This window comes from Mycobacterium gordonae (assembly GCF_001417955.2).
Lineage (GTDB): Bacteria > Actinomycetota > Actinomycetes > Mycobacteriales > Mycobacteriaceae > Mycobacterium > Mycobacterium gordonae_B.
Genome location: NZ_LKTM01000024.1, coordinates 55,960 through 110,720 on the forward strand (window position 1 = coordinate 55,960; position 54,761 = coordinate 110,720).

Here is a 54,761-nt window from a genome sequence, read left to right on the forward strand (position 1 = left end):
CCAATTGCGGGATCGAGTTCCCGTCGTTGAGCGTGATTGACGGGACAGTGCTCATGCTCCAGCCTCCTGGTCTCTCGGGTGATCGCTTGAGGGGATGCCCACTTCTGGCCAGAACTCAACACCGCGGGAGAGAGATGTGGCTCGCAGTCAGCTCAGTTCGGCGCTGATATAGCTGACAGTGTCGCGGAACCGCGCCAGAATCTCATTGTCCGGCAGCACAAAACCGTACTGGGCGTACACCTGCTCGGTCGGGTAACGGGTGACTGACCAGCCGGCGGCGGTCAGGTAGTCCGCGGCCTGCTGACGCTCGCCCATCCATACCAGCTCGGCGACGTCGATATCCAGCCCGTGCTTGCGCCAGCCGGCACGCATGTTCCGGGCACGTTCGTCGGTGAAGACGCTCATGTCGCTGATGTTCTCCGTCGCCAGCCGGCTGCCCCGTGCACTGAGTGCGGTGATGTTGTCCAACAACCGGTCCTGAGCTTCCGGCGGGAGATAGGGGAGCAACCCTTCGGCGATCCACGCGGTCGGTTCAGTGGTGTCGAACATGTTGTCACACAAGGCCTTCGGCCAGTCCTCGCGGAGGTCGATGCCAACCGGACGCCGCTCGGCGGCCGGTTCTTCGCCGATCTGGGCCAGGGTCAGGCTCTTGAAGGTGATGACCTCGGGCTGGTCGACCTCGAACACCACCGTGCCCTCCGGCCAGGACAGGCGGTACGCCCGCGCGTCGAGTCCGGCGGCCAGGATCACCGCCTGGCGTATGCCATCCCTGGTTGCGGCGGTGAAGAAGTCGTCGAAGAACCGCGTGCGCACCGTCATCTGCTCGCGCCGCTGTTGATACGTCATCGGCATTTCGTCGTCTTCGAGCGGTATTTCGCCGTCCAGCATGCGGGTGAAGAACGGATGCCCGACGGCGCGCACCAGCGGTTCGGCGAATCGATCGTTCAGCAGGGGATCCGGTTCGCGGGAGGCCAGCGCCCGGGCGGCCGCGACCATGGTCGCGGTGGCCCCGACGCTGGAGGCGAGGTCCCAACTGTCCCCATCGGCGCGCGCCGAACCAAACGATGACATCCGCTGCTCCCGTCCCGGCCGGCCGTGTCGATACCCTGCTCAGCGTAGCTGCGGTGTGCCGGCCTGGCAGTCCACTGGCGATGCCGGATGACATGATGGTCGGCACCATGGCACCGACACTGCGACCCCGCCGATCCGTTCTGTACTTGCCCGGCAACAAGAGCAGGGCCTTGGAGAAGGGGCGAACGCTGCCGGCGGACGTGTTGATCCTCGACCTCGAGGACGCCGTCGGCCCCGACGCAAAGACCGAGTCCAGGACCGCCGTGTGTGAGGCCGTGTTGTCCGGAGGTTACGGACCCCGCGAAGTTGTGGTGCGCATCAACGGTTTGGACACCGACTGGCACGATGACGACCTGGCCGCCGTGGCGCGTACCAATGCCGATGGGGTTTTGGTGCCGAAAGTCGAGTCACGCCAACAGGTTCACGATCTGGTCACCGCGTTGGGCGCCCTGGGGGCGCCGGAATCGCTGCAGCTGTGGGTGATGGTCGAGACACCCAGGGCTTTCCTGCGGATCGAGGAGATCGCCTCGGCGAGCGATCGCTTGGCGGCCCTGGTGGTAGGCACCAACGACCTCGTGAACGAGTTGCACGGCCTGCACGTACCCGGTCGCGGTCCCGTACTGCCGGCATTGTCAATGGCTGTACTCGGTGCCCGAGCGGCCGGAAAGGTCGTCCTGGACGGAGTGTTCAACGACATCACCGACGAGGACGGCTTCGTAACGGAGGCTAGGCAGGGGCGGGAGATGGGTTTCGACGGGAAAACGTTGATCCACCCGTCGCAGATCGCCCCGGCCAACGACGCGTTCGGCCCGTCGGAGAAGGAGCTGGCGCACGCCCGCAAAGTCGTGTCGGCCTACGAGGAGGCCCGATCCGCTGGACGCAGCGTCATCACGGTTGACGGTCGCATGATCGAAAACCTGCACGTACGCGACGCCCAGCGGATCCTCGCTCTGGCCGATCTGATCTCCGAGCTGCAGGGAACTAACGGCTGATGTGCAGCGGCCCGATGCCGATCAGGTGATCCCCGCGCAGCCCGATCCCGATGTTGTAGTCACCGGTGTTGAGCAGGCCCTGGTTGAAGTTGCCCTCGTTGCCAATCCCCAACAACTGCAACGGCCCCACGGGCAGACCACTGTTGCCGATGCCCTGGTTGACCAGACCCAGGTTCAGTGAGCCGCTGTTCCAGGCCCCGACGTTCTGAAAGCCGGTGTTGGACAACCCGACATTCTCGATGCCGTCATTAGCGATCCCGAACCCGCCGAAGGTGCTGATCGGATCGGTCGGGGTGAAGTGCGGGCTCACATTGCCGAATCCCAAATTCAACGTCCCGGTGTTGAGCACCCCGATATTGCCCTCACCGACATTGGCGTACCCGAAGTTCGGCAACGCCGCCGCCGCAGCAGCCGGCAAGGCACTGCTACTGATGTGCAGCGGCCCGATGCCGATCAGGTGATCCCCGCGCAGCCCGATCCCGATGTTGTAGTCACCGGTGTTGAACAACCCGGCGTTCCAGTTGCCGTGATTGCCCACACCCAGTGCACTGAGGAAGCTCAGCGGCAACCCCGAATTGAAGGTGCCCGTATTGCCCAGCCCAATGTTGAAGGTGCCATTGTTGCCGATACCGACATTCTGCGAACCGGTGTTGGCCCACCCCACGTTCTCCAAGCCGTGGTTGCCGATCCCGAACCCGCCGAAGGTACTGATCGGATCGGTCGGGGTGAAGTTCGGGCTCACATTGGCGATCCCGAGGTTCAGCGTCCCCTCGTTGAAGAACCCGAAGTTGCCCTGCCCGACATTGCCGTAACCGAAGTTCGGCAACGCCGCCGCCGCCGCAGCCGGCAAAGCACTGCTACTGATGTGCAGCGGCCCGATACCGATCAGGTGATCCCCGCGCAGCCCGATCCCGATGTTGTAGTCACCGGTGTTGAGCAGGCCCTGGTTGAAGTTGCCCTCGTTGCCAATCCCCAACAACTGCAACGGCCCCACGGGCAGACCACTGTTGCCGATGCCCTGGTTGACCAGACCCAGGTTCAGTGAGCCGCTGTTCCAGGCCCCGACGTTCTGAAAGCCGGTGTTGGACAACCCGACATTCTCGATGCCGTCATTAGCGATCCCGAACCCGCCGAAGGTGCTGATCGGATCGGTCGGGGTGAAGTGCGGGCTCACATTGCCGAATCCCAAATTCAACGTCCCGGTGTTGAGCACCCCGATATTGCCCTCACCGACATTGGCGTACCCGAAGTTCGGCAACGCGGCCGCCGCGGCGGGCAACAGACCACCGGTCCTCGGTAGGTGCAACGGCCCGACGCCGATCAGGTTGTCGCCGGTAAGCCCGATCCCGATGTTGTAGTTGCCGGTGTTGAGCAGGCCCTGGTTGAAGCTGCCCGAATTGCCGATCCCGAACAACTGCAACGGCCCCAGGGGCAGACCGGAGTTGCCGACGCCGGTGTTGGCCAGACCCAGATTCAGCCTGCCGTTGTTCCAGGCGCCCACGTTCTGCGAGCCGATGTTGGCCAACCCCACGTTCTCCAACCCGCGGTTGCCGATCCCGAACCCACCGAAGGTACTGATCGGATCGGTCGGAGTGAAGTTCGGGCTCACATTGGCGATCCCGAGGTTCAGCGTCCCCTCGTTGAAGAACCCGATATTGCCTTCGCCGACATTGCCGTACCCGAAGCTGGGCAGCGCCGCAGCGGCCGGCGACACCAGTTGCGCCACCGCCGCCGACGCTTCTGCGTGGTAGCCGACCATTGCTGCGACATCTTGAGCCCACATCTCCTCGTACAGGCTCTCGACCGCCGCGATAGCCGGCGCGTTCTGGCCGAAGATGTTGGACAGCACCAGATTCACCAGTCCGGAACGGTTGGCAGCTACCGCCGCCGGATGCACTGTCGCCGCCAGGGCAGCTTCGAAAGAGCCCGCCACCGCCTGTGCCTGCGCCGCGGTGCCCGACGCCTGCTCTGCGGCGGCGCTCAACCAACCCGCATACGGGGCGGCGGTTGCCATCATCGCCTGAGCCGCGGGGCCCTGCCAGGCATCGGCCGTCAAAGCCGACGTCAGAGACGAAAAGGACGATGCGGCGGAGTCGAGCTCCGACGCCAGGGCGCTCCAGGCGGCCCCAGCTTCCAGCATCGGAGTGGAACCAGCGCCCGTGAACATTCGCCACGAGTTGACCTCGGGGGGCAACACCGAAAAGTTCATCTACCTGTGCCTTTCTCGCCACTGTCGGCCAGTCCGCGAGGCCGCTTTCGCTTGTGATGCGCGAATCTATCCGATGGTGAAACGCTTTACATGCTTTTTCGTATTCGATTTATCGATACATACGATCTGCTCACGTAGCCGTAAGGTTCCTCTCAGGTGCTCTAAGCTTTCTCTCAGATATGAGCCCTACCGAGGACGGAGCTTTTCGCGGATGACCGAGTCCGTGGTCGTCAAGGTCAAGCCCGGTAGCCGTAAAGGACCCCGCGTCGAAGTCGGGGCGGATGGTCAACTGACCATCTATGTCCGGGAGCAGGCGGTGGACGGCAAGGCCAACGACGCGGTCACTCGCGTGCTGGCCGCTTACCTTGACGTGCCGCGGAGCCGAATCGAGCTGGCCTCCGGAGCAACCTCCCGGCTGAAGCGATTCCGTGTCACCAGGTGAGGCCGGTTAGTCGGACGGCAGACCGCGAGCCCTCTTCGCCGCATACATGTGTTCATCTGCCAGACGCAGCAAATCGTCCTCACCTGCGGCAATACCGGCGCTGAACCCTACCGGGCCGCCGCGTTCGGCCCAATAACGCCGAAGGCGCTCGACGACGTGTTCGGCCACGGTGCGATCGGCGCCGATCAGCATGAGCAAGAATTCGTCGCCGCCGATGCGGAAGACGATGTCGTCCTTGCGGACCGACCAACGCAGCGCGTCCGCGAAGTCGACCAGAAGTTCGTCACCGGCTTCGTGCCCATGGCGGTCGTTGTAACGCTTGAATTGGTCGAGGTCGAGCAACACCACAGCCGATTCACTGGCGTGCATCGACAGCCGCGGACCGAGTGTGCTCCGGTCGAGGAGTTGGGTCAGGGCATCGGTCTGTGCGATCTTCTGGAGCAGGGCGCTCTGCGCTTCGAGCCTGGCGATGAGCCAAGCAGGGACCTCCGCGACGAGCACCCACATGATTGCGGTCAGAACGACTTTCGGCAGGTCGGCCGGAAGATGCTTCGAGCCCCCGATCACAAAGGCCACCACGCCCAGTGGGACGAGCGCAAGCGAACACCAGCGCCTGCAGGTGAGTCCGATGAAAGCGAAGGCAATGGTGATCGTTCCAGGGAAGTCGCGGGTGGCGTGCGAATCGATCACCCCGGCCAGGACCGTGACAATCAGCGACGCCACCGACCATCCGAGGAGCAACCCGCGTCGTTCCCGCCAACCGAGCAACCACCCGCCCAACAGGGCAAGACCCCCGAGCACGGCCGCGCCGGCGAGCCACCAACGCAGCCGAGTACCAGCGCCGGCGGCGTAGATGGCCAGCATTGCGAGGTATCCCGCCAGACCGATGACATGCCAGCGCCCCGCTGACGGCTGAGGTTCCACCTGCCAGGGCACCTGCCAAGAATAAGTGCGGCGACGGCGCCGTACCCGACTATGCCTTGCTGTGCCGTTCGACCCACTGGGACAGTGCGTCCTCCGTCGCCGCCGGAACTCCGACGCCGGCAGCTTCGGCGGCCTGCTCGAACCGCTCGAGCACGTCGGCCGAAACCGAGACGTTCAGTTTCGAATGCGTCGGCCTGGGCTTGGCCGGCGGAGCCTCCGCCACGTGCCGCGCCGCCGTCGCGTCCATCGTTTCCTTCAGCGCGGGCAACTCTTTGACTAGACGCGCGAGATCGTCGCGGTCGATCCGCAACACCTCGGAGGGGCCGATTGTGGTGACGGTCGCGGAACGCAATTGCCCACGGCGAAGGACAGATTCGCCGATCACCTCGCCAGGGCCCACCACCGCGACGCGGTCCTGACCGACATACACGCCGGCCTCACCGCTGAGCAGGATGAAGCAGGCGTCCGACGGCGTCTTCTCACGGATCAGGGGCCAGGGGTTGGACTGCGACGTGTGGCGTGCCGACCGGACCAGACGCTCCAGATCAGCATCGGAGAACTTCTCGAACGTGCTGAATTCGCGGAGACGCCGGACATCTCGCTCGATGTCGCGCTGCAGTTCCTCGTCCTCGTCCTTCATTGCCGGCTCCTGATCGACGGTGATCATGACGTGGTGGAGCCTAACGCGATTTCGGCGCAATTCCGCCGAAGATGATCAGGAAAGATGGCCGAAAATGGGTAAGCGATGGATCACAGTCTGAGCCGGCTGACGATCCGTCGCGTCCTATGGTCGAATTCCTCTGCGGTGGTAGGGGATACGCCCACAGCTCAACCAAGGCGGGGAGGCACGTGAGGCGGCAACCGAATGGCGCGGTGATCCTCGCCGTTGACCTCGGCAAGACATCGTGCCGCGCTGCGGTTCGCGGCCACACTGCCGTCGGGCCCGGCGCACCGGGGCTTTCGGCGCCCGGCGGGGTGCGGGCCGCCGAGTCCGCGATCCTGGCGGTCGCTCGCGAACTGAGTCCGGTCGACGAGGTGGTAGTGGGTGCCGCCGGCGCGCTGACGGCACCAGATGCCGCACGGGCGTTGGCTTCCGCACTGCTGAACTCGATGTCGGTGAAGCGCGTCACGGTCACCAGCGACGCGGTGCTCGCCCATGCCGGCGCGCTGAACGGCGGGCCGGGCGTCGTGCTGGTCGTCGGCACCGGTGTCGTGGCACTCTCCATCGGCGCCGACGGCACGCTGCGGACCGCTGACGGCTGGGGTGCGTGGTTGGGCGACGAGGGCGGTGGCGCGTGGATCGGTGCGGCCGGCCTGCGGGCTGCGCTGCGCGCCCACGACGGTCGCGGACCGGCAACCATCCTGCTCGACGCCGCCCGCGCAAGGTTCGGTGCACCGCGGTCCTGGCCCGCGCAGCTCACCGACGCTGCAAGCCTGGCGTCTTTCGCGCCTGATGTTCTCGCCGCCGGCAACGACGACGCCACCGCATTGGCGATTGTCAGCGCCGCGGCCGAAGCCCTCGCCGCAACCGCCCGCGCGGTCTGCGATGGGCCGGTAGCGATGGTCGGGGGACTCGCCGGGTTCGAGTCATTGCGCGACGGGCTCGATCTCCAACCAGCTGCCGGTGACGCTCTCGACGGTGCGCTGCGACTGGGCAAGATCCACGAACCGCATCTGATCTCCCTGCGGGCAGCCAGCGTCCGGCACCCGCTCGACACGCTCAGCACCGAGGCTGCACGGCCTGGCCTGGACGACCTCGACACTCGGCCGATCGGCGAGGTCGTCGCGCTGCTCGTCCACTCCGAAGGCGAGGCCCACAGTGCGGTCGAAGCCGCAGTCCCGCAGATCTCGGCGGCCGCCGAGATGATCGCCGCACGACTGGAACAGGGCGGCCGGCTGTTCTACACCGGCGCGGGGACGCCCGGGCGGCTCGGTGTGCTGGACGCAGCAGAATGCGGACCGACGTTCGGCACCGACCGCGTGCGTGGCGTAATTGCCGGCGGGCCAAGGGCTTTGACCGACGCGATCGAGGGCGCCGAGGACACCTTCGATCCGGCCGATCTCGCCGCGCTGACAGCCGCCGACGCCCTCGTCGGGATCACTGCCTCCGGCCGCACCCCGTACGTGCTGGGCGCGCTCGGGTACGCGCGATCGCTTGGTGCGCTGACCGTCGCGGTCGTCAACAATCCGGGCGCCCAAGCGTCTGCCGACCTGATGATCGAAGTGCTCACCGGCCCGGAGGTGCTGGCGGGCTCCACGCGGCTGACCGCTGGAACTGCACAGAAGGTGGTGCTGAACGCCCTGTCGACGAGTGTGATGATCGCTCTTGGCAAGGCCTACGGACCGCGGATGGTCGATGTGCGGGTGACCAACGAGAAAGTGCGCCGCCGTGCGGTGCGGATGGTCCGCGACGCGGCCGGGGTCGACGAGGATGTCGCAGCGGTCGCCCTGGAGGCCGCGGGAGGTCACGCCAAGACCGCGATCGTCGCGCTACTGGCCGGCGTCGGCGCGGCCGAGGCGTCCATCCGGCTGAACCGGGCGGGTGGCCGTCTGCGCCATGCGCTCCGGAACTGAGACGAGGCTGGATAGAGTTACCGCCGTGAACAAGCTCACGGTTGCATTCCTGGCCACCGCCACCGCTGCGGCGTTGCAGTTGGCGGTCGCGCCCTCGGCTAACGCGAACATCTGTCCCGCCGCCGAAAACGGTGCCTCGGTCAATCTTGCCGACTGCCCGATCGGCAGCATCGCTGCGGCGGACGCGCTGGACGAGGCGCGACAGCGCTGGCAGGGTCGGCCGCCGTGCTACACCCGTGAGGGTGTGCCGTACTACACGCCTGGCGACGCACCCTGCGCCTGACGCGGTCAGCCCATCCCGGCCGAACCCTGTACCCAGCTGAAACTTCGGCGCACAATTGGGGTGTCCGTTTAATCTGGGGAGCCGCGATGAGCGAGCCACTGTACGACTTTTTCGGCGAAATCTTCCGCCGGTATTTCATCCCCGCCATCGACACGTATCCGCGGAAGGGACGCGCCCTCGTCGGGAAGTTACTGTCGCTGACTGACGACGTCCCGGACCGGCTGGCGCAGAGCCGCTGCGCCGCAGTTGCGTGGGGAAGGGCCGAGACCCCTAACGCCAGAATCGCGTCAGAATTGTTCGTCACCACCCAGCACGGACTGATGTACGCTGCCCGGCTGACCGAGTCGCGGCGGGCGCTGTATTACCTGGCAACACCGCACGGGCTCTTCGATTCGTTCGTCGACCAGGTCGACACTGCCGAATTGCCATCAGAAACAACGGTTTTGGTGGACAACCGGATGGAGCGCGACCTCGCGTCGGCCCATCCGATGGATGCGGCACTGCGCCGGATCCTCGACGAGCACCTGGCCCTGCGGGTGGATCTGCCGGTCTAGCTCGAGGCGCTGAGGATCTTGATGGCGAAGATGAGCGTGTCGCCGGGCCGGATGCCGGCACTGGGCTGACCGTCCGGATAGCCGTCCGCCGACGTCATGGCGACGGCGACCGTCGAACCGACCTTCTGGCCCGCGATGGCCTTCTGGAAGCCGGGCACGACCCCGGTGAGCGGGAAGTCAACCGGGGCACCGCGTTCGTACGTCGTGTCGAACACCGACCCGTCGCGCCCGTTGACGCCCATGTAGCAGACGGAAACCCGAGCCGTATTGGAGACCACCGGACCATCTCCGGCGCGCAGGGTGTGCACCTGCGTTTGAGCGACACTGAACGGCGCCGTGACAGTCACCCGCGGTGCGGTCGCATCCGTAGAACCGGTCACCGCGACGCTGCCGGTGGTGCCGGCCAACGTCCACTCGGGTGTGCCGCCATTCTGCGGCGCGACCGTCGGGCAGGCGCCGACATTCACCGCCGTCGCGGGCGCGGAGGGGCGCGTGTACAAGTCGGAGATCGATGCCGTACTCGACGACGAAGACGACGTGTTCGTGGGGGAGCCGCACGCGGTGACCGTCAGAAGTGAAGCGGCGCAGGCGGCGAGCGCGAGGGTCGGAGACACCCGAGAAAGATTCACCGCTGCCACGGTACAGAAGCCGCCTTGAACGCTCACCGAAGGATCGCGACGAGGAAGTCCGAATCCTCGCCGAACGGTCGCAGGTCCCAGGTGGACAGCAAGAGGTCCGGCGTCAACCCAGCTTCCTGCGCGTCGTCGAGGAATTCGCCGAACTCGTAGTTGCGACCGGCACCGAAGCCGATCACCGCTCGCCCGCCGCCTGCCAGATGCGCACGTAAGCGGGCCAAGACGCGGACCCGGGTACTCGGTGCGAGAAAGGTCATGACATTGCCCGCGGAGACGATCACGTCGAACTTTTCGGTGATGCCGCGTGCGGGCAGGTCGAGTTCGGCCAGGTCCGCCACCAGCCAGCGCGGCCCGGGATGGTCGTGCTGGGCAGCCTCGATGAGCACCGGGTCGACGTCGACACCGACGACGTCGTGGCCGTGCGAAGCCAGATACCCGCCGATGCGTCCCGGGCCGCACCCGGCGTCGAGGATGCGCGCGCCGCGCGGTGCCAGAGCATCGACGAGGCGAGCCTCACCGACCAGGTCATCGCCGGCGCGCGCCATTGAGCGGAAGCGTTCGACGTACCAGTGCGAGTGCCCGGGGTCTGCCGCGACCTTCTGCATCCAGAGACTCTGATCCGTCATGCAGTCATTGTCTCAAGCGCCACCGGGGAGCCGCCGGCGATCAACTGACTTGCGCGGCCCGCGCCAAGTCTGCTGTCGCCGAACGCAATTGACCAGGGGAGTCCAGTGGCGAGGGAAATTCCACCCGAGCGCGCGCCTCGCCGCGAGCCGTGTGCACCCGCAGGTGCAGGCCGTAGCGGTCGATGCTGACGCACTCCGCGGATTCGGTGTCCGGATAGCCGCCGAAAGCCTGGGCCATGTGGACCAGGGCGTCGGCATGGTCGGCATTGAGATGGGCGATGGCACGCGCCGATCCGAGCGTTACCGGATCTGGCGAGGCAGCGTCATATTGCTCGCCGGTGACTGACTCCATACGGCCGTATCCACCCACCCACCGCGCACGCTGGACTTTGAAGAGCCACAGCGTGAAATCGGTGAAGTCCAGATAGGAGTCGGCGCCCGGCACCGCATCCCGGTATGCCCGGCGAGCCGCGTCCAATTCTGGTGCCGCGGGACGCGTGACCATGCCGGCCAAGGTGACGCGGGCACCGGCCAACGGGTCGTTGTCGCTGGTCGGCGCCACGATCGACATGCTTGCCCTGGGGTCGGCGGCGAGATTGCGGCCGTGTTCGGCGAGGTCCGACACGCAGAGAACCGGCGTCCCCCCGAGCAGTCCATAGGCCACCAGGGACGCCCAAGGGTCGCCGCCGGCGGTCAAGGTAGCCAGCGTCGCGGCGTTCGTGGCGGCGGCAATGGTGCGTGCTGCTTCCGCCGCGGACGGAGCACGTCCGGAGTCACCCTGCCCTCGAACCGTCACGGAGGTGAGGCTACGCGCTGGGGCTCGCCGACCGTCGGGTCATCGTGTGCCGGCCACCGGCCAACGCGCCACCAGATCCGGCGGTACCCACGCGGGCCAGGTTGCGGCGCCGACGATGAACCCGCCCGCCAGTTGCGCCACAATGCGCGGCCCCCGGATACCGCTGTTGTCGTAAAACGTCGCGGAGTCCGCGCGGGCCGCCGCCTGGGCGACCAACGTCCACAGTCGCTGATAGCGCTGACGAATTTTGACTTCGGGCACCGTGTGTCCGCCCGCTGCGACGCGGTGGTGTACCCGAAGTACGGCAAGTTCCTCGGGGATCAGCACCGCATGAACAACAACCGTATAGCCGCCGGCATGTGCGGTGTCGATGAGTTCAAGCTTGGATGGGTGCGAAAAGACGGTCTCGGCAATGAACGAGACGCCTTGTTTGATCAACAGCGCCCGCGTTCGTGCCGCGATCCGTGCGGCCTCGTAGGCATGACCGGCTGCATCATCGGGCCAGCGCTGCTTGGCGATCTCATCTGCATTGACGACGACGCTGCCCGGGAGCAGGGGCGCCAGGGTCAGCTCCACGAAGGTGGACTTGCCGGCACCATTGCACCCGACGACCAGGTCAAGTCGATTCACCGATCGTGCAGCACCGTCGAGGTGCCATCGGGACGGTACTGCAGCAGCTCCCCGTCCTCATTGAGTGCCACGGTGGTGATCCCGCGCGCCGCGAGCGTTTTGCCGTAATCAGTGCTTGCCAGATTCTCTTCGATGGCGGCGGCGATCTCGGCGTTGAACACCACGCCTTCTTCGGGGGTCAGGTCGCGCAACGGCGTGTCACCGGCCAGCGCGGACTCCACCTTGCGGCGGGCCGCCGTCTGCTGAGCGGACACGGCTCGGCCGACGCGGGCCCAGTGATCGAGCTGCTGCTTGGCCGAACGGCTTTGACGCGCGCCCTCTGCTGCGGCGCTGTCCATCAGGTCGGCGGCAAAGCGCGTGACCCGGTCTGCGGCGTTAACCATGGCGGCACCTCACTCATGTAGCAATATGAAACTACCGTAGCAGATTGCTACCGCGCCGGTCGCACCGAGCGGCGGTCAGGCAGCATCAGGAGAGCGGCCAGCAAGAAGCACAGCGCGCCGACGAAGGTGCCGATGTTGGCCAGCCAGGCGTCTTCGGTGACACCTTTCTTGGTGATGAAGGCTCCGACTGCTGAGATGCCGAACGCGATCGAGCCGACCATATTTGTCCACTCTGCCCACCATTCGCGCGACTTCGGTCGAAGAAATCCCACCGACAGAGTTATCGCCGCAACGCCCAAGACGCCGCTTACCAGGAAGGCCGCCGACCCCGCCGCGTCCGGCCCCCAGACGAAGTGCCGGCGGGAGGGGAGTCGATGCGCCCACAACGCTGCCGCCGTGCTGACGTTGAAGCACAGGGTGCCCACGAACTGTGTTGCCGCCGAAAGCCATTCAGCTCGTATGGTCGGCGTCGCCCATGTCCGGCCCGCGGACGGTCGGCTGAGCCACAGTTGGATGAGCGCCGCGCTGGTGAAGAACCACGCGCCGACGAAACACAGCAGGTTGGTGGCTCCGGCGCCGCCCACCAGTGCGAATCCAGGTGCCGTGCCGATCGCGAACAGCGACGAACCGATCGCGAACAACCAGCACTGGCTCCGCAGCAACTCAGACTTCACTGTTTCCGTTCGCACTCGTCGGCGGGCTTCGCAACGGTTCCGCGCTGGCCGATCGAGGCGAAGATTTCATGACGGTTTCAGTTGAGCAAAGGTACCGCAGCTTACCCCGTGGCGAGGGCCGGCAAGGACCAGCGGGCTTTAGCGTTGACAGCATGGCCGGATTGGGCAATCGCGTGAAGCGTTGGCGCACAGCGCTGCACGTGACCGTGTCAGCGCTGATGGTTGCCGTCGCGGCACTCGCGGTCGCCCCGACAGCTCATGCGGCCGCGGCTACGGCCACGCTCAGGGTGACATCGACCTGGCAGACTGGCTTCATCGCCAGCTTCACCATCACGAACATGAGCATGGCGCCGCTCTCCGACTGGAGGTTGGATTTCGACATGCCGGCGGGGCAGTCCGTCATCCACACGTGGAACAGTTCCGCTGCGCAATCCGGCACGCACTGGGTTATCACCCCCGCAAACTGGAATCGCGTGATCGCGCCCGGTGGCACGGCCACCGGCGGTATGCGAGGTGTGTTGAGCGGTACTTACACGGCGCCGTCGAACTGCGTTCTCAACGGCCAATTGCCCTGCAGCTAGCGGCGATTGGGTACGGAACCCTGGCTTTGCTGCTGGCGTCAGCCGATCGGTCGCCAGGCACCGAGAACGGCTTCCCGGTACCAGCCCGCCCGATCGCGGACCTGAACCCCGATTCGGTTCTGCGCGTTGACCCGGCTGTCAAGGATGTGTTGATCATCGATGTAGATCACCGTGTGCGAGGCATGGCCGGCATCTCCGTTGGGGTGCAGATATAGCAAATCCCCGGGCACAAACGGGCCCTCTTTGGGGATGCGGCGACCCATCGGGCCAGCTGTCCCGTCCGCCTGCCGGTGCACGTCACCGCCGAACTTGATACCGAGGCCGTAGTTGTAGACCCACGCGGTGAAGTTCGAGCAGTCCAAGCCTTTTCCGGCATCCCACGCCGTTGGTCCGTGCGGGTCATCGGTGTCGGGATTGTCCGCGGCCGCACCGGTATACGTCGAAGCCGACGGGTCCCAACCGGGGATGTGATGGTGACGGTACTGCAGCCCCAGCGGGTTGCCGGGTGTGTAGATGTAGCGCATCGCAACGGCGAGAATCCGTTCCTGCTTCCACGTTGTGGAACCGCACTGCGCGCCTTCGGGGATTGCCGGTGTGGGCAAGGTGTCGGCTGCGGGTCCCCACCCGTGATTCAGGTAGTGGCCCTCGGCGTCCGTCCGATACCACTCGGCAGCAGGCTCGTGAGACTGGGGAAGTCCGTCTCGGGCGGCGAAATCTGCCGTCAATGAGGTCCACGTGCAGGAGAACGGGTAGGACCACTCGCCGCCTCTGGCCAGTCCGACGGGGAAATAGATTGCGGTCGCTGACATAGCGACACAAAGCGCAGCCCGTATCGAGAAGAGCAGTTTTCTCCGATGCTGCAACGGACCCTCTGCTTTGTCGAGCGATCACCTGATTAGGCAGATGCTAACGCGCAAAGCTATCCGCGACTACGGCATTGCCATGCCGAATGGAGGCGAAAGGGTACGAACTATGAGGACCGCGGCAGCGCGCTACCTTTGCGCCACTCGTCCCAGCTGAGCGTCCAGTCGCCGTTCTGCTCGATCTTCAGCGGCGGCCCACCGGTGTTGTGCACTTCCACGACGTCACCCGGCACAGAGAAGCCGTAAAACCATTTGGCGTTGTCGCCGTTGAGGTTCAAGCAGCCGTGCGAGGTATCGGTCTTGCCTTGAGCCCAGATCGTCGAATCAAGCTGATGGAGATAGATGCCGTCAATGCTGATCCTGGTGGCGTAATTGATCGTCTCGCGGTACCCGAGCCGGGAATTCTTCGGCAACCCGAACGTCGAGGAATCCATCACGACCGGGTTGCCCTTGTCCAGGACGGTGTAGACACCCGGGGGAGTCCAGAACGACAAGGTCCGTCCACCGATGGTCTCGGTGCCACCCATCCCCATGGAGGTGGGCATGGTCCGAACCAGTTTCCCGTTGTCGAATACGCTCACCAGCTTGGTCGCGTCGTCGGCAATAGAGACGTGCGCATCGCCGATGCGAAATGAAACCCGGCTGTCCTCCTGCCCAAATATGCCATCGCCCAGCGCAATACCGTAGATCTTGGCGTCGGCCGTCACCGTGGTGCCGGGCTCGTAGTAATGTTCCGGCCGCCAGTGGGCGTTTTGGGAGTTGACCCAGAACCAGGATCCCGGAACGGGGGGATTGGTGGTCACCGCCAGCTGACGTTCGGCGGCGGCCCGATCGGCGATCTGCTCATCGAAGTGCGCGACGAGGACTGTTCCGACCCCGTAGGTGCCGCCGTCCCGCAACGTAGCCTCTGAGGTCATCGTGAACGAGACCTTGGTCTGGTTGGACGGCCGCAACGTGGAGAAGGACGAAACTTGCGAGTTTTCAACGTTGTTGGTCCCGCGGCTGGTGACATTGAGGGTGTAGGTATGGGCGTAGCCGAGCGGGCCAGTCGGTTTCCACACGGTGTTATCCGGTGTCATGACGCCGTCGATCGGCTTGCCCGCATCGTTGACCATGCGTACCGCGACCAACGTTCCCGTGTCGGCCTTGACCTTCACCGGCGTCGTCGGCTGTACATCATGCGCATCCGGACCCGGCGTGATCGTCACCTGCGCCGGCCCCTTCGGCGCGTCGCCCAGTGAATGGCGCGCAGAGCACGCCGGCGCCGCGACGCCGAGCACTCCAAGCACGACGAACACGGATAGCAACTGGCGCCGCCGCCGGCCGGGAAACATGTTGGCTGTCACCGCAAATGAATTAGCCAGCGGCATGGGGCTTCAAACCATTGCGTAACTCACCCGAACGCGAGAGATCATGGGCTGGTGCCCGACGACGAGCTAGAAAACCTGTACTGGGTCCCCCCGGATCAGTTCACTGCCGAACGCACGAAGTTATCCGCAGCGGCTAAAGAGCGGGGCGACGCCGCTGCACGCAAACGGATCACAGCGGCCCGCAAACCCACCACAGCGGCGTGGATTGTCAACCGGTTGATGATCGGAAGTCGGGAGGCACGGCTCCGCCTGGCCGAGTTGGGTGACAGTCTGCGCACCGCGCATGCCGCGATGGACGGCGGGCACATCAGGGAGCTGTCCGCCCAGCAACACCATCTCATCAACGAATTGACCGAAGCCGCATTCGATGCGGCCGAGGTGACAAACGTGTCGTCGACGGTGCGCGACGACGTCGCGGGCACGCTGCAAGCCGCGATCGCCGACCCCGAAGTGAGGGCGCGCCTGGGCCGCCTGGTCAAGGCCGAACGTTGGTCAGGCTTCGGCGACGTCGGCGACAGTGCGGCGGTGTCAGCGACCGCCGGACCTAAGCGGACCCCGCCGGCGGCCAAACCATCCCCGTCGAAGACGCCGCAGCGCGACCGGAGAGCCGAGGCCGTCAGGCGGGAGCGGGAGAGGTTGACGGCAGCGGTAGCTGCCGCTGAGCGGGCAGCGACGCAAGCCGACAGTGTGGTCTCCGACCGGCGAGCCGAACGTGAGGCGGCCCGCACGCGCCGTGACGAAGCAGCGGCAGTCCTGAGCAAGGCGGAGCGCGCGGTGGCCGACGCTGAGCGGAGCTACGAAAAAGCCCGCCGGGCCGGCCGCGAGGCTGCGCAGGCGCTGAAAGAGGCCAAGGCCCAGCTGAAGCGGACGTAGCGCTCGCGTCCGTGCGGTGCGCCTCCTCAAACCGCGACAGTCCGGGGCGGTCTCCACTAACCTGAGGGGTCATATCGGGCCGTCGATGGCAGGGGAGAAGTCATTGTCTGTGGTGAACCCGTCCCTAAATGTCTCGCCCGAAGTGGTTGCGGCCGCGGCCCAGGATGTGGCCGGTGTCGGCGCGGCGCTCGACCGGGTGTATGCGGCGGTGGCGCCGGCGACCACATCGGTGCTGGCCGCGGCGCAGGATGAAGTGTCCGCGGCGATCGCCGAGTTCTTCTCCGGGCACGGGCAGGCCTTCGCGGCGCTCGGCGCGAAAGCTGCGTCGTTTCAGAACCTGTTCGCGCAGGCGCTGACTAACGCCAGCCAGCAGTACACGGCCGCCGAGACCGCGATCGTCGGCCACCTGCAGGCGGCCACCGCCGCGCTGCACCTACCACCGATCTTCGGCCCGCGGCCGGTGCCCTCCTCGGTGCCGGTCGACCCCTCGCTGTTCGCCGGCACCTACTACGAGCAGGGCAGTGTCAAGCAGTTCTTCTCGCTCGGCCTCGTCAACACGAAGGCGACGTACAGCCTTAACCCAGACGGCACGATCCGTGTCCAGAACTCGGGCAACTACTTCTTCAACGGCGGCCCGCTGTCGGCGATCACCGGGTCCGCGGTGCCGCTCAACGCGACCAACACGGCGCTGGACGTCAGCTTCCTGCCGTTCAAACTGCCGTTCAGCCTCAGCGCGCCGACGGGCAACTACATCATCGTCGCGCGTGCCCCCGACTACAGCTGGGTCCTGGTCAGCGATCCGACAGGGTTCAGCGGCTACGTGCTGACGCGTAGCCAGTTCATTCCGGCCCCGCAGTACCAGCAACTGGTAGGGGAGTTGGTCTCCCACGGCGTTTGGGGGCCGATCACCCCGACGAACCAGTACGCCTCCTGACCGTCCGGCTCATCACAGGTCAGGGAGTTCATCGTCCCGTGTGAAATTAACGCCGGAAATCGCCAATAAAACCCACCAATCCCAACTACGCGAAATTGATGATGATCCAATACGATTCGCACAAATGGCTGGACCACTTTTTTGACATCCGCGGTTCGCTGGTCCGGGAGATCATCGGTCGAGTCTCCCTCTGCGTCGCCTGGTCGGCGGCAGTCGTCGCATTTCACAACTATGTCGCGCCGGTCGGCATGCCCATCCAGCTGCACACGCTGATGGGCCTCGCCCTTGGTCTCTTGCTCGTTTTCCGCACCAGCTCCAGCTATGACCGATTCTGGGAGGGGCGCAAACTATGGGGTGGGATCGTGAATGAAACACGGAACCTCGTCCGGAGCGCCAGCGTGTACATCACGGCGGATCCAGCGCTGGTCGCTCGACTCACCCGATGGACGGCCGCCTTTCCCTGGGCGGCCATGCACAGGCTGCGCGGCACCGAAGGCCTCGGGCCACAGATCAACGAGCTTCCGCCCGCCGAGGCACAGGCGGCGATGGATGCACAGCATCCCGCTCTCGCTGTCGCCGCCAACATGTCCGGTTGCCTGCGGGAGGCGCGCGAGCGCGGCCTGATCTCTGACATCATGCTCACGTCGATGGACCAGAACGTTCAGCTCCTAGTCGACTATCTCGGCGGCTGCGAACGAATTCACAAAACGCCGATGCCCTTCGCTTACGCCGTTCACCTGCGCCGAGCGCTCGTGCTCTATTGCTTTACCCTCCCTTTCGCCATGGTCGATACCTTCGGTTGGACGACCATTGTCGACGTCCTGATCATCGCTTACACATTCTTCGGCATCGAAGAAATCGGCGTCGAGATCGAAAGCCCGTTCGGGGACGATGCGAACGACCTCCCCCTCGAGGACATCTGCGAGACGATCCACAAGAACGTTTACGCCCAGGCCGGCATCTGATTGCGGCGGCACAAGGCGGAACAAGGAAGTCCGGTGCTCGGAGTCGTTTGCTGAGCACACCGACGGACCCCGCCACCACCGCTGATTACGGGCCCTTATTCAAACGCGGATGAACTTCTGTTCGCCCATGCCGAACATGCCATCGACCGAAAGGTCGACGTCGTCGGTGTGAATCCGGCCTTCGTACCAGCCGAAGGGGCCGTAATACTCGGCGAGCGAACGGCGCGGGCCGGCGTGCAGCTCGGAGCGGACGGTCGGCGTGAACCGCACCTCGATCTGCCCCGACCCGTCGGCATCCCGCACGATCCAGGTACCCCACGGCCCGTCGGGCCGTTCCACGTGGACGGCGGGCAGGCGGTGGACCCGGTCGCCGAGCCAGACCGCGTTCTCGTTGTAGCGCTGGGGGTCGCGCACCTGGTTGTCGGTCAGGTTGAAACCCTCGATCCGGCCCTCATCGCTGCGGCGCACTCCGGTCACCCAGTCGTAACGCATCGGCGAGGGGTAGTCCCCGTGATGGTCGTCGAGGATCATGAACGAACGGTTGGAGTCGAGAACTGTCTGTTCGGCGCCGACGCGGAGCGTGCCGGCGAACGGCATCATCGTTTTGTGCGAGTACAGCGCACGATCGTCGGCGAAGGGGTGACAGATCACCAGGTGGCCCGCCTCTCCCGGGCCACAGCGCCCGGCGCCGTGCAATTCCAGCGGCGGCAGCGCTTCGCGCCCAGGGTGGCTGGCGTCCACCGCGACCAGGCCCGAGTCCATCTCGTTGGACACCTGCAGCGAGAAGCGTCCGACGTGACCGTGGGACCGGGTGTGGTCCAGGCCGCGAGCGACGTGCACCATCGAGGTCGGCACCTTCTGCTCCCACCGACGGATCGTGGCCGCCTGCTTGTCGACGACCAGCACTTGCAGCAGCGAGATCGACTTCGTGTCGTACACGGCGCCAAGCACGAACACCGAGTCGTCACCGAGCTGGAATGCCTCCCACTCCTTGAGTCGGGCGCTGCGCGCTACGCGCTGTAGGCGACCGAGAGCTCCGGTGGCGGTGACGACGTCCAGTGGGTTGATCCGTGCGATCCGGCCGTTGTAGGTGCCGAACCGGTAGCGACCGTCGAGCACCAACTGGTCGGGCGGCGGCTCGAGCGTGCGCACCAGGCCGGACGGGTCGGTCGGCAGGGTCTCGTTGTCCACCGCCGGAGCGTACCGGAGGGCAAGCTCGCAGGATGCGGGGATCTGCCGGCCGATTATCGGTGGTCAGGGGGCGCGACTCTGTGCTGCGACCGTTAGGGATCGTTACCGCAATCGCGACTTCGCGCTCTTATCTTTGGACATACGAGAACGCAACCCTGGGGGACTGGAATTATGACCACCGCAATCGGCACGTACAACCCGATCGAGAAATACGTGGCCTATGAGCATGACGATTTCATCTCGGCGGTGGCAAGCATCAACGCAATTAGCGGTCGAGGGGACACAGATTCCGTCGCATCGAAGCCGCGCTGGCGACTTACCGAAGAAGAGATCGTGCGCGCGGCGATCGCCATGATTTTGGTGTTCCTCACGGTGCTGATGGCCCTCTCCGCGGGCGCGATCTTGACGATGGGTTAGCAGCGCCTGGGCCTGACCCAGAACCTCTTTGAGGCGGATCGAGTGCGTGTCTTACAACACGTAGCTCACTGACCGTTTCGCTACCCGCCCGCCATGAACCGGACTACCGTCGGCAATTGGGGGCGTGGGCAGGAGGCAGCCATGTCGAAGCGACACCGAGAAAAATGTGCCAGCCCTGCTATGCGGCATCGTGATGTCGGGGAACGGTTGGCAACGCGCGGCGCCCCTGGTGTCCAGGCATCACCAATCTTGGCTGAATCGGCGATCATTCAAGTCCCAGTGTGCTGACGCGTGACCATCGAGCGCAGGCCGTCAATCCATCCTGTCCGTTGGCAACCGCCGCCGATTGACCCGCTGCCGGTTCTACCTTCGGCTGACATCAGCGCCATCGCGTTCCCAGCCGTCGCGTATACCGATGTGCCAGCCAAGCGCCGGTACTCGGCGCCGACGGGGATCTGCTAACACAATTCACCGGACGCGGCCAACCATTCGTTCGTCGTCAGCCGTTATAGCGGTTCACGCGACACTGCTGACGATCGCGATAACCAGACTCAGCAGGGTCAGCACGCCGACCATCACCGCGGCGGCGATCGCCCGGCCGCGTCGGTGCCGGCGTACGTAGTAGATCGCCACCGCGATGCCGGCCAGGATCAACGCTGCGTAGGCCGCCAGCCCAACCGTGAGCGCTGCTGTTGAGGCGGCGCTGGCAAGGGTGACATCGTGCACGCCGCGAGCCTACGACTGGATGAGGTGCGGAGCGCACTCAAGGCCTTCGTACCTTAAGGCGGCCCGACGACGAACTGGGAAAGGGGCAGGCCGGTAATACCTTCGAAGAGGAAGGTCACTACTTGCCAAAAGAAAAAGAACGGGAGGAAGGGAAAGAACACCCAAAGAGGAGGGATGACGGCCAGAAGAAATACCAAGACGGGAAAGTAAGTGACAAAGTAATTCAAGTTCTGCCAGGCGCTTGTTGAGTCAGCCGCTCTCGGACCGGAGTCCCGCAACAACGAAGCGATCAATTCCTCGGCGCTGGCATACGCCGAGGAGCTTGCCGTGAGCTTAGTGACGAATTCCTCGTGAAATGCCGCAGCCTCCCGGGTAACCACCTGATAGTCCTGCGCGTGTTGCGCGAAGAGCTGCGCGATGCCCACCGACACCTCGTCCGCCGCAGCGGGGCTCAGCGCAAGAGTCGCACTGGCCGCCGATCGGTGGGCCTCATCGAGTACGGACGCGATCTTTTCCAAATCCGCTGCTGCGGCGGTCATGATCTCAGGCACCACGCTCACGTTCGACATATCTGACCTATCACTTCCAGCATTCACTTCGGGCGAGGCCGACAGCGCACAAACCGCCAGCGAATCGAGCCTCACACGAGCCGACAACCCTGGCTGCAGTAGCGGCCTACCTACATGCGGCTGCATATCCGATCCGTGCATATTCCCTGTGCAGCGACCGTGCAGGCTGAATGTCTGGAGACGGCCCGGGGGATCGCAGTCGCACGCCGGAACCGGTGAGCTGTTCGATTTCGCAGCCAAAGTGGCCCAAACTGATTATGTAGGAACATGTTTCAATGAGGGCTTCGTCTTTTTGGTGCGACCTGCTAGTGAGGGGTCGGCGGTGTGTTCGGCCGCAAGGGCGAGCATCTGCCGTAGCGCTGCGTCGCCGTCATCATTCCCTTCTGCGTCGCGCACCCGGCCGGCATCAGGGGAGCGCACTGACAGGTACAGCGTCGACGCGGAACGGAGCTGCAGCTTAGCGGTGCCGGAAGGTTGAGTGCGGGCTACTGTCCAGGCGCTGATTCGAGCGTGTCGGCAAGGTGGGTGAGCAGCCGTGCGAGGACGCGTTGCTCGGCGGGGTCCAAGCAGGCGAAGATGTCCCGCGCTGCGTCGAGGTAGTCGGTGAGCCAGCGGCGGGCCTGCTCGTCGCCGCTCTGGGTGACGGAGAGCCGAATGGCGCGGCGATCGTTGGCGTCGGTGCTTCGCTCCACAAGGTGATCTCGTACAAGCGCCTCGACCAGCGTTGACGCAGTCCCTTGGGTAACGCCAACCGCGCGGGCGAGGTCAGCCAGCCGAACCGGACCAAGTCGCTGAATCTCGGCGAGCAGCTTGGAGCGTGGCGTGGACACTCCATGTTCGCCGAGTCGCTCATCGAAGGCCCGCACCACCGACTTGCCGGCCCGACCGAAGGCGTCGGCCAGTTCACCCGGCAAATGACTCGCCTGGTCAGTGGGCTGTGTGGCCATTGAGTTCCTGTCCGTCGTTGACCGCAGCATATCAAGCCGTCTAATATTTTGATATCAAACAGTTTGGCGTGATAGGAGTTGGACATGAGGGTCTTCGTAACGGGCGGCAGCGGCTTCGTCGGTCAGCACGTGGTGCGCCGCCTGGCCACCGAGGGGCATCAGGTGCTGGGGTTAGCGCGATCCGGCCGCGCTGCCGAGCTGATTTCGGCTGCCGGCGGGCGACCGGTGATGGGCGATCTGGCCGACCTGGCACCCAACGGCGAACAGGCCGAGTGGACAGGTGTCCTCAATGAATGCGACGCCGTAATTCATGGTGCGGCCCGGATGGAGTTCTGGGGCCCAGACACCGGCTTTCGACGCGACAACTACGTGCCCACCGTTGCCCTGCACGTGGCGGCCGCAGCGGCCGGGGTTGGCAGGTTCGTACTGATCAGTGCGGCCAGCGTCTCCAGCGGCAGCCAGCGCGCAGCGGTAGTGGACGAAGGCACCGATAACGGCCGGCCCAACACCGCATATAGCCGCGTCAAGCTCGCTACCGAGCAGGCCGTGCTGTCCGCGGATACACCCACGATGAGCACCGTGGTGCTGCGCCCACCGTTTATCTGGGGTGCCGGGATGACCACGGTGACCGAGCTGGCCGATCTTGCGCGGGCCGGTGGGTGGACGTGGATTGATCGGGGTCGTCATGTCATGGACTTCGTCCACGTCGACAACCTGGCAGCGGCCGCCGACCTCGCTCTGACTCGGGGGCGAGCGGCCGGCGTCTACTACATCACCGACGGCAGGCCAATCTCGATACGCGACTTCATGACGCCGCTGTTGGCAACCCAGGGCGTCGACGTGAGCCGGGCGCCCAGTGTCCCACTGTGGGTCGCCGCGCCACTGGGAGCCGCGCTTGATGGCGGCGCCCGGTTGCTGCGCCGGCCCAGTCCGCCGATGCTGACCAACTGGCTGGTCACGTTTCTGGGCCACGACCGCAGCTATGACATCACCGCCGCCCGCGCGGACCTGGGCTATAGCCCCGACGTTGACCTGACGCAGGGACTTGCGGAAATGATTTCCGGACCTGTCGGGGCTGACCACACGTCCGGCTAGGTGTCGAGGCGCTATGGCCATATCCATTCGAAGCGGGGGCGAGGGCACCCAGGGTGCCGCAGGATTCACCTGGTGAATGGGCATACCTAACTTGACATAATGTCGCTTATCGGCAAAACGGGGACCTGGAGTTATCGAGTGGCCGTGGGCGCCGAGCCGCTGACCAGGCCCGTTCGCCCAATACCAGGCATGCGAGCAGCTTGAGCAAGACCATCCCCGAAGGCGCGGCCAAACGCCCACGCGGACGCGAGCACCGGACGCGAGCACTCACGCGGACCCACTCAAGCGCCGACCCACTCAGCCATCACCGCGAAGCACCACCGATGATCCACCAATACGTCACTGTGACGAATTATCTGGTGGCGCAGCGCGATTCGGTTTCCGAGTGACCAAGCACTTGCAGGAAGCCACCCGAATCAAACATCGATGACGCGGGGCCGCTGACCATGATCCCACCGTCTACGACGATCCCGATCGGCTCGCTATCCGCCAAGTCGACGCCCCGCCATGCAAACATTCGGCAGCGGAATGCACTACTGCCCCGGGGGTCTAACTCGCCCGCCTGGAGTCAGCCGAGCCCTGCCGGTCGATTCGACGAACCCTGGACGTCCCGGGGCTGACTGGCGCCATTCGTCACTGTGACGCAATTGCTCTGCGGCGCTGCAGTATTCGGCCGCGCATCGTTATCGGCTACCGTCGACGCATGTCGTCACCCGAAGATGCCCTTGCCGCGATCCTGGACGAGCACGCGCTGAACAAGCTTGTTCACGCGTACTGCCGCGCGGTGGACCGGGGCGATCTCGAGACGCTGCGCAGTCTCTATCACGACAATGCTCAAGATGAGCACGGCGCCTTCTCATCCGGTCCGGTGGCCGACTTCATTCAGACACTCGCGGACTCCCGCAGATTCATTCGCACAATGCAGCATCACGTCACCACGAGGAACTTCGCGGTCAACGGAAGCTACGCGGAGGGCGAGATCTACAGCATCGCTACGCATACCGTCAGTACCGGCGCCGGGAATTCCGACGTGGTGATCGGCGGCCGCTATCTGGACAAGTACGAAAAGCGGCTCGGTGTTTGGAAAATCGCCGAGCGGCAGATAGTGACGGACTGGGTACAGGTGAACGATCCCTCAACTGCAGGAAGCTTCAGCCACCCGATGACGCGCGACACACCCACGGGCAGCCCGGGTCCAGATGACCCGTCCCGCACATTCTTCACGTTGCTCGGGACGATCACTTCCAGCTAGGAGCAGTCGCCCACCTGATCGATGACCTTCTTCAACGGAGCGGCCGGCGTGACGCCTGGGATATAGCCGGGATTGTCGGCCGACCAAGCGATCTTGGAACAGTAACCGGGTCCGGTCGGCTGGCCCGCACGCCAGGTATCGAGCGTCGGCCGGCAGTTATAGATGTCTGCTGGGTTGGCGAATATCGCGCGATCCGGCACGCCGGGACCGTGCTGCCAGATGATCAAGCCAGTGGAGACCGGCAGATCACAAGGCAATTCGGGCACGGGAATCCGGACGATGTCGCCATGCGCAAGCGGCGCGACGGCCAGCGCACATGTGGCGAGAAAGGCAGCCGATGCAGACCTCAGTGGAACGGACAATTCGACTGCCCTCTTTTCTGACCTGTCGGAAGTCACTCCGGATTCCAGGTTAGACCCCGGAGTTCACCAGCAAACAGCTATTCGCGCGGGTTTACGATGACGCCGTGGCGGATGTGACGGTGGCGCTATTCACCTTCACCAAGAACGAAGCGACGGCGGTGACGGAGTTGCTGGCGCGCCTCTGCGTCGACCTGCCGACGTTCGGGACCTCCATATGGGCGCAGGCCGGACCGGGCGATGAAGCGGTGGAGGGCCGCCTTTCTGACGGCAGGTCCGCCCGGCTCGAGCACCATGCCTTGAGCGCCCAGGGGAATGTCGTTGCTGCGGCCGCTCTCAGCCGATCGACCCGGGAGAATCGGGCCGACTACTACGTCTTCTACGGCTGCTGCGGAACCCTCGACCGCAGGCTGGTCGGCAAGGTATTCCGCGCAGAGAAGGTGTCCTATCTGTCGTTGGGAGTGGTGGCCGCTTCGGCCGAGGGTGAAGTCGTGCAGTTGCAGAACAAATGGATTGTGCGTACGCAACCCAGCGAGCAAGCCCCGCTTGAGGCCATCGAGTTGCGGGCAGGGGCAGCGGGCGCTCCCGGGTCCGTATGGGGGTTGGACGTTCCCGACGCCCACGTGCTCGCCACCGACAAAGTGATCAAGATTTCTCCGGGTGTCGCACCGGCGCCATTGAATTCGCCCTCGGACAGTCCCGTCTACGCCAAGGAGAATTGGACCTACTCGCTGGCGCTTGCGCTCCACTCGCAACTGACGGCCAAGCCCATACTCGTCGACATGGAGTCCTTCGGTATCGCTTCCACGATGCGCGCGCTGGGCTTGTGTGAGCGCGTGCTTGTCTTGCGTGTCGCATCAGATGCGTTGGCCGACAAGGCAGATCAACGCGAGGAGGATCAGCTCGACTTTCTCAGGGCCGGTCTGCCTGACCTGGCTGCCGCGATTTCAACGATCCTGGGACTCTGAATGACGCCGGAAGACCCGCCGCGGACACTGCAGGACGAGGTGCGCAGATTGCGCGCCGGCATCGTCAAACACCTCCCGTCAACGCGCGACCCGCAGGAGTCGGAGATGGTCCGCGTGGTCTCGGCCGCCTCGCTGGCCTGGGATGGCCAGCTCGACCGCGTCGACCGTTTCTCTCGTCCGCTGCTGCCGTCGGGTGCGCTGACTGAAGAGCGCGCGAACCCGGAGATGACCGCACAGCTCTTCCTGGAGCAGATGGCGTCCGACTATCGGCGAGTGGCGTCATGCCAACTCGACCTCCGCGAGGTGGAAGCGCGGCGTAATTCAGAAGAAGGCATCAAGACCCTCGAGCGTGCCGGTGTTGTGAGCCGACCGGTGGCGCCACTGGCGGTGGGGCAACACCTTGCGTCACAACGCAGCGGGAAGCAGGATTTGGCGAGCGTCTTCGAGCCATGGATCGCGACTCCGGAGAACTCAGATCGCGACTCCCCGTACGCCGCAGTATTCGGCGAAGTGCTCGGGCCCCTGATTATTGTCGCACTGGATAATTCGCCCTCCGACCCTGCGCTGCCCGGCTGGTCTGGTCGGGTTGGCGAAGTGTGGTGCGCCGAGTTCCTCGCCGCAGGGGCTGAGATCCTGAAATGGCCGGCCCTGCTCGGTCGTTCACATATCGAAGGCAGAGTGCTCAGGGCGTCGCGATACGACACAGCTGACTTCACCGAGACCGCCAACAAAGTCGTCGCGGTCGCCCAGGGGTTCCGCCGGGTCGAGGACGTGAGGGTGAGCGCGGCGGGCACAGTACCCCGAGTCGAACTTGTCCTTGCCGGCGACGGGCTCACCCGAGAAGAATTGACTCGCTTCACAAATGAGATCAAGCACCTGCATGCTGAAGTGGCGATTCTGTCCTGACCCGTCGCGCCGACACCCACCTAGGGCCCAACGACCCTAGAAGGCCCGGCCGCAATCGGCCTACCTTTGAAGGCGCAATTATTCATCGCAACAGGAGTAGAACAATCATGACCACCGCTCGCGACATCATGCATGCCGGTGCCGCCTGTGTAGGCGAGCACGAAACCCTTACCGCTGCAGCTCAACACATGCGGGACTTAGGTGTCGGCGCACTGCCGATCTGCGGAGATGACGACCGGCTGCACGGAATGATCACCGATCGTGACATCGTCGTCAAATGTCTTGCAGCCGGTGCGGATCCGTCGACCGCGACTGTCGGCGAACTCGCGCAAGGCAGCGCCTACCATGTCAGTGGCGAGGCCGATATTCAAGAAATGTTGAACATGATGGAAGAGCACCAGGTGCGCCGCCTGCCCGTAATCGAAGATCACCGCTTGGTGGGCATCATCAGCGAAGCCGACATCGCCCGCCATCTGCCCGAGCACGAAATTGCGCACTTCGTGAAAGCAATCTGCTCCCCCAAGGCGCTCACCGCTCACTGATCGAGCATCGATCTCATCTGCGCTGGCCTGAGCGCGCCTGCAGCTGCGGATCAACCCGCCGGCCGCCCTTGAGCCGGCCAACGAAGGCAGTGCGCCGAAAAACGAAAGTTGTTGGCGCCCAGGGTCGGACGGCTGGCTTCCGCGCGAGAAATATCCTCCCGCGAAAGGGACTTCGGTCTCTATTGCTTCGACCCAGCGAGCTTGAGAATCGGAACGGCAAGCCCTGTTAACCAAAGGAGGGACATCATGACTGATCTCCCCGTCCGCCAGCAGTCTCGAGGGTGGCTCCCGGATTTCTGGTCCGGCCTACTCACCGGTTTCCCCTCGTCACTGACCGCTTTGCATCCTGGCAACCTGATCAAGCTCGAGGACGACATGGAAGACGGCCGCTACACGCTGCGCGCTGAAATCCCCGGCATCGATCCGGACAAGGACGTCGACATCACGGTTCGTGACGGTCGGTTGACGATCAAGGCGGAGCGCACCGAGCGCAAAGAAAGCAAAGGCAGATCAGAGTTCTCCTACAGCTCATTCGCCCGCTCGGTCACCCTGCCGCCAGGAGCAGACGAGGACGACATCAATGCCACCTACGACAAGGGCATCCTGACCGTCTCGGTGGGTATTCCTGAACAGGCAGCGGCGGGCGAGAAGCACATAGCCGTGCACACCGCGGGCTGAGCCGGCTCCGCTTCGCTATTCCCGCCGTGCCGGGAAGTACATCTCTTGTCGCACCGTGCACACCAACTCGCCGTTGCGGTTGAACATCGTCCCGTTCGCCAGCGCGAGCGAGTCGGCGCTACTCGGCGAAGACCGTTGCAGGAACAGCCATTCCGACAACACCGCGGGCGAGTGGAACCAGACGGAATGGTCGCGCTGCGACGACTCGCCGACTCCTCCGTATGCGGCGAACGCCGGCTCGGTCAGTGTCACCGCGGAGAGGTAGGCCACCAGGCTGGCAGTCAGCACCGGATCGTCGGGAACCTCGCCATCCGGTCGCCACCACATCGCCGACCGCGCCGGCGGCAGATTCTCACTGTCGATGACGCGCCGCTCGAACCAGCGCAGGCTTGCGTACCGGCCCTGCGAGTTCGGGTCGGACTCGGCGAGGTGCGGCGCTACCCAGGGCAACGTCTCCGGCTCGGGTGCCGCCGGCATCGGCGGCTGATAGACGACCGCAGCAGACGCCGGGTCGGCGACCTTGAACGACGACATCGCCTCCATCAGAATCTTGTCGTCTTGGCGTGCGGTCACCCGGCGCGCCGAGAACGTCCGTCCCTCTTGCAGATTCACCACCTCGAAGTCGACCGTGCGGCTGGCGTCACCGGAGCGCAGGAAATACGTGTGCACACTGTGCGGCGCGCGGCCAGGCGCGGTGTAGGACGCCGCCAACAAGGCCTGAGCCGAGATATGCCCACCGAGGATGTGGTTGTGCGGAGCGGGCAGCTGCCGGCCGGTGAAGAGCCACGGCTCGACGCGGGCCAGCTCCATGGTGGCAAGCACGTCGCCGAGAGAGGATGACATCGCCCCGTATCTTGCCCGATCGCCACCCGGCCAGGCTCAACAGCTGAGCTGGCGGTATCGCTGCAGCCGCCGCAGGGCCGCCGCCGACGCCGCAGCGGTGACAGGGTCTAACGCTCGGACCAGTTCGGCGCGCACCGCGGCGACGTCGAGATGCATGCCGATCGCCACCAGAGAGTTACCGACGGCCCGCGGCGGTGCCTTCGCGATGTGGATGGCGCTACCGACGAGGTTGAGGACATAGGTACGGGTCGACCGCCCGTGCCGCACCCCCACCACACCCTTGAGCCGGAATACCCCGTCCGGCGGCTGTTCGACCAGGTCAAACAGCGCATCGAGGTCGACGCACCCGCTGCTGGTGACGGTGACGGCGTCGGCGTGCACGTGGTCGTGGGTGTGCTCGGCGTCGAGCAACAACTCCCGAAACGACAGTTGCCCCGTCTCCTCCTGCGATTCCAGCGGGTCGAACAGCAATGTGGGGTCGACCCGGCCACCTGTAGTGCCCACCACCTGAACCCGTGGGTTTCGTTGCGCCACACGTTCCCTGACGCGTTGCAGCACCGCAGGCCGCTGCTCTTCAGGCACCTGGTCGAGCTTGTTGACCACCACCAGTGATGCCACGCCGTAGCGCACCGGCGGCAGTTCGCTGCGGTCGACGGTGTCAAAGTGGTTGACAGCGTCGACGACATCGACCAAGCCGCCGCTTCGGACCCCGGACAACTTGCTGAAGCCGATGATCCGCGCAATCGACACCGGATCGGCCAGCCCGCTGGCCTCCACGATGATGGCGTCCAGCCGACGGGCCGGATCGGCTAGCTTGGCGAGCGCGTCGTCGAGCCCACCGTCGTCGGGCAGGCAGCAGATGCAGCCGCCGGCGATCGAGGCGGGCTCGTCGACTTGGCCGGCCACCAGCGCGGCGTCGACATTGAGTTCGCCGAAGTCGTTGACCACTACCCCGATCCGCGTACCCGGGCTGCGCAGCAAATGATTCAGCAGGGTCGTTTTGCCGGCCCCGAGATGACCGGTGAGCGCGATCACAGGTATCGCTGACACCACTCTCCCCCGACGTCGGAACCAGGTCGTGCAAGGCTAACCGCAGCGCCGAACAGCCCGTTCGGTCTAGCCGTTTTCTTAGGTTTGGCGACCGGTGCCGTAGGCTTTGCGGCGATTTGTGAACGCAGACGCGCACCCCTTGGCGCTCGACCGACCGAACGGACTTCAAGCAAGTGATCATCGGAATACCGCGCGAGTCTCTCTCTGGTGAGACGCGTGTTGCCGCCACGCCGCAGACCGTCGGGCAACTCACCAAGCTCGGCTACTCGGTGGTCGTCGAATCCGAAGCGGGCGCCGCCGCGAGCTTCCTGGACAGCGCCTACGTCGAGGCCGGCGCCGACATCGGGACGTCTGAGCAGGCATGGACCGCGGACATCGTCTTGAAGGTGAACGCCCCGAACGACGACGAGATCGCGGCCCTGCGCGACGGCGCGACCCTGGTCAGCCTCATCTCCCCCGGCCTGCACCCCGAGCTCGTCGAGAAACTGACTACCCGCAAGATCACCGTGCTGGCCATGGATGCGGTGCCCCGCATCTCACGGGCGCAGTCGCTGGACGTGCTGTCGTCGATGGCCAACATCGCCGGGTACCGTGCGGTCATCGAGGCGGCGCACGCCTTCGGTCGGTTCTTCACCGGCCAGGTGACGGCGGCCGGCAAAGTGCCGCCGGCCAAGGTCCTCGTGGTGGGCGCGGGGGTGGCCGGCCTGTCCGCGATCGGGGCGGCCGGCAGCCTGGGCGCCATCGTGCGCGCCACCGACCCGCGGCCGGAGGTCGCCGATCAGGTGAAATCGCTTGGCGGCGAATATATTTCGGTTGACGACAGCGAAGCCGAGGTATCCGCCACCGGCTACGCCAAGGAGATGAGCGAGGACTACAAGGCCCGCGAGGCGCAGCTCTACGCCGAGCAGTGCCAGGACGTCGACATCATCATCACCACCGCACTGATCCCCGGCAAACCGGCGCCGCGGATCATCACGGGGGACATGGTGGCGGCCATGACCCCGGGCAGCGTGATCGTCGACATGGCCGCCTCAAACGGCGGCAACGTCGAGGGAACGGTCAAGGACCAGCTCGTCGTGACAGACAACGACGTCACCATCATCGGCTACACCGACCTGGCCGGACGGCTACCCGCTCAGTCCTCCCAGCTCTACGGCACCAACCTGGTCAATCTGCTGAAGCTGATGACCCCCGAGAAGGACGGACAGCTGGTCCTGAACTTCGACGACGTGGTCCAGCGCTCCATCACCGTGGTCCGCGACGGCGAATCCACCTGGCCCCCGCCGCCGGTGCAGGTCTCGGCAGCACCCGCCGTCCCGGCGGCCGCGGCGCCAGCCAAGGAGTCGCACGCCAAGCAGCCGATGTCCAACAAGCGACGGCTGACGACGACTCTGATCGCCGCCGCGGTGCTGTTCGGCCTGATCGCGATCTCACCGGCCGCCCTGCAGGTGCACCTGACGGTGTTCGCGCTGGCCATCGTGATCGGCTACTACGTGATTGGCCACGTCCATCACGCCCTGCACACCCCGCTGATGTCGGTGACGAATGCGATCTCCGGAATCATCGTGCTCGGCGCCCTGCTGCAGATCGGAAAAGAGAACCTCCCGATCACCGTGGTGTCCTGTGCGGCGATCCTGCTGGCCAGCATCAACATCTTCGGCGGCTTCGCGGTGACGCGACGCATGCTGGCCATGTTCTCCCGCAGCTGAGCCTGCGCACCCAATCGGAGGATCATCCCTTGTTCACGATAGAAACCGCCGCCAAAGCGGCATACGTCGTCGCGGCCCTGCTGTTCATCCTGGCGCTGGCCGGGCTGTCCAAGCACGAAACGTCGCGCGCCGGAAACACTTTCGGCATCTTCGGCATGGCCGTAGCGCTGGCCGCGACCATCGCGCTGGCGATCAACGGGCACATCGAGTCGCTGGGCGTGGCCCTGCTGGCCGGTGCCGTGGCCGTCGGCGCTGCGATCGGCCTGTGGCGTGCCCGGGTGGTCGAGATGACCGGCATGCCCGAGCTGATCGCGCTGCTGCACTCGTTCGTCGGCCTGGCCGCCGTGCTGGTCGGCTGGAACGGCTACCTGTTCGTCGAGCACAACCCCGGTGGCGCCGAGGCCGCCACCCTGCGGGCGGAAGGCCTGGGTGGCATCCACTCGGCCGAGGTCGTCATCGGCGTCTTCATCGGCGCCGTGACGTTCACCGGCTCGATCGTGGCAAACCTCAAGCTCTCGGCGCGGATCAAGTCGGCGCCGATGATGCTTCCCGGCAAGAACTTCCTCAACGTCGGCGCGCTCGTGCTGTTCGGCGCCCTCACGGTGTGGTTTGTGATCAACCCGACGATCTGGCTGCTCGCCGCGGTGACCGCGCTCGCGCTGCTGCTGGGCTGGCATCTGGTCGCGTCCATCGGCGGCGGGGACATGCCCGTCGTGGTGTCGATGCTGAACAGCTACTCGGGATGGGCGGCCGCCGCGTCCGGCTTCCTGCTGAGCAACGACCTGCTGATCATCACCGGCGCCCTGGTCGGGTCCTCCGGTGCGTACCTGTCCTACATCATGTGTAAGGCGATGAACCGCTCGTTCATCTCCGTGATCGCCGGAGGATTCGGCATCGAGGCAGGTCCGGCCGAGGACAAGGATTACGGCGAGCATCGGGAGATCACTGCCGAGGGAGCTGCGGAGCTGCTGACTTCGGCCGATTCAGTGATCATCACCCCCGGATACGGGATGGCTGTCGCCCAGGCCCAGAACGCCGTGGCCGATCTGACCCGCAAACTGCGCGCTCGTGGCGTCAACGTCCGGTTCGGCATCCACCCGGTCGCGGGACGCCTGCCCGGCCACATGAACGTGCTACTGGCCGAGGCCAAGGTGCCCTACGACATCGTGCTGGAGATGGACGAGATCAACGACGACTTCTCCGACACCGCGGTCGTCCTGGTCATCGGCGCCAACGACACCGTCAACCCGGCCGCCGCGGAAGACCCGAGCAGCCCGATCGCCGGTATGCCGGTTCTGACCGTCTGGGACGCCGACAACGTGATCGTGTTCAAGCGGTCGATGGCCTCGGGCTACGCCGGCGTGCAGAACCCGCTGTTCTTCCGGGAGAACAGCGCGATGCTGTTCGGCGATGCGCGCGACCGGGTAGAGGCGATCCTCGCGGCGCTCTAGCCTCATTCGCGCTGGGACGACGGCGGCCGGGTCGCCGAGATTGCCGCTGCGGTCGCGGTTTCCCGACCGAGCACAGCCACCACCGCCATCTTGCGGGGCGAACTGTCTTCGCGCTGCGGCGGCGACCCATCCGTGTGAGTATTCGATGTGATGACGAACCGGTGTGCCGAAAGCCCGGAAGCCGGGCGGGGAACTCGATACGCTTGGCGCACATCACCGGTGACTGACGCTTAGGGGGCGACGTGTCGTTTCTAGCCGTGGCTCCTGACTGGGTCACGTCGGCGGCAGCGGATCTGGAGAACATCGGCTCGGCGCTGAGCGCGGCCAACGCGGCCGCCGCCCTGCCGACCACGGGGGTTGCGGCGGCCGCCGCCGACGAAGTCTCGACCGCGATCGCGGCACTGTTCGCCGGGTTCGGTCAGGAATATCAGGCGCTGAACACCCAGCTCAGCGCGTTCCAGCAGCAGTTCGTCCTGTTGCTGGGCAGTTCCGCCGGGTCGTACGCCTCTGCGGAGGCGACGGCCGCCTCGGTGCTGGACCCGGTCTTCGGCGTGATCAATCTGCCCACCCAACTGCTGCTGGGACGTCCGCTGATCGGTGACGGGGCGGCCGGAACTGCGGCATCGCCGAACGGCGGGGCCGGCGGGTTGCTGTGGGGCAACGGCGGGGCTGGGTATTCGCAGACGGTCGCAGGGGCAGGCGGAGCGGGCGGTTCGGCCGGGTTCATCGGTAATGGCGGGGCCGGCGGCACGGGTGCCAATGGTGGGGCTGGCGGCGCCGGCGGCAATGGCGGCTGGTTGTTCGGTAACGGCGGCTGGGGCGGCACTGGTGGCGCGAACCTCGCAGGCGCGGGTGGGACCGGTGGCGCCGGAGGCGTTGCCTATCTGCTGGGTACCGGAGGCAACGGCGGCACCGGCGGGCTAGGCACAGGGGCTACTTATCCCCTCGGCTACGGCGGCACCGGCGGCCACGGCGGCATGATCTGGGGCGGTCAAGGCTTCAGCGGGGCCGGCTGGGACGGCAAGACCATTTCCATGCCGACCATCCAGACCACCGAACCGGTGGTCAACCTCTCCGTCAACGGCTACACCAGCGGACCGATTCTGGTCGATACCGGATCCGCCGGACTGGTCATGCAGATCAAGGACATCGGCGGTCTGCCCGGTCTGCTCAAGCTGGGTATTCCGCACGGGATCAACATCAGCGGCTACAGCGGCGGGCTGACCTACCTCTTTGCCAGCTACCCGACTTCGGTGGACTTCGGCAATGGCCTCGTCAGCGCGCCCTCCGCGGTCAACGTTGTGTTGTTCTCGATTCCCACATCGCCGTTTGCGATATCGGCCTACTTCACCGAGTTCCTGAAGAACCCGTTCGTCACCCCGTTCGACGCGTACTTCGCGACCGCCGGCGTGGACGGGGTCTGGGGCCTCGGCCCAAATGCGGTGGGACCGGGACCCAGCATCCCGAACCAATATCTGCCGGGCAACCTCGGCCAGGGCGCACTCATCGACATGGCCGGCGGCAAGTTGCAATTCGGTCCGAACCCGGGTCCGGTCAACTTCCCGCTCAATGGCTCTCCGATCACGACGTTGTACGTTTCCGTAAATGGCGGGACTCCAATAGCCGTGCCCTCAATCGTCGACTCCGGCGGTGTTCTGGGCACTATGCCTTCGTCGGTGATCGGTGGCGCTGGCAGCTTGCCAGCAAATACGAACATCACGGTCTATGGCGGACCCGGCAATACCAACCTCCTCTACTCGTACAACACGAACGACTACACCCCGACGGTCATTTCGTCCGGCCTGATGAATACCGGTTTCCTGCCCTTCTATCTCCAACCGATATACACCAGCTACAGCCCCGGTGGCGTCGGAACGACTATCGTAAATACCCCCTAAAGCAATCTTGTTGCCCCACAGCTAGTTTCACCGCCTGTCGCCCCCCGCCGCTAAAGTCGCCTCCATGCTGCAGACGATCGCCGTGCGCGGCTACCGCTCGCTGCGCGACATCGTGCTTCCCCTGGGCCGACTGTCCGTCGTCACGGGAGCCAACGGCACCGGTAAGTCATCGGTGTACCGCGCGCTGCGCCTGCTGGCCGATTGCGGGCGCGGCGAAGTCATCGGCTCACTGGCCCGCGAGGGCGGCCTGGAATCGGTGCTGTGGGCCGGTCCGGAGCAGCTGGGTGGAGCGCGCAAACAGGGAATAACTCAGGGCACCGCCCGCACCCGGCCGTTGTCGCTCGAACTCGGTTTCGCCGCAGATGATTTCGGCTACCTCGTCGATCTCGGCATCCCGCAGATGGCGGGCTACCGTTCGGCCTTCGCCCGCGATCCGGAGATCAAGCGCGAGGCGATCTTCGCCGGCCCCGTGCTGCGACGTGCCACCACCCTGGTTCGCCGCACCCGCGACTTCGCGGAAGTCAGCGGCGATTCCGGCTTCGACGAGCTGAGCCGGACCCTGCCGTCCTACCGCAGCGTGCTGACCGAATACGCGCACCCGCAAGCACTTCCAGAGCTCGCCGCCGTGCGTGAACGCCTGCGGGGGTGGCGGTTCTACGACGGCTTCCGGGTCGACGCCGCCGCCCCGGCCCGGCTACCGCAGGTGGGCACCCGCACTCCAGTGCTCTCCGACGACGGCAAGGATCTGGCCGCCGCGATCCAGACGATCATCGAAGCAGGGTTCGACGACCTGAGCCGGATCGTCGCCGACGCCTTCGACGGGGCCACCGTCACCGTCGAGGTCAACAACGGCCTGTTCGATCTGCAACTGCAGCAGCCCGGCATGCTGCGGCCGCTGCGCGCAGCCGAATTATCCGACGGCACATTGCGTTTCCTGCTGTGGGCCGCCGCGTTGCTCAGCCCGCAGCGGCCTTCGCTGATGGTGCTCAACGAACCGGAGACCTCGCTGCACCCGAGCCTCGTCGGTCCGTTGGCTGCGCTGATCCGGGTCGCGGCCGAGCACACTCAGGTCGTGGTGGTCACCCACTCCGACTCACTGCGGGAGGCGCTCGACGACGGGATGCAGATCGAGCTGTACAAGGATTTCGGCGAAACCCGGATCACCGGACAGAGTTTGCTGACGACGCCGCCATGGGACTGGGGCAAACGCTGACCCCGGGTGGCCTGCACCTCGTTTTGCGTGCAAAGTGTGCAGTTTGTGCAAATATGTGCACATGGCGAATCACATGGGTCTGCGCGAGCGTCGCCGCCGCCAGACCAGCGCGGACATCCGCGGAGCCGCCGTGCGCCTGGCACAAGCACGCGGTTGGGACAAGGTCACCATCGAGGAGATCTGCGTCCAGGCGGGCATCTCGACCCGCACGTTCTTCAACTACTTCCCCAACAAGGAAGCGGCCATCGCCTACGGCCCCTCGGACCTGCCCGCCGAGTTGGCCGATGAGTTCGTCGCCGCCGGCCCCGCGCCACTGTCGGTGGTCCTGGCGGATCTGATCACCCTGGCCGCCCACCATCTGCGCGACATGCCGCCCCAGCGTGAGCAGGCCGTATGCATGCTGGACCTGGCCAAAACCACCCCTGCGGTGCTGGCGGCATTCCTGGCCGACCTGGAGCGCTTCCAGAGCCAGCTGACCGACATCGTCGCCAAGCGCCAGGGCATGCCGTCCGACGACGAGATACCGGCGCTGATCTCCGCGCTGGCGTTGACGGCCGTGCGTTCGGGCATCGAGCGCTGGTCCAGCGGCGTGCCGGAGGACGCCGACGACACGCCGATGCCCTATGTCGAGCGGGCCGCCGCACTGGTCAACAGCATTTTCACCAAGTGAACGAAGTGACCAGAAACACATAAACTTGCATCATCTGCAAAAAGTGCAGATTATGTATCCATGGTCCGGCGGCGGAACTCGACTATGCCTCGGTTGATCGAGACTTCCGCCCGCTTCACGTCGGGCCGTTTTGCGCTGCTGGGAGCCCGGCCGAGACGTCTGTCGTTCGAACCCCCTGCGGCGCAACGCAACTCGAGTCAGCAGATCGGATCGCCCAGCCGGGAAGGGATCGCGTAGCAGATGGCGAAGATAGTGCGTAACGCCTGGTTGCCGCTGTTGATCGTGGCCGTCGTAGCGATCGGCGGGTTCACCGTGCACCGGGTCAAGTCGTTTTTCACCGCGGAGAACGCGGACACGTTGACCAGCCCGAAGGTGGATGACTCAAAGCCGTTCAAGCCCAAGGTGGTCAAGTACGAGATCTTCGGCTCGGCGGCCAGCGCCAATGTGAACTACCTGGATCTCAGTGCTGAGCCGCGGCGGCTCGATGACGCGCCGCTGCCCTGGACTCTGGTCCTGAGCACCACCGCCCCCTCAGTGTTCCCCAACATCTCGGCGCAGAGCGACGGCGATTACCTCGGCTGCCGCATCACGGTCGACGACGAAGTCAAGGACGAGAAAATTTCCAACGGTGTGCACGCCCTGACCTCCTGCCTGGTGAAATCCGCATGAGCACCACCCTCGAAGACAGACGGCCGGACCACGAAGACGGCCGGGCCGACACCGCTCCCATCCCCAGACACGCGGCGCGCCCGGCGATTCCGCGGTTCCTGCGGAAATTCGCGGTTCCCGTCATCATCGGCTGGATCGCGCTGATCGCCGTCCTGAACACGGTGGTGCCGCAGCTCGACGAGGTCGGCAAGATGCGCTCGGTCTCGATGAGTCCCGACGACGCGCAGTCGGTGATCGCGACCAAGCGGGTCGGCGAGGTGTTCAAGGAGTACAAGTCCAACAGCTCGGTGATGATCGTGCTGGAGGGCCAGAACGCGCTCGGCGCCGACGCGCACGCGTACTACGACCAGATCGTCCGCAAGCTCGAGGCCGACAAGCAGCACGTCGAGCACGTCCAGGACTTCTGGAGCGACCCCCTCACCGGCGCCGGCGCGCAGAGCAACGACGGCAAGGCCGCCTACGTGCAGGTCTATCTCGTCGGAAACATGGGCGAGACGAAGGCCAACGACTCGGTCGAGGCCGTTCAGCACATCGTCGACAGCGCCAAGCCGCCCAACGGCGTCAAAACCTACGTCACCGGCCCCTCGGCCCTGGAAGCCGACCAGCACCTGGCCGGAGACCGCAGCCTGCAACTGATTACGGCGGCGACCTTCGTGGTGATCATCGCGATGCTGCTGATGGTCTACCGGTCGATCGTCACGGTGCTGCTCACGCTGGGCATGGTGGTGTTCGAACTGGCTGCCGCCCGCGGCGTGGTCGCCTTCCTCGGCTACCACCAGATCATCGGACTCTCCACGTTCGCCACGAACCTGTTGGTCACGTTGGCCATTGCGGCCGCGACCGACTACGCGATCTTCCTCATCGGCCGATATCAGGAGGCCAGGGCGGTCGGCGAGTCGCGAGAAGACGCGTACTACACCATGTTCCACGGCACGGCGCACGTCGTGCTCGGGTCGGGCATGACCATCGCCGGCGCCACCTTCTGCCTGCACTTCACCAACCTGCCCTACTTCCAGACCCTCGGCGTCCCGCTGGCCATCGGCATGGTCGTGGTGGTGCTCGCGGCCCTGACGCTCGGCCCCGCGGTCATCGCGGTGGCGACGCGTTTCCGTCAGACGCTGGAACCCAAGCGCGCCCAGCGGATTCGCGGGTGGCGCAAGATCGGCGCCGCCGTCGTGCGCTGGCCCGGCCCGATCCTGGTCATGACGATCGGCATCGCGCTGGTCGGCCTGTTGACGCTGCCGGGATACCGGACCAACTACAACGACCGCAACTATCTGCCCGCGGATCTGCCGGCCAACGCCGGCTACGCGGCCGCCGACCGCCACTTTTCCAAGGCGCGGATGAACCCCGAGTTGCTGATGATCGAAAGCGATCACGACCTGCGCAACTCCGCGGACTTCCTGGTGATCGACAAGATCGCGAAGGCGATCTTCCGGGTGCCCGGAATCAGTCGGGTACAAGCCATTACGCGCCCCGAGGGCAAGCCGATCGAGCACACGTCGATTCCGTTCCAGATCAGCATGCAGGGCGTCTCACAGCAGATGACGCAGAAGTATCAGGAAGACCAGATCGCGGACATGCTCAAGCAGTCCGACGAGATGCAGACGACCATCAACAGCATGGAGCAGATGCAGAGCATCACCACGCAGATGGCCGCGGACATGCACGTGATGGTCGGCAAGATGCACGCGATGACGATCGACGTCGCCGAATTACGGGACCATATGGCCGATTTCGAAGACTTCTTCCGGCCGATCCGCTCGTACTTCTACTGGGAGAAGCACTGCTACGACATTCCGGTCTGCTTCTCGTTGCGGTCGGTGTTCGACGCCCTCGACGGGGTCGACACGATGACCGACGACATCCAGAGCCTGCTGCCGGTGATGGATCACCTCGACACGCTGATGCCGAAGATGGTTGCGCTGATGCCCGAGATGATCGCGAACATGAAGAACATGAAGACGATGATGCTGACCATGTATTCGACCCAGAAGGGTCTGCTGGAACAGCAACAGCGGGCGCAGCGCGACTCCTCGGCCATGGGCCGGGCGTTCGACGCGTCCCGCAATGACGACTCCTTCTACCTGCCTCCGGAGACGTTCGACAACCCTGAGTTCAAGAAGGGCATGAAGAACTTCATCTCCCCCGACGGCCACGCCGTGCGCTTCATCATCAGCCACGACGGTGATCCGATGTCGGCAGAAGGCATTTCGCACATCGACGCGATCAAGAAGGCCACTTACGAGGCGCTCAAGGGCACGCCCATGGAGGGCTCCAAGATTCTGCTCGGCGGCACCGCGGCGACCTTCAAGGACATGCAGGAGGGCAGCAACTACGACCTGCTGATCGCCGGAATCGCCTCCATGTGCCTGATTTTCATCATCATGCTGATCCTGACCCGCAGTGTGGTGGCCTCGGCGGTGATCGTGGGCACGGTATTGCTCTCTCTGGGTGCGTCTTTCGGGCTTTCGGTGCTCATTTGGCAACACTTGATAGGCATCGAGCTGCACTGGATGGTGCTTGCGATGTCTGTCATCATCCTGCTGGCGGTCGGGGCGGACTACAACCTGTTGCTGGTGTCCCGGTTCAAGGAGGAGATCCATGCCGGCCTCAACACCGGCATCATCCGGGCTATGGGCGGCACCGGGTCCGTCGTCACCTCCGCGGGTCTGGTGTTCGCCTTCACGATGATGACGATGGCCGTCAGCGAGTTGATCGTGATCGGGCAGGTCGGCACGACCATCGGTTTGGGTCTGCTCTTCGACACCCTGATCGTGCGGTCATTGATGACGCCGTCGATCGCCGCGCTGCTGGGCAAGTGGTTCTGGTGGCCGCAACGCGTCCGGCAGCGCCCGAAGCCGTCCCCGTGGCCGAAGCCCAGCGAGGATTCAACCAAAACGGATGCGCTGACCACGGTCTGACGCGTTCGAGTGGGAATGTCGCGACGCCTCACCGGCGTGTCGCGTCGTGCGGTTCACACTCGCCCGGTTCAGTTCACGACGTCAAAGACCGCCGCTGCCGATGTGACGGCCTTGTCCCCGTTCCCCTCGTCGTGCAGCAGCATCCGCACCCCGACCCGTGCGGGTCCCCCGGGGTAGGCCGAGCCCTCCACCCGGAACGGGCCCACCTTGCCGCGGGACATGAACATCACGTGCCAGCTGATGACCTGCACCCGGCGCGTACCCGCGACCGCGGCGGCGAGGTCGGTCGCGGCGGTCTCCAGCACGACGTGTTGCGGCCCGATGTGCAATGCCGCGTCGGGTGAGGCGTATTCGGCGCTCAGCGCGGGCAGCACCCAGTGCCCGTCCTCGCGTTTGGCGGCCCCGAAAGCCGCCCACAGCGGCGGCAGGTCGGGCGAATCCTCGATCACGAGTTCGGTGCCCGAAACATCCATCCGGTCAAGGCCTTCCGGCGGGATGCCGATGATCGCGCCCTGCCCTTCGTTGAAGGCGATCACCCGGCCCGGGTTGTCGGCGTCGACGATCTTGCACCGGCCGTAGCCCATCGTGCGGCCCTGGTGGACGATGCCCGAACCCACGATCTCGACCCGGGCGACGTCGTAGCCCGGGTCGATGATCTGCACCGAGGCGATCACCGGGTTGGGCACCGCCACCATGTCGGTCTGGCACCCCTCCGGCGATGAGATGGCCAGCGGGGCAACCATGATGCCGCCGGCCTCGTTGCGCATGTCGCGGCGGATGGTGACCGTGTTGTCGGCTTCGCCGAGGTTCATCGACGAGTGGTTGCGCCCGATGTACCGGTAACTCAACAGGCCCGTCCAGCGCCGATAGAGCTCGTCCCGGTAGGCGTCGGCGTCGCCCGTCAACTCCCGGATGTCTCGTGGTTGACCGCTCATCTTCCGGCCTTCTCCGAGACGTTGTGCGCCACGGCATCTCGGATGAGCGCCGTCAGCGCTTTGTCGTCTATCGCGTCACCCTCGTGGAAATCGATGGCGCGACGGGTGTTTCCGTCCAGGCTGGCGTTGAACATGCCGGACGGGTCCTGCAGCGCAGCACCTTGGGCGAAGGTCACCTTGACCGCGTTCTTGTAGGTCTCGCCGGTGCAGATCATTCCATCGTGATACCACACCGGGACACCCCGCCATTTCCATTCTTCGGTGACGTCCGGGACAGCCTGCTTGATCAGCGCCCGGATGTGCGCCAGCATCTCGCCACGCCAGTCCCCCAGTTCCGCAATCCGCGCATCGATCATCTTCGACGGTGAATCCGCCACGTCGCCCCCCTCCGCATCGCGATACAGTTGCAGCCACGATTGTAATGTCGGCGGTACTGTACAAAAGGCGACCGGCCCCGCCGCGGACCGCTCGTCCTGGACCACTCCGGCTATGTGGCGGTGGAGCTGGTCTCCGCCGCGACGCCGACCGACATGACCGAGAGCCGGCAGCCATCGGGCCCGGTGCGCCAGGCGTGATCGACGCCCGTGACGACGGCGGTGTCACCGGCTTCCAGGGGATGCGCGCCGTCGTCCAAGAGCAGTTCGACCGAACCGGACAGCACCAGGTCGAGGTCCACGGTGTCGGTGTGGTGCATCGAAAAGGCCACGCCGGGGCCGTAATCGATGATCTTCCAGTTGATGGTGCCGGGCGGGACCCCCAGGTCCAGGGTATCGGCGCTGCGGCCACCGTCCGACAAAGTGGGTGCCGCCGCCGTCGCGTAGAGCACGGAGAACAAGATCCCCTCGAAACCCGGGAACCCCTCCAATGTGACCGGACCATCCTGCGCCGCGCACGACCGGCCGGCGGCGTCGACGCCGGTGATCAGCAGCCGCCCAGCGGGTGCGGACAGCGGGCCCTGCGACCCTTCCGGCAGCGAAACGAAGTTGCGCGCTGAATCCTCTGACATGCGTTAGGACTCTAGCCGCAACACTCTCAGCTACCAGCCGCCTCCAGCAGCGCATCGGCGGCGATGCGACCGAGTTCGTTCGCGGCCAGCGGACTGTCTCCGGTGATCAGTTTGCGGTCCTGGTACGTCTTGCCGGTCATGTCGTCGTTCAGGATGGTCACTCCCCGCTTGCGCAACTGCTCTGCGACGAGCCATGTCAATTCGCCTGGCAAGTAACCCATTTCGATATTCGCACCGGAGTCCAGCGCGTCGGGGAACACGCACACCGAGTAGCCCTTGAAGGGCGATTCGGCTTTGTCCGCCGCCGCCGCGAGCAGTGCCGCCGGGCCATGACACAACGTGATGATGAACCTGTCGTTCGTCAGCGCCCATTCCAGGGCCTCGCCCACGGCGGGACTGTCCGGCAGGCCGACCATCGCGCCGTGCCCGCCGGGAATGAACACGGCAAGGTAGTCGGAATCCGGACCCAGCTCACTAGCCACCACTTCGGAAAGCTTCTTGGGCTGCTTGAACTTTGGCTTGAGCGCTTCGTAGGTGGCCAGCACGGCTTCATCCTCGCGCGGCATCGCCCACAGCTCGAGCTTGACCGGATAGCCGGTAACCGTCGCGACGTCGACCTCGAAACCGGTCTCCATCAGATGGTGCAGCGGAAGCAACGTCTCGACGGGATGATTGCCGGTGGAGAACATCCTGCCGTTCTTCAGCAGGACGTAACGCTCCTCGGTCGCGATCACCAGCACCTTCCACCGGCCGCCGGTGTACGCCCCCTCATGCTGCACCCCGTCGAAGTCGGTCTTGGGCTGGGTGTACTCGCTCAGCGAATACGGCGACGGGAAGAACGCGTTGTCTTCGGCCTCGTCGGGCGTGGGTTCTTTGCTCAAGTTGTCCGTCATGCCTACACAGCTGCCCCGGTGAGTCGTCGACTAAACGCTCCCGAGTCTACAGGCACAGGATGCACGGATTGGCACGTCAGCACGCGCGACGGCCAGGGCGAGCTGCTGGCCGATGATTGTCGCCTCGGCGGTACGCCCCAGCCGCTGCAGACACTCGTGATAGCCGTGCAGGCTCCACACGTTGCCCGGATGCTGGCAACACCGCGCCAGCGTGGGGTCCAGGCCGAGGTCGGCGGCGTACACCGCGGCTGCCTCTTCGACGTGACCCTGCTCGAGCAGCAGCGCGCCGTAGGCATGCCGGGTGGGTTGCATCCACCCCCACGGTTCGTCGTACGGCAACCCGTCGTCGATCTCGATGGCCCGCCGAAGATGGGTGAACGCCTCGTCGAAAGACCCTTCGCGATAGGCGATTTCGCCGTCGAGCATGGCGGCGGCGACCGCCAGGATGTCGCGGCTGGTGTTGTTGAACAGATAGCGGGAGGCTGGGATCCGCGCGTAGGCGTCGGCGAATGCGGCGCGCTCGGCATGCGCGCGGGAGAGTTGACCGGTCGCAGCGAAGGCGACGCCGCGCCCGTAGTGGATCGTCGTCGCGGTGGTGCAGTACAGATCCGGGTCGGCCGGCAACGGCTGTGCGATCAGGTCGTCCCACCGGCCGAACCGCACCAGCACGTGGGTTCGCAACGGAACGAACGCCTCGAGCCAGTCGGCCATCGGCGGCGACTCGATGGCGAGCAATTCGGGTGTCAGCTGGGCGGCCAGTTCGTCGGCGGTCGAGAGGGCGATCTGCGACTGTCCTTGAAACATCGCCGAGTACACGATGAAGTGCAGGTCGTGCGCGCGGTAGAGCGAGTAGAAGTTCAGCGGGCCCGCACGCTCAACGAAGCGCCGATCCGCCTCTACCGCAGCACTGTTCGCCTCGATTGAGCTGCGGTAGTCGCCGCACAGCACGTCGATGTGGCTCGGCATGTGTTGCAGGTGGCCCGCGTCCGGCACCAGGCCGCGCAGCAGATCCGCCGCCGGCAGGGCGACTTCAGGAGTCGACGACATCTCCATGGTGTGCAGGTACAGGTGCAGTATCCCCGGGTGGGTACGGCCCTGCGGCCCGGCCAGCGCGCCCTCGAGGATCCGCCGAGCCTCCACCGCCCGCGAGCCTTCAGCGGGCTCGCCGGTGGTGGTGTCCCACAGCGCCCAGGCGGTGACGCTGACCAGCGCGTCGGCGGCCAGGGTCTGCACGTCGATGTCGTCGGGATGGACTGCGGCCAGTGCCGTCATCGCGTCGGCGTAGGCAATGCGCCCGGCGTCCAGGTCGTCCGAAAACCGCGTGCGCAGGGCCGCGATCAGTCCCTGCTCGACGGCGGTGGCCCGCCCCTGGGTGGCCAGCGCGAGTTCAGTACGCGCGCGCGACAGCGACGCCGCCAGGTCGACCGGGTCGAACGCCTCCCACGCCTTGTTGTAGTTGGGCCCCACCGAATAGGCGATCCCCCACCGCGCGATGGCCAGATCGGGGTCGTGCTCGAGGGCGCGCCCGAAGCAGCGGATCGCTTCCTCGTGGTTGAAGGCGTACGCCCAGACCAGGCCGCGATCGAACCAGGTTTGTGCCTGCGGCGCAACGGTTTCCACCGGGCGGTGATAGCTGCCGAGGTCGAAGTAGGGCCGCTCGGAGGTCACGGGATGGTGAGGGCGATCTTGCCGACGTGCTCGCCGGCGCGCATCACCCGCAATGCCTCATCGAGGTCTTCCCAGCCGAAGACGTGGCTGATGTGCGGTTTAATCCCAGACTCCGCGATCACGTCGCACACTTCGCGGTGAGTACTGACGCTGCCGACAGTGATCCCGATGATGCGCAGATTGTTCAGCATCACTTCGGCGACGGCGATGGGCGTCGTGTCGAACCCGCTGAGCACCCCGATCACCGCGATCGTGCCGGCCATCCGCGTCGAGTGCAGCGACTGCGCCAACGTGGCGGGCCCACCGAGTTCGACGACCAGGTGTGCGCCGCGCCCGTCGGTGAGCCGCTTCACCTCGGCGTCCCACCCCGGAGTGGTGCGGTAGTTGATCAGATGTGTTGCGCCCAAGTCGGATCCGATCTTGAGCTTGTCGTCCGAGGACGAAGTGAGGATCGTGGTGGCCCCCAACGCCTGCGCGAGTTGAACGGCGAAGAGCGAGACGCCACCGGTGCCCTGCGTCACCACTACGTCGCCCGCCCCGATATTGGCCTCCTTGAGCGCGGCCCACGCCGTCACTGCCGCGCACGGGATGGTGGCGGCCTCGACATCGGTGAGGTGCTCGGGCGTCGGAACCACACCGGTGGCATCGGCGACGCGGTACTGCTGCAGCCATCCGTCGCCACTGTCACCCGGCAGGTCGCGCTTGTTCTCCGGGGTCGGCGGGCCGTCCTGCCAACCCGGGTTGAAGGCGCCCATCACGCGCTGACCGACGCGCAGATCCCCGACGTCGGGGCCGACGGCGACAACCTCGCCCGCCCCGTCGCTCATCGGCACCCGCGGCCAGGGCCCGGGTAGCAGACCCATCAGGTTGACGTTGTCGTGGAAGTTCAGGCTCGAGGCGTTGACCTTGACCAACACCTGTCCCGGTCCGGGTTGGTCAACGGGCCTTTCCACGGCGACCGGCGCAATGCCGGGCCCGTTCATCACCATGGCCTGCTGACGGTCGGGAATGTTCATGACCTGACTACCTCCTCGTCGATCCGCTTGCGCCACCGATCCGCTCGACAATAATCCGCCGCGCGGCACGGCCTTCCGGGGTGGGAGTCAACGGGTACACATGCAGCAGTCCCGGCTCCTGGTAATACTCGACGTCCACGCCCGCGGCAGCGGCCTTGTCGACCAGCAACTGCGCGTCCGGATTCAAGATGTCGCGGGTTCCACTGAAGACCGTCATCGGGCCCAAGCCGGTCAGGTCGGCCTTCAGGGGACTCACCCGCGGATCGTCGACCGGCAGGTCGCCGCGCCAGCCGTCGGCGAAGACCTGCAGCGCTTCGCGCCCTAACCACGGGTCTGTCGGCTCGACGGCTGCGATGGCCGGGTTGCTCAGCGCCGCATCCACCAGGGGCGAGATCAGCACCGTGCCCGCAACGTCCAGGCTGTGCTCGTCGCGCAGCAGCAGCGCCGCGGCCAGGGCGATCTGACCGCCGGCTGAGTCGCCGGCCAGGTAGACATCGCTGTGCTGGGCCGCGATCTCGACGATCGTGGGTATGACGTCGACGGCGGTGGCGGACGGCAACAGCGGATAGATCGGGACGATCACCGTAGCAGCGGCCTGGTGCGCGATCTGCGCCGCCAATTGCCAATGCTGACTTGTTATTTCATTCACCCAGCCACCGCCGTGCAGGTAGATCACCGTGAGGTCAGGTGCCGAGGCGAGTGGTGTCAGCGTGTAGATCGGCCAACTCGACCGATGCTGCAGTGCAATGTCCACCTTGGGCCGCAACCGGGGCGGCGGCCCGAACGGCTGCGGGTGCGCGGCGCGCTGCTCCATGTGCGCGCGTGCGGTGTCGGCGCTGGCGTACGGGCGGTGCCTGCCGGTCAGGTGAAGCAATAGGGGCATGGCCCGGCTTCTCCAGCTGGTCATCGGTCGCACTCCTCTGCCTTTGACCCGGTCCACCGGGGCGGACGGCGCTGCACGAACGCCTCGACTCCCTCGCGTGCGTCCGGGCTGCCCATCACCCGGTGATGCAGCTGCGTCTCCAGGTCGGCGACCTGGCGAGGTGTGTAGCCCTTGCTCATCGTGTCCCAGAGCAGTCGCTTGCTCAGCGCCGCAGACATGGGTGCCACGTTGACGGCGATGTCACGCGCGATCGTCATCGCGTGCTCCAGCACCTGCGCCCCGGGCAACGCACGGGAGGCGACGCCGAGAGCAACCGCCTCGTGCCCGTCGAAGGTGCGGCCGGTCAGCAACAGCTCCGCCGCGACGGCATCACCCACCAGGTGCGGCAGCGTCCAGTGCGACATGCAGTCACCGATGACGCCCCGACGCACTTGGGCCACAGCATATTTGGCATCCTGCGCCATGATCCGGAGGTCGGCCTGCAGCGCGATGGTCAGCCCGATCCCGATCGCATGCCCGTTGACCGCCGCGATCACCGGGGTGCGCAGTTCGAATGCCGCGGGATCGGTCGGCGACGCGGTGAACCCATCCCCCGATGGCGAATCGAAAGGGCTTGCCGCCGCAGCGAAGTCGGCCCCCGCGCAGAACGCGTCCCCGGCGCCGGTGAGCACGATCGCCCGCACCCCGTCGTCGGCGTCACAGTCCCGGTAAGCCTGGTTGAGCAGGGCGCCCATCTGCGCGGTGTAGGCGTTGCGCCGTTCCGGCCGGTTGAGGGTGAGCAGCGCGACCCCATCGGCGACTGCGACGGTGAGATCGACTCCCATCCCAGCGAACTTACCGGGTTGATCACGGTCCATTTGACAGGCACTATCGTGGGCGCATGAGAGAGCAGCCGCAATGACTGTCCACAGTTTGGACACCGACTACCTCGTCATCGGTGCGGGCGCCATGGGGATGGCGTTCACCGACACAGTCATCACCGAATCCGACGCGCGGGTCGTCATCGTCGACCGGGCCCATCAACCGGGTGGACACTGGACCACGGCCTACCCTTTTGTGCGACTGCACCAGCCGTCCGCCTACTACGGCGTCAACTCAAGGATTTTGGGCAACAACACCATCGACTCGGTGGGCTGGAATCAGGGGCTCAACGAACTGGCCCCCGTCGGCGAAGTCTGCGCCTATTTCGACGCAGTCATGCAGCAGCAGTTCCTGCCCACGGGCCGCGTCGAATACTTTCCGATGTCGGAGTATCTGGGCGACGGCCGTTTCCGCACCCTGGCCGGCGCCGAATACGCCGTCAACGTGCAGCGCCGCATCGTCGACGCCAGCTATCTGCGTGCCATCGTGCCGTCCATGCGCCCCGCCCCCTACGCCGTGGCCCCGGGCGTCGACTGCATTCCCCCGAACGACCTGCCCAAGTACGGCGCGCGGGAGCGCTACGTGGTGGTCGGCGCGGGCAAGACGGGCATGGACGTGTGCCTGTGGTTGCTGCGACACGGCGTGGACGCCGGCCGACTGACCTGGATCAAACCGCGAGATTCGTGGTTGATGGACCGGGCGACGCTGCAGCCGGGACCGTCTTTCATCAAGCGGTTCCGGGACAACTACGGCGCGACTCTGGAGGCGATCGAAGCAGCCACATCGATCGAGGACCTCTTCGATCGGTTGGAGGCGGCCGGCACGCTGCTTCGCCTGGACCCCTCGGTCCGCCCGCGCATGTATCGCTGCGCGACGGTGTCAGAGCAGGAGTTCGAGCAGCTGCGCCGCATCGACGATGTGGTCAGGATGGGTCACGTCCAGCGCATCGAGCCCACCGCCATCGTGCTGGACGAGGGATCCATCACCTCCTCGCCGTCGGCCCTCTACATCGACTGCACGGCGGACGGCGCCCCGGAGCGACCCGCGGTGCCCGTCTTCGACGGCGACCGGATGACCCTGCAGGCGGTGCGGGGCTGTCAGCAGGTGTTCAGCGCCGCGTTCATTGCGCACGTCGAGTTCGCCTACGCCGGTGACGCGCTGAAAAACGAACTCTGCCCACCGATTCCGCACCCCGACCGCGATGTCGACTGGCTGCGCCTGACTCATTCCGATCTCCGCAATTTCGCTCGCTGGCTCGACGACCCGGAGCTGACCGACTGGCTCAGTTCGGCGCGATTGAATCTGCTCGCCGAGTTGCTGCCGCCGTTGTCGCACAAACCACGGTTGCGTGACCGGGTGGTGTCGATGTTTCAGAAAAAGCTGGACACGGCCAGCGAGCAGCTGGAAAAGCTGCTCAGTGACGCCTGAGAAGGAGAACCCGTGCCCCACAACCCCGAGGCCGATGCGCCGCTGGTGGCAGTCCCCGACGAGGGTTACGTCTTCCAAACCGGTTGGCGACTGGCCACATCGGACATCGACGAGCACCGCCGGCTGCGGCTGGACGGTGTCGCCCGCTACATCCAGGAGGCGGGCGCCCTCCATCTGGCCGATGCCGGGCTGGCCGAGGTCCATCCGCACTGGATCGTGTTGCGCACGGTGATCGATGTTCTGGAACCTATCGAAATCCCGAGCGAGATCACCCTGCGCCGCTGGTGCGCGGGACTGTCCAGCCGATGGTGTGACATGCGGGTGCAACTCGAGGGTGACCAGGGCGGGCGCATCGAGACACAAGGTTTCTGGATCTGCATGAACAAGGACACGTTGACACCGTCGCGGCTCACCGATGACTGCATCGAACGCTTCGGCAGCACCACCGACAACCATCGGCTCAAGTGGCGCCCGTGGATCGCCGAACACGTACAGGCCGGTGCCGATACTCCATTTCCGCTGCGCCGCACCGATATCGACCTTTTCGAGCACGTCAATAACACCATCTACTGGCATGGCGTACACGAGGTACTCACCGAGTTCCCCGAGCTGGAGAACAACCCGTACCGCGCGGTGCTGGAGTACCGCAGTCCGATCAAATACGGCGAGGCGCTGACCATCCGTTCCGAACGCAGCGGTGACGCCGTGCGCATGGATTTCACCGTCGGTGAGGATGTACGCGCAGCGGCTCTGGTCCGCAAGATCTAGTCGCGGTCAATCCATTGCAGCTGCGCCGCGCTGTGGTGCTCCCCCGCCGCGGGCGTGAGAGCGTCGAGCCTGGCCAGGTGTTCCGTGGACAACTGCACAGCGTCGGCCCCGACATTCTCCTCAAGGCGCGCAACGCGTTTGGTTCCCGGGATGGGCACGATGTCGGGTCCCTTGGCCAGCAGCCAGGCCAACGCGACCTGCGCCGGCGTGGCCCCGACGTCGCCGGCGATGCTCCGCAACTCGTCGGCGCTGCGCAGGTTGTGGTCGAAGTTGTCCGCGGTGAAGCGGGGATTCGTCTTGCGGAAGTCGGTGTCGGGTATCCCTTCGGCCGAACGGATTGCCCCTGTGAGGAAACCACGTCCCAGCGGGGAATAGGCCACGAAGCCGATGCCCAGTTCGCGCAGTGCCGGGAGTACCGCATCTTCGGGATCGCGTGTCCATAGCGAATATTCAGACTGCACGGCGGTGATCGGGTGTACGGCGTGGGCACGCCGGATGGTCCGCACACCTACCTCGGAGAGCCCGATATGCCGGATCTTGCCGGCTTGCACCAACTCTGAGAGAGCCCCCACCGTGTCTTCGATGGGGGTGTCGCGGTCCAGGCGGTGCTGATAGTAGAGGTCGATGTGGTCGGTCTGCAGGCGCTGCAGTGAACCATCAACGGCGATGCGGATATTGGCGGGACTGCTGTCGAGGCCGTTGCGGCCGGTGTGCGAGATCATGCCGAACTTGCTCGCCAGCACCACCGCGTCCCGGCGGCCCTGCAACGCCCGTGCGAGCAGTTCTTCGTTGGCATAGGGGCCGTACACCTCGGCGGTGTCGATCAAAGTCACACCGAGGTCCAGGGCGCGGTGCACGGTGCGGATCGACTCGGCTTCGTCGCTACCGGCCCCGGCGTACGCCACGGACATCCCCATGGCGCCCAGCCCCAGCCGTCCGACCGTCAAATCTGCAAGGCGCGCGGGTCTCATGCGCTCATTGTGCCGGGTAACCTCGCGCTGATGGACCATCGGGATGCCACTCGACCCGCCCGCAATGTCGCGGTCGACTTCCTGCGGGCATCCGGGGTCATCCTGATCGTGCTGGGGCACTGGCTGGCGTCATCGGTGACCTACCACGACGGACGGTTCGGCCGCCAGAACCCGCTCGTCGATCAGCCCTGGACGCAATGGTTGACGTGGGGTTTCCAGGCCGTCCCGACCTTCTTCATGGTGGCCGGCTACGCCACAGCGGTGTCCTGGGCGCACCGGCGCGGCGACGAGGGCTTCTCGCGCCAGAACTGGCTGCGGCACCGGTTGGCGCGAGTTCTGGGCCCGACGGCGGTCTACGTCGGCGTGATTCTGACCGTGGTGGCCGTGCTTCGGATGACCGGCCAGGCCGGCTCGGTGGTGCAGTACGCGGGCTGGGCCGTGGCGATGCAGTTGTGGTTCCTGGCGGTGTACGTGGTGGTGGTTTCTTCGACACCCATTGCGCTTGCCGCCCAACGGCGTTGGGGCCTGTGGGCAGCGGTGGCGCTGGCCGCTGCGGCCGTCTTGGTCGACGTCGCCACGATGGCGTACCACGTTCCCCACATCGGGCTGCTGAACTACCTGTTCTGCTGGGGCGCGTTTTATCAACTTGGAATCGCCTGGCAGGCCGGTCAGTTGGCGGGCCTGCGGCCGGTATTGCTGGCCGCCGGTTCGGGCACGGTGCTGGCGCTGCTGGTGTGGCGGGGGCATTACCCGGTCAGCATGATCGGCGTGCCCGGCCAGCAGGTGCAGAACACGACGCCACCGACCGTGGCGTTGCTCGCGTTCGGTTGCACGCAGATTGGCATTGGCACTGCGCTGGTTCCTGCCCTCAACCGGGCACTGCGCCCCTCGCGAGCGCGGCGGGTGGTGTCTGTCGTCAACAACAACGTGATGGCGCTGTACCTGTGGCACATGGTGCCTGTCGTGCTGGTGGCCGTCGTCGGTTATCCGGCGGGACTGTTTCCGCAGCCGGCCGAGGGAACGGCGGACTGGTGGCTGTTCCGGCTGGAGTGGATAGCCATCCTGATCGTCGTGACCGGTGCCGAAATCACGGTGTTGTTCTGGGGGCGAAGATTTTTCGCCGCAGCCCTGCCCACGCTGAACGTGCCTATCCCGGAACGCTGGGCCGAACCCGTGCTGCTGGTCGGAGCGACGATGACCACATATGCCCTGGCGTGCTTCGCGGCGGACGGTTTCGCTCCCGACGGACGCTTTCCCTGGCTGCGCGCGCTGGTGTTCGGCGTCGGAGCGGCCCTGGTCGCCGTTAGGGCCAGAAGACCACTACATCAGTGACCAATGGCCCATCCGCGGACGTCATCGGATACCTACCCTCCGAGGCGAAGCGGAAGGAGCGGTGGCATGGCGGACCGCAGTACGCATCTCGGGATCGTCGTGGGTGTCGACGGCTCGCGCGGCTCCACCATCGCCGTTGAGTGGGCCGCCCACGATGCGGCACTGCGGGAGGTGCCGCTCACCCTGGTTCACGCCGCCCGGACCCGCAGCCAACGCCAGCGCGGGCAGGAGGTGCTCGACCAGGCGCGTCAAACCGTCGGCACCGGGATTCGGATTCGATGCGAAATGCCCTGCGCTACACCCGTATTTGCGTTGGCCGACCTGTCGGAGCACGCCGATCTGGTAGTGGTCGGCTGCCCTGGCAGCGGCGCAACGCCCGAATATCAGTTGTGTTCGGTCAGCTCGACGCTGGTCCATCATGCGCATTGCCCGGTCGTCGTCATCCACGATGACGTCCAACTCAGCCCGGAAAGTCTCGCCGCGCCGGTGCTGGTGGGCGTCGACGGATCGCCCGAGGCCGAGTTGGCGATGGAGATCGCGGTCTTCGAAGCGTCATCGCGCGGAGTGGGACTGATAGCCGTGCGTGCCTGTCAAGACCCTGATGGGCTCGACGAGACTCTGGCCGCGATTGCCGGTTGGACCGACCGGCATCCGGATATCACGGTGGAGCAGGTGCCCGCGCTGGCCGATCCGGCGCCGGAGATGGTGGAGCACGCCACGAAAGCTCAGCTTGTGGTGGTGAGCAGCCAGATCACCTCCGGATTCGCGGTGACCGGCGTGCCGATCATCGTCGTCAGGACGTCGCCGGCCAGAGCGCGCACCTGATCGACGATTCTCGCTGAAATCGGCCTGGAATCGGCAGCGTGGTTGCCAATCCAGTGGCTATCTCCCACTTCGTTAACGCAACATTTGAATTTATTTACTAATGCTTCCCGGACCTGTCCTCAGCACCCGATAAACGACGCGGTTCGGCAATCGGGAAAGTCGTTGGGCGGTGGGTCGTTCCCTTCGTAAACATAGCTGGGAGTACCGTATTTCATCTGCACGTTGCCCTGCCCGCGACCAACGGCGTACCAGGTGTGGCAGACATTCATATCCCACTCGACCATGTTCCACGGCCCCGTCGGCCACTCCATCGACTGCCCTGGGCACCAACGATGTGGGCCATATGTCGAGGAGGGGTCGGCCTGAGCCGTACCTGCGCCCATTGCGAGACCACCTACCGCGACCCCGAACGACAGCAGCGCTCCGGCGACAGCTCTTTTCAGTGTGTGACAATGCGTCATTGACACTCCTTTCGTTGCTGTCGACCACTTTGCCTCCGGTATCTTGCGAAATTCTTGCGTTGACCGAATACCGGTGTCAATGGGTAATCTTTGTAGGGTTCCTGAGCATGCTGCTTTAAGTCATAATTGGCGTTTTCCAGAAATTGCCGAATGGCCGCTCGCGGTCTCGCGGGCCAATCCGGGAATCGTGGCTAATCTGCGGCAAAATCCGGCAGCGCACGCTAACAGACGGCGTGCGCCTCCTCGGCGGAAAGCCCGCACAGTCGAAGTGTTGGCGCCAAGCCCCGGGCCGGTCGTGGTGGCGAGGCATCGTCGGCCACAGCCCGGCGAAGCTCAATCTCGCAGAAATTCCAGCACGTCAGCGTTGATCGTGTCGGCGTGCGTGGTGATCATTCCGTGCGGAAAATCCGGGTAGGTCTTCAGAGTCCCGTTGCGCAACAGGTCGGCCGACAGTGGGCCGGCAGCCTGATAAGGCACGATCTGGTCGTCTTTGCTGTGCATCACCAAGACCGGCACCGCAATCTTCTTGAGGTCCTCGGTGAAATCCGTCTGGGAGAAGGCGACGATCCCGTCATAGTGCGCCTTGGCGCCACCCATCATCCCCTGGCGCCACCAGTTGGCGATGCTCGCTTCGGATGACGGGACGCCCGGCCGGTTGAAACCGTAGAAAGGGCCCGAGGGCAATGCCCGGTAGAACTCGGATCGATTGGCCGCCAACTGTGCCTGCAGGTCGTCGAACACCTCCTTGGGCAAGCCAAGAGGATTGGCGTCGGTCCGGACCATCAGCGGCGGGACCGCGCTTATCAGGACCGCTTTGGCCGCACGACTTTCACCGTGCCGGGCCAGGTAGCGCACCACCTCGCCACCCCCGGTCGAGTGTCCGAGATGCACGGCGTCCCGCAGGTCGAGGTGATTGACCACCGCGGCGAGGTCGTCGGCGTAGTGGTCCATGTCGTGCCCGTCGGCCACTTGGGCTGACCGACCGTGCCCACGCCGATCGTGGGCGATCACCCGGTAGCCGTGCCCGAGGAAGAACAGCAGCTGGGCATCCCAGTCGTCGGACGACAGCGGCCAGCCGTGGCTGAACACCAGCGGCTGACCCGACCCCCAGTCTTTGAAGAAGATCTCGACGCCATCGCGAGTGGTGATCATCGGCACGCCCGGACTATGCCACGGGTCAGCGGAACTTGTCAAGGCGGATGAGTCCATCGGGTGTTAAGCGGCGGTCGTGTCGGCCTCCTGGGCTGGTGGGTTGATC

57 protein-coding genes and 1 pseudogene (1 of these 58 running past the window's edge) are annotated in these 54,761 nt (G+C 65.4%); 28 read left to right on the forward strand and 30 right to left on the reverse strand.

What is annotated here, in order from left to right; translation table 11 throughout:
- Together AO501_RS05030 and AO501_RS05035 are read right to left on the reverse strand one after the other, a co-directional pair.
- On the reverse strand, positions 1-55 hold the 5' portion of the coding sequence (locus AO501_RS05030) for an aldo/keto reductase (protein ID WP_055576669.1). Its footprint begins 794 nt before the window's first position; 55 of the gene's 849 nt are visible here — the first part of the coding sequence; it begins with the start codon at positions 53-55; its stop codon lies off the left edge, out of view.
- 92 nt (positions 56-147) lie between these two features.
- On the reverse strand, positions 148-1,071 hold the full coding sequence (locus AO501_RS05035; protein ID WP_055576670.1) for a class I SAM-dependent methyltransferase: 924 nt from the start codon (positions 1,069-1,071) through the stop codon (positions 148-150).
- A gap of 107 nt (positions 1,072-1,178) precedes the next feature.
- On the opposite strand from AO501_RS05035, the gene AO501_RS05040 reads away from it, so the two are divergent.
- Positions 1,179-2,063 (forward strand): HpcH/HpaI aldolase/citrate lyase family protein, encoded by an 885-nt coding sequence (locus AO501_RS05040; protein WP_055576720.1) that lies wholly within the window; start codon positions 1,179-1,181, stop codon positions 2,061-2,063.
- On the opposite strand, the gene AO501_RS05045 is transcribed toward AO501_RS05040, so the two are convergent.
- Entirely contained in the window at positions 2,053-4,272 is a 2,220-nt protein-coding gene (locus AO501_RS05045; protein WP_055576671.1) for a PPE family protein, read from the reverse strand. The genes AO501_RS05040 and AO501_RS05045 overlap by 11 nt on opposite strands.
- A 211-nt stretch (positions 4,273-4,483) precedes the next feature.
- Between AO501_RS05045 and AO501_RS05050 the strand changes: the two genes are divergently transcribed.
- Positions 4,484-4,714 carry a DUF167 domain-containing protein gene (locus AO501_RS05050; RefSeq protein WP_055576672.1) on the forward strand — a complete coding sequence of 77 codons (231 nt, stop codon included), beginning with the start codon at positions 4,484-4,486 and terminating at the stop codon, positions 4,712-4,714.
- A gap of 6 nt (positions 4,715-4,720) precedes the next feature.
- Here the strand turns inward: AO501_RS05050 and AO501_RS05055 are convergent, their stop codons facing one another.
- Positions 4,721-5,437 (reverse strand): GGDEF domain-containing protein, encoded by a 717-nt coding sequence (locus AO501_RS05055; protein WP_231752338.1) that lies wholly within the window; start codon positions 5,435-5,437, stop codon positions 4,721-4,723.
- A gap of 250 nt (positions 5,438-5,687) precedes the next feature.
- The gene (locus AO501_RS05060) at positions 5,688-6,305 is read right to left on the reverse strand and encodes a cyclic nucleotide-binding domain-containing protein (RefSeq protein ID WP_231752339.1); all 618 of its coding nucleotides are present in this window, start codon (positions 6,303-6,305) and stop codon (positions 5,688-5,690) included.
- 119 nt (positions 6,306-6,424) lie between these two features.
- Here AO501_RS05060 and AO501_RS40605 point away from each other — a divergent pair.
- The 4 genes and pseudogenes from AO501_RS40605 to AO501_RS05075 form a co-directional block, all read left to right on the forward strand.
- Positions 6,425-7,210 (forward strand): annotated as a pseudogene (locus tag AO501_RS40605) (BadF/BadG/BcrA/BcrD ATPase family protein); the annotation flags it as partial.
- 111 nt (positions 7,211-7,321) lie between these two features.
- Positions 7,322-8,212, forward strand: a complete 891-nt coding sequence (gene murQ, locus AO501_RS40610; RefSeq protein WP_371935006.1) for an N-acetylmuramic acid 6-phosphate etherase — start codon at positions 7,322-7,324, stop codon at positions 8,210-8,212.
- 25 nt (positions 8,213-8,237) lie between these two features.
- Positions 8,238-8,495 (forward strand): hypothetical protein, encoded by a 258-nt coding sequence (locus AO501_RS05070; RefSeq protein ID WP_055576674.1) that lies wholly within the window; start codon positions 8,238-8,240, stop codon positions 8,493-8,495.
- An 86-nt stretch (positions 8,496-8,581) separates the two neighbouring features.
- Entirely contained in the window at positions 8,582-9,049 is a 468-nt protein-coding gene (locus tag AO501_RS05075; RefSeq protein WP_055576675.1) for a glucose-6-phosphate dehydrogenase, read from the forward strand.
- Here the strand turns inward: AO501_RS05075 and AO501_RS05080 are convergent.
- From AO501_RS05080 to AO501_RS05105, 6 genes are read right to left on the reverse strand one after another with little or no spacing between them, the layout of a single operon-like run.
- Entirely contained in the window at positions 9,046-9,678 is a 633-nt protein-coding gene (locus AO501_RS05080) for an FKBP-type peptidyl-prolyl cis-trans isomerase (RefSeq protein WP_156452311.1), read from the reverse strand. The two genes, AO501_RS05075 and AO501_RS05080, sit on opposite strands and share 4 nt — an antisense overlap.
- A 32-nt stretch (positions 9,679-9,710) precedes the next feature.
- Positions 9,711-10,310 carry a class I SAM-dependent methyltransferase gene (locus tag AO501_RS05085; protein ID WP_055576676.1) on the reverse strand — a complete coding sequence of 200 codons (600 nt, stop codon included), beginning with the start codon at positions 10,308-10,310 and terminating at the stop codon, positions 9,711-9,713.
- A 40-nt stretch (positions 10,311-10,350) separates the two neighbouring features.
- Positions 10,351-11,106: a HugZ family protein gene (locus tag AO501_RS05090; protein WP_055576677.1), complete on the reverse strand. Its 756-nt coding sequence runs from the start codon at positions 11,104-11,106 to the stop codon at positions 10,351-10,353.
- A 39-nt stretch (positions 11,107-11,145) separates the two neighbouring features.
- Positions 11,146-11,736, reverse strand: a complete 591-nt coding sequence (locus AO501_RS05095) for a zeta toxin family protein (protein ID WP_055576678.1) — start codon at positions 11,734-11,736, stop codon at positions 11,146-11,148.
- Positions 11,733-12,119 carry a TA system antitoxin ParD family protein gene (locus AO501_RS05100; RefSeq protein ID WP_055576679.1) on the reverse strand — a complete coding sequence of 129 codons (387 nt, stop codon included), beginning with the start codon at positions 12,117-12,119 and terminating at the stop codon, positions 11,733-11,735. The genes AO501_RS05095 and AO501_RS05100 overlap by 4 nt, the downstream gene beginning before the upstream one ends.
- A 47-nt stretch (positions 12,120-12,166) precedes the next feature.
- On the reverse strand, positions 12,167-12,793 hold the full coding sequence (locus tag AO501_RS05105; protein WP_231752341.1) for a hypothetical protein: 627 nt from the start codon (positions 12,791-12,793) through the stop codon (positions 12,167-12,169).
- Positions 12,794-12,945: 152 nt separating this feature from the next.
- Between AO501_RS05105 and AO501_RS05110 the strand changes: the two genes are divergently transcribed.
- Positions 12,946-13,374, forward strand: coding sequence for a cellulose-binding domain-containing protein (locus tag AO501_RS05110; protein WP_055576680.1), 429 nt, complete (start codon positions 12,946-12,948; stop codon positions 13,372-13,374).
- A gap of 38 nt (positions 13,375-13,412) precedes the next feature.
- Here the strand turns inward: AO501_RS05110 and AO501_RS05115 are convergent, their stop codons facing one another.
- The gene (locus tag AO501_RS05115) at positions 13,413-14,183 is read right to left on the reverse strand and encodes an NlpC/P60 family protein (RefSeq protein WP_055576681.1); all 771 of its coding nucleotides are present in this window, start codon (positions 14,181-14,183) and stop codon (positions 13,413-13,415) included.
- Positions 14,184-14,344: 161 nt separating this feature from the next.
- Positions 14,345-15,571, reverse strand: a complete 1,227-nt coding sequence (locus AO501_RS05120) for a L,D-transpeptidase (protein WP_156452315.1) — start codon at positions 15,569-15,571, stop codon at positions 14,345-14,347.
- An 87-nt stretch (positions 15,572-15,658) separates the two neighbouring features.
- Here AO501_RS05120 and AO501_RS05125 point away from each other — a divergent pair, with 87 nt between their 5' ends.
- The 3 genes from AO501_RS05125 to AO501_RS05135 all read left to right on the forward strand — a co-directional run bounded on the left by AO501_RS05125 (position 15,659) and on the right by AO501_RS05135 (position 18,379).
- Entirely contained in the window at positions 15,659-16,480 is an 822-nt protein-coding gene (locus AO501_RS05125; RefSeq protein WP_055576683.1) for a hypothetical protein, read from the forward strand.
- Positions 16,481-16,589: 109 nt separating this feature from the next.
- Positions 16,590-17,414, forward strand: a complete 825-nt coding sequence (locus AO501_RS05130; RefSeq protein ID WP_055576684.1) for a PE domain-containing protein — start codon at positions 16,590-16,592, stop codon at positions 17,412-17,414.
- Positions 17,415-17,512: 98 nt separating this feature from the next.
- A complete protein-coding gene (locus tag AO501_RS05135; protein ID WP_231752342.1) occupies positions 17,513-18,379 on the forward strand; it encodes a bestrophin family protein in 867 nt (288 codons plus the stop codon).
- Between the two features lie 99 nt (positions 18,380-18,478).
- Here AO501_RS05135 and AO501_RS05140 read toward each other — a convergent pair whose 3' ends face one another.
- Positions 18,479-19,570: a DUF2804 family protein gene (locus tag AO501_RS05140; protein WP_231752343.1), complete on the reverse strand. Its 1,092-nt coding sequence runs from the start codon at positions 19,568-19,570 to the stop codon at positions 18,479-18,481.
- Positions 19,571-19,741: 171 nt separating this feature from the next.
- Between AO501_RS05140 and AO501_RS05145 the strand changes: the two genes are divergently transcribed.
- Positions 19,742-19,987: a hypothetical protein gene (locus AO501_RS05145; RefSeq protein ID WP_055576686.1), complete on the forward strand. Its 246-nt coding sequence runs from the start codon at positions 19,742-19,744 to the stop codon at positions 19,985-19,987.
- Positions 19,988-20,503: 516 nt separating this feature from the next.
- Here AO501_RS05145 and AO501_RS05150 read toward each other — a convergent pair.
- From AO501_RS05150 to AO501_RS05160, 3 genes are all read right to left on the reverse strand, one after another.
- Positions 20,504-20,713 (reverse strand): hypothetical protein, encoded by a 210-nt coding sequence (locus tag AO501_RS05150; RefSeq protein WP_055576687.1) that lies wholly within the window; start codon positions 20,711-20,713, stop codon positions 20,504-20,506.
- A gap of 53 nt (positions 20,714-20,766) precedes the next feature.
- Entirely contained in the window at positions 20,767-21,357 is a 591-nt protein-coding gene (locus AO501_RS05155; protein WP_197419769.1) for a PE family protein, read from the reverse strand.
- Between the two features lie 410 nt (positions 21,358-21,767).
- The gene (locus AO501_RS05160) at positions 21,768-22,229 is read right to left on the reverse strand and encodes a MarR family winged helix-turn-helix transcriptional regulator (protein WP_055576726.1); all 462 of its coding nucleotides are present in this window, start codon (positions 22,227-22,229) and stop codon (positions 21,768-21,770) included.
- A gap of 84 nt (positions 22,230-22,313) precedes the next feature.
- Here AO501_RS05160 and AO501_RS05165 point away from each other — a divergent pair, with 84 nt between their 5' ends.
- Positions 22,314-23,324 carry an NAD-dependent epimerase/dehydratase family protein gene (locus tag AO501_RS05165; protein WP_055576689.1) on the forward strand — a complete coding sequence of 337 codons (1,011 nt, stop codon included), beginning with the start codon at positions 22,314-22,316 and terminating at the stop codon, positions 23,322-23,324.
- 703 nt (positions 23,325-24,027) lie between these two features.
- Positions 24,028-24,576: a nuclear transport factor 2 family protein gene (locus tag AO501_RS05170; RefSeq protein WP_055576690.1), complete on the forward strand. Its 549-nt coding sequence runs from the start codon at positions 24,028-24,030 to the stop codon at positions 24,574-24,576.
- Here the strand turns inward: AO501_RS05170 and AO501_RS05175 are convergent.
- A complete protein-coding gene (locus AO501_RS05175) occupies positions 24,573-24,938 on the reverse strand; it encodes a hypothetical protein (protein WP_156452313.1) in 366 nt (121 codons plus the stop codon). The two genes, AO501_RS05170 and AO501_RS05175, sit on opposite strands and share 4 nt — an antisense overlap.
- A gap of 104 nt (positions 24,939-25,042) precedes the next feature.
- Here AO501_RS05175 and AO501_RS05180 point away from each other — a divergent pair, with 104 nt between their 5' ends.
- The 4 genes from AO501_RS05180 to AO501_RS05195 all read left to right on the forward strand — a co-directional run bounded on the left by AO501_RS05180 (position 25,043) and on the right by AO501_RS05195 (position 28,029).
- Positions 25,043-25,903: a hypothetical protein gene (locus AO501_RS05180; protein ID WP_055576692.1), complete on the forward strand. Its 861-nt coding sequence runs from the start codon at positions 25,043-25,045 to the stop codon at positions 25,901-25,903.
- Positions 25,904-26,809 (forward strand): hypothetical protein, encoded by a 906-nt coding sequence (locus AO501_RS05185; protein ID WP_055576693.1) that lies wholly within the window; start codon positions 25,904-25,906, stop codon positions 26,807-26,809.
- 107 nt (positions 26,810-26,916) lie between these two features.
- Positions 26,917-27,351, forward strand: a complete 435-nt coding sequence (locus AO501_RS05190; RefSeq protein ID WP_055576694.1) for a CBS domain-containing protein — start codon at positions 26,917-26,919, stop codon at positions 27,349-27,351.
- Positions 27,352-27,594: 243 nt separating this feature from the next.
- Complete coding sequence (locus AO501_RS05195; protein ID WP_411580345.1) at positions 27,595-28,029, forward strand: Hsp20/alpha crystallin family protein; 435 nt, start codon at positions 27,595-27,597, stop codon at positions 28,027-28,029.
- A gap of 15 nt (positions 28,030-28,044) precedes the next feature.
- Here the strand turns inward: AO501_RS05195 and AO501_RS05200 are convergent, their stop codons facing one another.
- Both AO501_RS05200 and AO501_RS05205 read right to left on the reverse strand, forming a co-directional pair.
- The gene (locus AO501_RS05200; RefSeq protein WP_055576696.1) at positions 28,045-28,872 is read right to left on the reverse strand and encodes an acyl-CoA thioesterase; all 828 of its coding nucleotides are present in this window, start codon (positions 28,870-28,872) and stop codon (positions 28,045-28,047) included.
- 36 nt (positions 28,873-28,908) lie between these two features.
- Positions 28,909-29,922, reverse strand: a complete 1,014-nt coding sequence (locus tag AO501_RS05205; protein WP_055576727.1) for a CobW family GTP-binding protein — start codon at positions 29,920-29,922, stop codon at positions 28,909-28,911.
- A 173-nt stretch (positions 29,923-30,095) separates the two neighbouring features.
- Between AO501_RS05205 and AO501_RS05210 the strand changes: the two genes are divergently transcribed.
- The 7 genes from AO501_RS05210 to AO501_RS05240 all read left to right on the forward strand — a co-directional run bounded on the left by AO501_RS05210 (position 30,096) and on the right by AO501_RS05240 (position 40,456).
- Positions 30,096-31,631 carry a Re/Si-specific NAD(P)(+) transhydrogenase subunit alpha gene (locus AO501_RS05210; RefSeq protein WP_055576697.1) on the forward strand — a complete coding sequence of 512 codons (1,536 nt, stop codon included), beginning with the start codon at positions 30,096-30,098 and terminating at the stop codon, positions 31,629-31,631.
- 29 nt (positions 31,632-31,660) lie between these two features.
- A complete protein-coding gene (pntB, locus tag AO501_RS05215) occupies positions 31,661-33,082 on the forward strand; it encodes a Re/Si-specific NAD(P)(+) transhydrogenase subunit beta (RefSeq protein WP_055576698.1) in 1,422 nt (473 codons plus the stop codon).
- A gap of 242 nt (positions 33,083-33,324) precedes the next feature.
- A complete protein-coding gene (locus AO501_RS05220; protein WP_055576699.1) occupies positions 33,325-34,980 on the forward strand; it encodes a PecA family PE domain-processing aspartic protease in 1,656 nt (551 codons plus the stop codon).
- Between the two features lie 64 nt (positions 34,981-35,044).
- Positions 35,045-36,193 (forward strand): AAA family ATPase, encoded by a 1,149-nt coding sequence (locus AO501_RS05225; RefSeq protein WP_055576700.1) that lies wholly within the window; start codon positions 35,045-35,047, stop codon positions 36,191-36,193.
- Between the two features lie 61 nt (positions 36,194-36,254).
- Positions 36,255-36,863: a TetR family transcriptional regulator gene (locus AO501_RS05230; protein WP_055576701.1), complete on the forward strand. Its 609-nt coding sequence runs from the start codon at positions 36,255-36,257 to the stop codon at positions 36,861-36,863.
- A gap of 240 nt (positions 36,864-37,103) precedes the next feature.
- Entirely contained in the window at positions 37,104-37,532 is a 429-nt protein-coding gene (locus AO501_RS05235; RefSeq protein WP_055576702.1) for an MmpS family transport accessory protein, read from the forward strand.
- Positions 37,529-40,456 carry an RND family transporter gene (locus tag AO501_RS05240; RefSeq protein ID WP_055576703.1) on the forward strand — a complete coding sequence of 976 codons (2,928 nt, stop codon included), beginning with the start codon at positions 37,529-37,531 and terminating at the stop codon, positions 40,454-40,456. Before AO501_RS05235 ends, AO501_RS05240 begins: the two co-directional genes overlap by 4 nt.
- A 68-nt stretch (positions 40,457-40,524) precedes the next feature.
- On the opposite strand, the gene AO501_RS05245 is transcribed toward AO501_RS05240, so the two are convergent.
- The 8 genes from AO501_RS05245 to AO501_RS05280 form a co-directional block, all read right to left on the reverse strand.
- Positions 40,525-41,391, reverse strand: a complete 867-nt coding sequence (locus AO501_RS05245; protein WP_055576704.1) for a hypothetical protein — start codon at positions 41,389-41,391, stop codon at positions 40,525-40,527.
- Positions 41,388-41,747: a DUF1801 domain-containing protein gene (locus AO501_RS05250; RefSeq protein ID WP_055576728.1), complete on the reverse strand. Its 360-nt coding sequence runs from the start codon at positions 41,745-41,747 to the stop codon at positions 41,388-41,390. The genes AO501_RS05245 and AO501_RS05250 overlap by 4 nt, the downstream gene beginning before the upstream one ends.
- 131 nt (positions 41,748-41,878) lie before the next feature.
- Positions 41,879-42,397 (reverse strand): cupin domain-containing protein, encoded by a 519-nt coding sequence (locus AO501_RS05255; RefSeq protein WP_231752344.1) that lies wholly within the window; start codon positions 42,395-42,397, stop codon positions 41,879-41,881.
- 26 nt (positions 42,398-42,423) lie between these two features.
- Positions 42,424-43,290: a glyoxalase III HchA gene (gene hchA, locus AO501_RS05260; protein WP_055576705.1), complete on the reverse strand. Its 867-nt coding sequence runs from the start codon at positions 43,288-43,290 to the stop codon at positions 42,424-42,426.
- A 30-nt stretch (positions 43,291-43,320) separates the two neighbouring features.
- Positions 43,321-44,958, reverse strand: coding sequence for a tetratricopeptide repeat protein (locus AO501_RS05265; protein WP_055576706.1), 1,638 nt, complete (start codon positions 44,956-44,958; stop codon positions 43,321-43,323).
- Positions 44,955-45,974, reverse strand: a complete 1,020-nt coding sequence (locus AO501_RS05270; protein WP_055576707.1) for a zinc-dependent alcohol dehydrogenase family protein — start codon at positions 45,972-45,974, stop codon at positions 44,955-44,957. The genes AO501_RS05265 and AO501_RS05270 overlap by 4 nt, the downstream gene beginning before the upstream one ends.
- Before the next feature lie 7 nt (positions 45,975-45,981).
- Complete coding sequence (locus AO501_RS05275; RefSeq protein WP_055576708.1) at positions 45,982-46,881, reverse strand: alpha/beta hydrolase fold domain-containing protein; 900 nt, start codon at positions 46,879-46,881, stop codon at positions 45,982-45,984.
- Positions 46,878-47,681 carry an enoyl-CoA hydratase/isomerase family protein gene (locus tag AO501_RS05280; RefSeq protein ID WP_055576709.1) on the reverse strand — a complete coding sequence of 268 codons (804 nt, stop codon included), beginning with the start codon at positions 47,679-47,681 and terminating at the stop codon, positions 46,878-46,880. Before AO501_RS05280 ends, AO501_RS05275 begins: the two co-directional genes overlap by 4 nt.
- Before the next feature lie 73 nt (positions 47,682-47,754).
- Here AO501_RS05280 and AO501_RS05285 point away from each other — a divergent pair, with 73 nt between their 5' ends.
- The gene (locus AO501_RS05285) at positions 47,755-49,146 is read left to right on the forward strand and encodes an NAD(P)-binding protein (protein WP_055576710.1); all 1,392 of its coding nucleotides are present in this window, start codon (positions 47,755-47,757) and stop codon (positions 49,144-49,146) included.
- Between the two features lie 12 nt (positions 49,147-49,158).
- Positions 49,159-49,914, forward strand: a complete 756-nt coding sequence (locus tag AO501_RS05290) for an acyl-[acyl-carrier-protein] thioesterase (RefSeq protein WP_055576711.1) — start codon at positions 49,159-49,161, stop codon at positions 49,912-49,914.
- Here AO501_RS05290 and AO501_RS05295 read toward each other — a convergent pair.
- A complete protein-coding gene (locus AO501_RS05295) occupies positions 49,911-50,885 on the reverse strand; it encodes an aldo/keto reductase (protein WP_055576730.1) in 975 nt (324 codons plus the stop codon). The genes AO501_RS05290 and AO501_RS05295 overlap by 4 nt on opposite strands.
- 30 nt (positions 50,886-50,915) lie before the next feature.
- On the opposite strand from AO501_RS05295, the gene AO501_RS05300 reads away from it, so the two are divergent.
- Both AO501_RS05300 and AO501_RS05305 read left to right on the forward strand, forming a co-directional pair.
- Positions 50,916-52,217: an acyltransferase family protein gene (locus AO501_RS05300; RefSeq protein WP_055576712.1), complete on the forward strand. Its 1,302-nt coding sequence runs from the start codon at positions 50,916-50,918 to the stop codon at positions 52,215-52,217.
- 66 nt (positions 52,218-52,283) lie between these two features.
- A complete protein-coding gene (locus AO501_RS05305) occupies positions 52,284-53,042 on the forward strand; it encodes a universal stress protein (RefSeq protein WP_055576713.1) in 759 nt (252 codons plus the stop codon).
- Positions 53,043-53,836: 794 nt separating this feature from the next.
- Here AO501_RS05305 and AO501_RS05310 read toward each other — a convergent pair.
- Positions 53,837-54,661: an alpha/beta fold hydrolase gene (locus AO501_RS05310; protein ID WP_055576714.1), complete on the reverse strand. Its 825-nt coding sequence runs from the start codon at positions 54,659-54,661 to the stop codon at positions 53,837-53,839.
- Positions 54,662-54,761: the final 100 nt, after the last annotated feature.

Bases quoted from the DNA above. Each gene is read 5' to 3' on its own strand.
- AO501_RS05035 (WP_055576670.1), bottom strand. From the start codon at position 1,071: ATGTCATCGTTTGGTTCGGCGCGCGCCGATGGGGACAGTTGGGACCTC.
- AO501_RS05040 (WP_055576720.1), top strand. From the start codon at position 1,179: ATGGCACCGACACTGCGACCCCGCCGATCCGTTCTGTACTTGCCCGGC.
- AO501_RS05045 (WP_055576671.1), bottom strand. From the start codon at position 4,272: ATGAACTTTTCGGTGTTGCCCCCCGAGGTCAACTCGTGGCGAATGTTC.
- AO501_RS05050 (WP_055576672.1), top strand. From the start codon at position 4,484: ATGACCGAGTCCGTGGTCGTCAAGGTCAAGCCCGGTAGCCGTAAAGGA.
- AO501_RS05060 (WP_231752339.1), bottom strand. From the start codon at position 6,305: ATGATCACCGTCGATCAGGAGCCGGCAATGAAGGACGAGGACGAGGAA.
- AO501_RS05075 (WP_055576675.1), top strand. From the start codon at position 8,582: ATGAGCGAGCCACTGTACGACTTTTTCGGCGAAATCTTCCGCCGGTAT.
- AO501_RS05085 (WP_055576676.1), bottom strand. From the start codon at position 10,310: ATGACGGATCAGAGTCTCTGGATGCAGAAGGTCGCGGCAGACCCCGGG.
- AO501_RS05100 (WP_055576679.1), bottom strand. From the start codon at position 12,119: ATGGTTAACGCCGCAGACCGGGTCACGCGCTTTGCCGCCGACCTGATG.
- AO501_RS05110 (WP_055576680.1), top strand. From the start codon at position 12,946: ATGGCCGGATTGGGCAATCGCGTGAAGCGTTGGCGCACAGCGCTGCAC.
- AO501_RS05115 (WP_055576681.1), bottom strand. From the start codon at position 14,183: ATGTCAGCGACCGCAATCTATTTCCCCGTCGGACTGGCCAGAGGCGGC.
- AO501_RS05120 (WP_156452315.1), bottom strand. From the start codon at position 15,571: ATGTTTCCCGGCCGGCGGCGGCGCCAGTTGCTATCCGTGTTCGTCGTG.
- AO501_RS05135 (WP_231752342.1), top strand. From the start codon at position 17,513: ATGATGATCCAATACGATTCGCACAAATGGCTGGACCACTTTTTTGAC.
- AO501_RS05145 (WP_055576686.1), top strand. From the start codon at position 19,742: ATGACCACCGCAATCGGCACGTACAACCCGATCGAGAAATACGTGGCC.
- AO501_RS05160 (WP_055576726.1), bottom strand. From the start codon at position 22,229: ATGGCCACACAGCCCACTGACCAGGCGAGTCATTTGCCGGGTGAACTG.
- AO501_RS05165 (WP_055576689.1), top strand. From the start codon at position 22,314: ATGAGGGTCTTCGTAACGGGCGGCAGCGGCTTCGTCGGTCAGCACGTG.
- AO501_RS05170 (WP_055576690.1), top strand. From the start codon at position 24,028: ATGTCGTCACCCGAAGATGCCCTTGCCGCGATCCTGGACGAGCACGCG.
- AO501_RS05185 (WP_055576693.1), top strand. From the start codon at position 25,904: ATGACGCCGGAAGACCCGCCGCGGACACTGCAGGACGAGGTGCGCAGA.
- AO501_RS05190 (WP_055576694.1), top strand. From the start codon at position 26,917: ATGACCACCGCTCGCGACATCATGCATGCCGGTGCCGCCTGTGTAGGC.
- AO501_RS05200 (WP_055576696.1), bottom strand. From the start codon at position 28,872: ATGTCATCCTCTCTCGGCGACGTGCTTGCCACCATGGAGCTGGCCCGC.
- AO501_RS05225 (WP_055576700.1), top strand. From the start codon at position 35,045: ATGCTGCAGACGATCGCCGTGCGCGGCTACCGCTCGCTGCGCGACATC.
- AO501_RS05230 (WP_055576701.1), top strand. From the start codon at position 36,255: ATGGCGAATCACATGGGTCTGCGCGAGCGTCGCCGCCGCCAGACCAGC.
- AO501_RS05235 (WP_055576702.1), top strand. From the start codon at position 37,104: ATGGCGAAGATAGTGCGTAACGCCTGGTTGCCGCTGTTGATCGTGGCC.
- AO501_RS05240 (WP_055576703.1), top strand. From the start codon at position 37,529: ATGAGCACCACCCTCGAAGACAGACGGCCGGACCACGAAGACGGCCGG.
- AO501_RS05245 (WP_055576704.1), bottom strand. From the start codon at position 41,391: ATGAGCGGTCAACCACGAGACATCCGGGAGTTGACGGGCGACGCCGAC.
- AO501_RS05250 (WP_055576728.1), bottom strand. From the start codon at position 41,747: ATGATCGATGCGCGGATTGCGGAACTGGGGGACTGGCGTGGCGAGATG.
- AO501_RS05255 (WP_231752344.1), bottom strand. From the start codon at position 42,397: ATGTCAGAGGATTCAGCGCGCAACTTCGTTTCGCTGCCGGAAGGGTCG.
- hchA (WP_055576705.1), bottom strand. From the start codon at position 43,290: ATGACGGACAACTTGAGCAAAGAACCCACGCCCGACGAGGCCGAAGAC.
- AO501_RS05270 (WP_055576707.1), bottom strand. From the start codon at position 45,974: ATGAACATTCCCGACCGTCAGCAGGCCATGGTGATGAACGGGCCCGGC.
- AO501_RS05275 (WP_055576708.1), bottom strand. From the start codon at position 46,881: ATGACCAGCTGGAGAAGCCGGGCCATGCCCCTATTGCTTCACCTGACC.
- AO501_RS05280 (WP_055576709.1), bottom strand. From the start codon at position 47,681: ATGGGAGTCGATCTCACCGTCGCAGTCGCCGATGGGGTCGCGCTGCTC.
- AO501_RS05285 (WP_055576710.1), top strand. From the start codon at position 47,755: ATGACTGTCCACAGTTTGGACACCGACTACCTCGTCATCGGTGCGGGC.
- AO501_RS05295 (WP_055576730.1), bottom strand. From the start codon at position 50,885: ATGAGACCCGCGCGCCTTGCAGATTTGACGGTCGGACGGCTGGGGCTG.
- AO501_RS05300 (WP_055576712.1), top strand. From the start codon at position 50,916: ATGGACCATCGGGATGCCACTCGACCCGCCCGCAATGTCGCGGTCGAC.
- AO501_RS05305 (WP_055576713.1), top strand. From the start codon at position 52,284: ATGGCGGACCGCAGTACGCATCTCGGGATCGTCGTGGGTGTCGACGGC.